Source organism: Mariprofundus ferrooxydans PV-1 (genome assembly GCF_000153765.1).
GTDB classification, from domain to species: domain Bacteria; phylum Pseudomonadota; class Zetaproteobacteria; order Mariprofundales; family Mariprofundaceae; genus Mariprofundus; species Mariprofundus ferrooxydans.
Genome location: NZ_DS022295.1, coordinates 381494 through 438740, shown reverse-complemented (window position 1 = coordinate 438740; position 57247 = coordinate 381494). Strand labels below are relative to the sequence as shown.

Sequence of the window (57247 nt, the reverse complement as noted above, 5' to 3'; positions counted from 1 at the left end):
ATGAGGCTGATGGCAGCATTACCCACATCATCAATAACCATCGCAAATGCAGCCGCTGTACAGCTGTCCGGTAACCCGGCAGATGCACATGCCTGCGGCGAGGTTCAGATCGGTGCAATCGGATCGCAGCAGGTAACACATACATGGTTTAATACCTATTTGAGGGATATCCACCTGCCTACATTACGCACGTTGGCAGCAAGCATTCCGGGGCTGACATATACCACGGACAACCCCGGCCAGGATACCACTGATCCGGCATGCATATCATCGCCAAAGGGATCGCCGCTCACATGGGAGCAATTCCTTGCCGCCCAGGGCCTGCAAGTGATTCAGCCGGTCATCCCATGAAATGAATAAAGAAGGAAGCGGCCGGGCGATCGTCAGTGTGAATGATCATCCGGCTATGCGGGAAGCCTTCGCTGGCTTCTCCATGAAGACCCTGCAGATCGGCTATACAGTCGGCGGTGCCGGCAAGAGTAAAAAGACCGGCGAGCTGCTCATCTGGAACTGGTAATTAAATAGCGTTTAAGGGGAGCGTAAAGCTCCCCGATTCGTTTTTACGACAACCAAAACCATGTGTCGCATCACCCAAAATCATGCGTCGCGTTACACTGCAAGCTGCCATTTTTTACCCTTTTAGTTAAGCTCGAGTTAAACAGCATGGAAAAACACACACCTCAACAGCCATGCTGCTGAACACACATCAAGGCTCCCGGTGAGCAGAGTAGTATGAAGTTTTAAAAGCATCTATCACATACCGGGAATCAAAAAGCTGTCTTCAGCCATATTCTCGCAAATGCGCGATGAAATAAAAAAAGGGCCGATGATTGCTCATCGGCCCTTCATATCATGAAGCTGTTGCCAGCTTTATATGGTGCGCCCACCTGGACTCGAACCAGGGGCCCACGGATTAAAAGTCCGCTACTCTACCAACTGAGCTATAGGCGCATTCCTGACAAGGAGGGAGAAGTCCGCCCCTTTCGACAAGGCGGCGAAGTGTGTCAATTTCACCGGCTCTGTCAAACATTTTTCCTGCCCATTTCACCAACCTTGCTACATCACGTTGCGCCGCTTGATTCCTGCCATAGTATTCAAGCCATGTCTTTTCATCCCGTTCCCGATTATCACATGCATACGCCACGCTGCAACCATGCCGTCGGCAGTGTGCAGGAGTATGCTGATGCAGCCATTCGCACGGGCTTAAAAGAGATCGGCATGTCCGACCACTCACCCATGCCCAATGATTACGACAAGGCGTGGCGCATGGATCGCTCTGAAATGTCCGGTTATCTGAGCGAGGTCGAGTGCGTACGCGAGGCCTGCAAGGGACAACTGGATGTACGCATCGGTCTGGAAGCAGACTTTCACCCCGGCACGGAACACTATGTGGAGGAGATGATTGCCTCATACCCATGGGATTATGTGATCGGCTCCGTCCATTATATCGGCGACTGGGGCTTTGATAATCCGGATACCATCGACATATGGAAAGAGTGGAATGTCGAGGATGCCTACTGTGCCTACTTTGATCTGGTAACCCGCTCTGCCGAGAGTCGTATGTTCGATATCATCGGTCACCCTGATCTGATCAAGAAGTTCGGTCATCGGCCACCGGAAAACTCCCTTCGCATACTTGATGCGGAAGAGCGCATGCTGCAGGCGGTTCTGGCTTCCGGTGCGGCGCTGGAAATCTCGTCTGCCGGCTTGCGCAAGCCGGTAGGAGAAATATATCCGCACGAGCGCATCGTAAAACGGGCTGCCGCACTCGGCATTCCCTTTGCATTCGGCTCGGATGCCCATTCGCCGGCTGAAGTCGGTCATGGCATGGATACATGCCTTTCCATGCTCAGCGCTTGCGGCGTGCAGGAAATTGCATCCTTCAAGGCACGCAAACGCAGCATGCAGAAAATCGACCGTGTCTGAGCTCACCGGACAGGGCCTTGTGCTGATTACCGGGGCCTCCGGCGGCTTCGGCCTGGAATTTTCCCGCCAGCTGGAAGCACGTGGCTATAACCTGCTGTTGCACGGTCGTGACAAGGCCCGACTACAGATGACCCTCAGCGCCATGCGCTATCCTGACAGGCACCGTCTGATCCTGGCCGATCTGAACGCAAAATCCGGACTAACAAACCTGCTTGCTGATGCCGACAGCGCTTCGCTGACAGGGTTGGTCAATAACGCAGGTTTCGGTATCTGGGGCAGCTTTGAACAGACCGGCATCGTACCCCAGATTGATGTCATTAAAACAGACCTCAAAGCTCCGATCGCCCTGACCCATGCACTATTGCCGTCACTACTGAAAAGCGGTGGGTTTATTATCAATGTATCGTCACTGGCGGGCGTTACTCCCCTGCCCTATATGAGCACCTATGCCGCCGCCAAAGCCGGACTAACCTACTGGAGCGAGGCACTGCGCACGGAGCTTGCCGGTCGCATACGCGTGGTGACGCTGGCGCCGGGGCCTTCGCCAACCGGATTTCGGGATGTTTCCGGCATGCCCGCAGGCAAAGGCAGTTTTTTCAGAACAGCCGTACCGGATATTATTACTGCGTGCCTGAAGACACTGGATCACGGCGGCGGCTACTGCATCCCCGGCTGGAGACATCGCCTGCTCTACACGTTGCAGAAAATCACCCCCGGACGATGGGCGCTGCGCATCATGAGCAAACAACTGCGGCCCTAGCTTCCCGCTCAGGCATCCGTTAAACAAAAAAACATAATAAAATAGCTACGTTGCAGGCTGATATAGCTGCGAGACTGGAAAATGCCCGTCACTTTCGCTATATTGCGCCTCCTTTTTGCGCTCCGGACGGAGTGTTCCGGGCATCCATTGGGCGCGCATCTGCACTATCCGCGCCGTTTGTTCTGAACCATCCTGCCGTGAAGCCATACCAACGTGAGGTATAAAATATGAGTCAGTTGCAACACGCTGAAAGTCAAACAGCAAACCGATCGCCCCGCCGCCAGGGCCTTTATGACCCCAAGCATGAACATGATGCCTGTGGCGTTGGTTTTGTCGCCCATATTAAAAACAAGAAGAGTCACGATATTGTTGAGAAAGGCCTGGAAATTCTGGAGCGACTGACTCACCGTGGCGCCGCCGGTGCCGATCCGCGTGAAGGTGATGGTGCAGGTATTCTGCTGCAGATTCCCCATCAGTTCTTTGAAGCGATCACTGCGGATCTCGATTTCGAGCTGCCGGCTGAAGGTGAATACGGCATTGGCATGGTCTTCTTCCCACAAGATGAAGCCTATCGCAAAAAATGTCAGGATATCTTTGAAGAGGCCGTGATTGCAGAGGGACAAAAACTGCTGGGCTGGCGCGATGTACCGGTTGATGCTATTCGCGCCGATCTGCCAGAAAGCGTTACCGCCTGTGAGCCGTTCATTCGCCAGCTTTTTGTTGCGCGAGGAGACAACTGTGCCGACCAGGATGCTTTTGAGCGCAAGTTGTATGTTATCCGTAAAGTAGCAAGCAATGCCGTTGCAGCGCTCGCACTCGATGATGCCGCCAATTTCTATACTGCCTCACTCTCCTGCCGTACAATCGTTTATAAGGGTATGTTCCACTCGCATCAGGTAGCGCCCTATTATGAGGACCTGCGCGACGCCCGCATGACTTCCGCACTGGCTCTCGTACATCAGCGCTTCTCCACCAATACATTCCCGTCATGGGAGTTGGCGCATCCATTCCGCATGATGGCCCATAATGGCGAAATCAATACCGTGCGTGGCAATATCAACTGGATGAATGCCCGTCGTGAATCAATGAAGTCGGAGTTGCTCGGCGATGACCTGACCAAACTCTGGCCGATCAGTCAGGAAGGCCAGAGCGACACGGCCTGCTTTGATAATGCACTTGAACTACTTGTGGCCGGCGGCTATTCACTGGCCCATGCCGCCATGCTGATGATTCCGGAGGCATGGTCCGGCAACAAGCAGATGGATGATCAGCGCCGCGCATTTTACGAACACAATGCCGCACTGATGGAGCCATGGGACGGCCCTGCGGCCGTTGCCTTTACCGACGGCCGCCAGATTGGTGCAACACTGGATCGAAACGGCCTGCGTCCTACCCGTTATCTGGTCACCGAAGATGATCTGGTGCTCGGTGCATCAGAGATGGGCGTGCTGGATATTCCGGAAGAAAAAATCATCAAGAAATGGCGCCTGCAGCCGGGCAAGATGTTGCTTATTGATCTGGAAGAGGGTCGCATTATTGATGATGCGGAGATCAAACAACAACTCTCGACCAGCAAGCCATATCGTGAGTGGCTGGCCAAAACCCAGATTCAGCTGGAAAATCTGCCTGAAGAGGTGGCGCCACAAACGCCTGATCATGACACCATGCTGCACCGTCAGCAGTCTTTCGGTTATACCCAGGAAGACATCAAATTCCTGATGACTCCGATGGCCGTTTCAGGACAGGAGGGCACCGGTTCCATGGGTAATGACAACCCACTTGCCGTACTCTCCAACCGTGCCAAACCACTGTATAACTATTTCCGTCAACTCTTCGCACAGGTCACAAACCCGCCGATTGATCCGATTCGTGAAGAGATGGTGATGAGCCTGATCTCAATTATCGGCCCTCGTCCTAACCTGCTGGGTCTGGAAGAGAGTGAGCCGCAGCTGCGACTGGAAGTTCATCAGCCGATCCTCTCCAATGTCGATGTCGAGAAAATCCGTCATATCGATCAGTATACCGACAACCGTTTCCGCACCATCACCCTCTCCTCCTGTTATCCGGTGGATCGCGATGCGGACGGCATGGAAGCCGCCATTGAGAACCTGTGCAAGCAGGCGGAAGAGGCCGTACACGGACGCTACAATATTATTATTCTTTCCGATCGCGCCATGAATGCCGAAAACATTGCCATACCGGCACTGCTGGCCACATCGGCAGTACATCAGCACCTGATTAGAGCCGGCCTTCGCACCGAGACAGGCCTGGTCATTGAAACCGGCTCGGCGAGAGAGGTTCATCACTTTGCCTGTCTGGCCGGTTTTGGTGCCGAAGCAATCAATCCCTATCTGGCCTTTGAAACACTGGTGGACATGCATCGCCATGGACAGTTTCCGGATGACCTCTCCGAGGCCGAGGCTGAGAGTCGCTATATCAAGGCTATCGGCAAGGGCTTGTTCAAGGTGATGTCCAAAATGGGCATCTCCACCTATCAGTCCTATTGCGGCGCCCAGATATTCGAAGCTGTAGGTCTTGCCTCCGATTTCGTAGCCAAATACTTCACCGGCACGGCCACCCAGATCGAAGGAGCAGGGCTCGCCGAGATCGCACAGGAAGCCACACAGCGTCATATCGACGCCTTCCGCGGCGTCATGATTTATAAGGGAGCGCTGGATGTCGGCGGTGAATACGCCTGGCGGGTTCGCGGTGAAGAGCATACGCTGACACCGGAAGTTATCGCTAAGGTTCAGCATGCAGTTCGCACATCTAACTACTCATTATATAAAGAGTATGCGGATGAGATAAACAATCAGGCAGGCAAGCTTAAAACCCTGCGTGGTCTGTTTAAATTCAAAGCGACCAAGGCGATTCCGCTCTCTGAAGTGGAGCCTGCCAGCAGCATTGTTCAGCGCTTTGCCACCGGTGCCATGAGCTTCGGCTCCATCTCGCATGAGGCACACAGCACACTTGCCATCGCCATGAACCGCCTTGGCGGCAAGTCCAATACAGGTGAAGGTGGTGAAGAGCCGGAGCGCTTCAAACCAATGGCCAATGGCGACTCCATGCGCTCGGCCATCAAACAGGTTGCATCCGGTCGTTTCGGCGTCACCACTGAATATCTGGCCAACTCCGATCAGATTCAGATCAAGATGGCTCAGGGCGCCAAGCCCGGCGAAGGCGGCCAGCTGCCCGGTCATAAAGTGGATCAGCGTATCGGTCGCGTACGCCACTCCACACCCGGGGTTGGACTGATCTCTCCACCACCCCATCATGATATTTACTCGATTGAGGATCTGGCTCAGCTGATCTTCGACCTGAAGAACACCAACCCGCGTGCTGATATCTCGGTGAAGCTGGTTTCAGAAATCGGTGTAGGAACCGTAGCTGCCGGTGTGGTTAAGGCACATGCCGACCACGTCGTAATTGCCGGCCATGACGGTGGTACCGGAGCAAGTCCGCTAACATCTATCAAGCATGCCGGTTCTGCATGGGAGTTAGGCCTGGCTGAAACCCAGCAGACACTGGTACTCAACCGCTTGCGCGGACGTACCATACTGCAGGCTGACGGTCAGATGCGTACCGGTCGCGACGTGGTCATTGCAGCCCTGCTTGGCGCTGATGAAATCGCATTCGGCACCATCGCCCTGATTGCAGAAGGCTGTATCATGATGCGCAAATGCCATCTGAACACCTGCCCTGTTGGCGTAGCCACACAGGATCCGGAACTGCGCAAGAAGTTTGTCGGCAAGCCGGAAGATGTGGTGAACTTCTTCCTGTATGTAGCTGAAGAAGCACGTGAAATCATGGCTGAACTGGGTATCCGGACATTTGCTGAGATGGTTGGTCGAGCCGACATGCTCGATACCGATGATGCACTCAGGCACTGGAAATCAGAGGGACTGGATCTCTCCCCTATTCTGCATCAGGTCGACGCCAACGGCACTTCCGTTTGCCACAGCGAAAGTCAGAACCACGGACTGGATAAACTGATCGATAACAAGCTGATCGAACAGGCCAGGCCTGCTCTTGAACAGAAGGTACCTGTCGTAATTGAAACGGCGATCTGCAATGTGGATCGTAGTTTCGGCACCATGCTCTCCGGTGAGGTGGCCAAGCGCTTCGGTCATGAAGGGCTGCCTGAAGATAGCATTGTCATTAAAGCCAGGGGCACGGCAGGCCAGTCACTCGGCGCATGGCTGACGCGCGGTATCTCCATTGATCTTGCGGGTGAAGGCAACGATTATGTCGGTAAAGGTCTCTCCGGCGGCCGCATCGCGATCTACCCGCCGGCTGAGTCAAAACTGATAGCCGAAGAGAATATCATTGTCGGCAACACCGTACTGTTCGGTGCGACCGAAGGTGAATGTTACTTCAACGGTGTGGCCGGCGAACGATTTGCCGTACGTAACTCCGGCGCAGTCACCGTTGTTGAAGGTGTTGGTGATCACGGCTGCGAATATATGACAGGCGGCACGGTTGTCGTTCTCGGTGACACAGGCCGTAACTTCGCGGCAGGTATGTCGGGCGGCATTGCCTATGTACTGGATGCCGACGGCACATTTGAAAGTCGCTGTAATATGGCGCAGGTCGCGCTGGAGCCGATTATTTCCGAAGCCGATGCACTGGAAGATCTGGATCATCAGGGCGCGGATCTGGAGACTCACGGTCGCGTCAACATCACGCACACCATAAGCCAGAATGATCAGAATATTCTGCGTACGCTGATCCAGCGTCATGTACATTATACCAACTCAGCCACCGGCAAGCGGATCCTTGCAAACTGGAATGAGTATAGCAGCCAGTTCGTGAAGGTGATTCCGGTGGAATATCGCCGTGCACTGGCTGAAATGGAAGCTGAAAAATCAGTGGCTGCAAAGGAGACCATCCATGGGTAAGGCAACCGGATTCAAAGAATTTGCTCGTGAAAACCTGAGCTATGCGCCGGTCGCAGACCGCATTGTACACTTCAAGGAGTTTTCCAAACTGCCTGATGATATGCAGACACAGGGTGCACGTTGCATGGATTGCGGCATTCCCTTCTGCCATAACGGATGCCCGATTAACAACATCATTCCTGACTGGAATGATGCGGTCTACCACGATCGCTGGCGCGAAGCTCTGGACATATTGCACTCAACCAACAACTTCCCGGAATTTACCGGTCGGATCTGTCCTGCACCCTGCGAAGAGGCGTGCACGGTCAACCTGATCGGCGATGCGGTTACAATCAAAAATATCGAACTCTCCATTGTCGAGAAAGGCTGGCAGGAGGGTTGGATCACACCGCAGATTCCGGCACGCAAAACAGGTAAACGTGTTGCCATCGTCGGTTCAGGCCCTGCCGGCATGTCCGCAGCCCAACAGTTGGCCCGTGTCGGCCATGAAGTCGTTGTGTTTGAAAAGAATGACCGTATCGGCGGCTTGATGCGCTACGGTATTCCGAACTTCAAGTTTGATAAATCCGTCATTGATCGCCGTATGGCCCAGATGCGCGCAGAGGGTGTCGAATTCCGCGTAAATTCGGCTGTCGGCGACAATGTATCTGCCACGGAACTGGTTAACGATTTTGATGCCGTGATTTTGGCCGGTGGCGCCGAGAAACCGCGGGATCTGCCTGTGCCCGGTCGTGAGTTGAACGGCGTTCATTTCGCCATGGATTTTCTGACCAAAAACACCAAACGTGTACTGGGCGATGATATTCCTGATGAGGAGTTCATTTCAGCTGCCGGCAAGCATGTTGTCGTCATCGGCGGTGGTGATACAGGCTCCGACTGCATCGGTACCTCGAATCGTCACGGGGCTGAATCTGTCACCCAGATCGAGATCATGCCGAAACCGGAAGCTGTGCCGAACAAGCTGATCACATGGCCGAACTGGCCAATGAAGCTGCGCACCTCCACCTCTCAGGAAGAGGGTTGCGATCGTGACTGGGAAGTTTCCACCAAGCGTTTCATCGGTGATGCCGACGGTAATCTTCAGGCTGTTGAATGCGTGCGTGTGGAGTGGAAGGAAGAAAACGGTCAGTGGAAGCTGAATGAGATTGAAGGCTCGGAATTCGAGCTGCCTGCGCAACTGGTTACGCTGGCGATGGGCTTCGTACACCCGGTGCACGAAGGCATGCTTGAAGAGCTGGGGCTTACAAGGGACAGCCGCGGCAATGTGGCTGCCGACGATACAAACTATGCAACCAGCATGGACAAGGTATTCACCGCCGGCGATATGCGTCGCGGTCAGTCACTCGTTGTCTGGGCTATCCGTGAGGGTCGTCAATGCGCGCGTAGCGTGGATGAGTTTCTGATGGGATCTACCACCCTGCCCCGCTAGGCACACCTGCAAAAAAGGCGGCTTCTGTGAGGCTCGCTACGCTATGAACAAAGTCCCTGCCGTATGGCGGGGACTTTTTCGTTCGGGGTCGACTTGTAATTACCGTCAGACTCATAACCATACACAGAGATCTGCACTTCCCATGCCTCCGGCCTGCAACGCATAAACCACAAGAATCAGCTGAAAAAAAGAATCATCGCGCATTAGTGGGAAGAAAGACTACGAACCCCGCTAGCAGTCTGCCGAGTCCGTATCTGTAAAGCGGGAATAAGCGGTGGAGCCGCGACCGGCTTTATAGATACGGACTCGGAAACCCTTCAGGGCAGACTGGTCTCGGGGCGTTTTTCTTGGTTCGTTCTTTGTACGTACAAAGAATGAACAAACATGCCCTGAAACTGTGCGGTTTATATACATAGGTAACAGGTTAGTCCAAGGACATAGGTAACAATAAATCTATGTCCTTGACCCGCACACCTCGAAATATTTTGATCCGATGCCTATCGCGCGGCGGGACAGCGCCGCTTGCTTTGTCCCGGCAGGCTGCTAACGGGGGATCAATAACCCCGCAGAATCTTAGCGTTTCATGCAGAAAGCTTCCCGAAAACCGCGATGAACCAAAAAAAAGACCCCGCATCCGAAAATGCGGGGTCCTGACAGCTATTCAGCCTTCACTTGTGATGAGACTGGCTCTTCCTGCTGCTTCTAGAAGTGATAAGTAACGTTACCGGTAATGCCCCACATGCGTGCCTTGGAGCCGGCTGCGAATACACTGCCTGTGCTCAGCTTGACCGGGAACATGTACTGAACCCATTCACTGCCAACCGAAACATGGTTATCCAGTTTGTAATCAAAACCGGCACCGAGGCTCAGGCCGGTTTTGGTCTGGGTCTGTGACAGTGAGCTGCCCGGACTGGTCACCTGACCCTTGATTCTGGCAGTTGTTGCGCCGGCCACCATGTAGAGGTCGAAGTCGGAGCTGACAGGGTACTTGAGCTTACCGAGTATAGAAACAAAGGTCGGGCTGGAAAATGTACGGGTGATCGCACCGGCATAGGTCTGCTTGTCCTTGCCTGTCATACCGATACGCATTTCAGCGGCAAAATATTCATTAAAATCCGCACCGAAATTCGCATAACCGCCGAAAGAGGACTTTTTCTGGTCTATGCCGGCAGCCTTATAGTCCACACTGACTGCGCCCATGCCAAGGCCTGCATAGTAGGAAAGCTCCTGTGCCTGAGCAGATACGGCACCGCCGGTTATGCCCAGACAAACTACTGCTGCAGTAATCATTTTTTTCATAAATATGTTCTCCTTGATACGACGCGAACGCGCTGTCGTTAATTCGGCGGCACCATAGAAGCCGATTCTGAAACGAAGCTGAACAGGCTATCTCATCATATCCCCTCGAAATCTGCTACACTGGTGCCATGAAACTGGATCAATCAGCAGAAATCAGGGCCGTACTGTTCGATCTGGACGGCGTACTCTATATCGGCAACGCGCTGCTGCCCGGCGCAGCAGAGAGTGTGCAATATATCAAAGATTTGGGGCTGTCCGTTGCCGGCGTTACCAATACCACAACCTCTCCCCGCCGTGCGATCGCCAAAAAACTTGCTGATCTCGGCATCCCGATGGATCCGGATAACATTTATACACCTGCAGCACTGGCGGTACAGGCCATCGGCACATCCACCGCCCAACTCTATGTGCAGGATGCGCTGCTGGAGGATTTCAGCACGGTGGAACTAACGAAGGAGAAACCCGATTTTATCGTCATGGGAGATCTGGGCGATCGCGGTTACACGCCGGCGATTCTGCATCGAATTTTCAATCAGGTGATGGATGGCGCCACTCTGCTTGCGCTGCACAAAAATCGCTTCTGGCAAAAGCCTGATGGCCTGCATCTGGATATCGGGCCATTTGTCACTGCCATCGAGTATGCAACCGGCACGCAGGCAATCGTTCTCGGCAAGCCATCGCAGGCGTTCTTTCACGGTGTCTGTATAGCCCTGCACGTCCATCCGGAGGCGGCATTGATGATAGGTGACGATATCGAATCGGATATTGCAGGCGCCCAACAGGCGGGTCTGCATACCGCACTGGTACAAACCGGAAAATACCGGCAAGCCTTCGTAGAACAGACCGGTATCCGGGCCGATCTGATCCTCCCCTCCATCGCCAGTCTTCCCGAAGCGCTGCGACAATTATAAACATCCGCTAACAAGCGGTATCTCCATCTGTTTTCAGGCGGGTGCAAAAAAGCTCCGGCATTAACCCCGGTTATTTCAGGTTGTGCCAGCGGGCTCGGATGAGAGGGCAACAACTGCCGCCGGAATAACAAACAGATTCACGATTGGCACCAGCAACAACAGCATGGCAATACCGGCAAAGCCGACATAAAACCAGCGGCGCTCTTTCTGTTCCTGTTGCCGACGCGAAAAATTCCAGCCCTGTCGAGATGCACTGGTATCCATCAGCTCATAAGCCAGAAAACGGATGCCGGCCCATGTCCATATGGCCGTAGCAAGCGGAGCTATCCAGATCAGTGCCAGCGCCAATATGCCCCAAGCCAACAGGCCGAGCAGCGGACGAACAGAATTAGCCAGACTGGCGCCGACCTGAACCACCCAGCCACTACCGCTCTCGCCTCTCTCTATGCCATGCATCCGCTCGGCACGCATCGCCAGCGTATCCAGCCAGGGCGCGACTGCCGCCGAGCCCAGTGCCACATAGGCGATAGCTCCGCTGATCAGCGACAAAATAAAGGCCAGCAGCCAGGCGATAGCTGACAGCAGCTGCCAGTACCATGCATCACCCTGTGGTATCCACAAGGTAGCCATGTAGTCGAGTAACCAGAACGAGGCGATAGTGGTAGCAAGCATCAGAATCACCAGCAAACCGAGCATGCGCCAGAGCACACTGCGCAACTCCCCGGTCATGAAGAGCAGACGCAGGCCTGCCAGCAATGACAGCGCCCCGCTGATCATTACAGCTCCAGATCGCTGATAATCTGCCTGGCGATCACTTCGTCATCCGCACCAACCAGCAGACGCGCCGACATCAGATCTGGTACGGGCAGCAGAGCATTCATGCCCGCGTTTTCCACCTGAAAAAAGATATTGTTCTCCGCCAGTGCATCGCAGGTAATTTGCAGTGTCACCGGATCGGTAATGCGTATCAGTTCAATCATGGCGTCAGTTTAAGACGACTGATGCCCTGCGTCACGTGCAGAATGCTTCTAGCGGTCGCGCGCCGTGCTGCCAGATAAGGCGTACAAAGCCTTTGTGGCAGGTACTTACTACTCACATCGCTTGACAGCCGGCCGACTGGCACGACGATTGCACAATGTCCAGACAACAGTCCGATCCAACCGCTGCAGAGCATCACGAGCTTCCCATTGCCAAAGAGGCTCTGCAAAACACGCTATCCCACATGTTGCCGGCCAATGCCGATGACGGCGATCTCTACCTGGAATACTCCAGTTCAGAGTCGCTGGCACTGGAGGAAGGACGCGTAAAACATGTCTCCGCCTCCACCCATCAGGGTATCGGAGCTCGTGTGATCAAGGGCGAGGCCACCGGCCATGCTTTTACCGACAGACTGGAGCCGGATGCCTTAATGCAGGCTGCGGGGTCAGCCCGCAGTATCGCCTCAGGCTGTAGTGGTATAAACCCGGTGCATATCCATGCCTCCAATACCGCACCACGCCTGTACCAGGCGGTAAATCCGGCTGCAAACATCGACTTTAGCGAGCGCAAGAGCGTGCTGGAGAAGCTGGACAAACTGGCCAGGGAGCTGGACCCGCGCGTCAGGCAGGTATTCGCCAACATCTCCTCTTCATTCTCCGATATTCATATTGTGCGCATGGACGGCGCCCATATGCATGATGCACGTCCGCTGGTGCGTCTGAACATATCGGTAGTGGTCGAAGAGAACGGCACGCGCGAAACAGGCAGCGCCGGCGGCGGCGGTCGCTTTTCGCTACAGCGTCTGCTCAGCGGAGATGAGCCTGAGCGACTGGTACGTGAAGCCGTACGACTGGCCACGCTGAATTTAACCGCCCGCCAGGCGCCGGCCGGCAGCATGCCGGTGGTACTCGGTCCCGGCTGGCCCGGCATACTGCTGCACGAAGCCATCGGCCATGGGCTGGAAGGCGACTTTAATCGCAAGGGCAGCTCGGTATTCGCCGACAAAATGGGCAAGCAGGTTGCAGCGCGTGGTATTACCGTGGTCGATGACGGCACCATTGCGGAGCGGCGAGGCTCGCTAACCGTGGATGATGAGGGTACGCAGAGTCATCGCACGGTGCTCATCGAGGACGGCATACTCACCGGCTATCTGATGGATCGACAGAATGCACGCCTGATGGGCATGCGGCCGACCGGCAACGGACGACGCGAATCTTACGCGCACCCGGTACTGCCACGCATGACCAATACCTTTATGCTGGCCGGCAACGATACTCCCGATGATATCCTCGCCTCGCTTGATCGCGGCATTTACGCAGTCAATTTCGGCGGCGGTCAGGTCGATATCACTTCCGGTAAATTCGTTTTCACCACATCCGAAGCCTACTATGTGGAAAACGGCGTTATTCAGTATCCGGTCAAGGGGGCAACCCTGATCGGCGCAGGTCATGAGGTGCTGCAGAAGGTATCAATGATCGGTAACGACCTGGCTCTGGATCCGGGCGTCGGCACTTGCGGCAAGGGCGGTCAGTCCGTACCTGTCGGTGTCGGCCTGCCCACTATCCGTATCGATGATCTGATTGTCGGAGGCACAGAAGCATGAGTAATCAGGTGAATACCCTCCCCGACCGACAGTTTGCCGAACAACTGGTAGAAGCCGCGATCAAGGCAGGAGCTGCGCATGCCGATGCGTTGAGCGTAGCCGACACCGGAGACTCCATCAGCGTGCGTAATGGCGCTGTTGAATCGGTTGAGCGCGAAGATGCGCGCGGCATGGGACTGCGTGCATTTGTTGAAACCCCGGGCGGCATGGCCTTTGCCACAGCCTCCACCTCCGACCTCTCCAGTGAAGGGCTGCGCAAACTGGCCGATCAGGTGATCGCCATGGCGCGTATCTCCGAGCCCGATCCGGATGCCGTCCCCCCGACCGGCGCAACCCATCCAACGCGTGAACAACTGGATGCCTGGCAACAACACCACAACCATGATGATCCGGGCTGGAGCCTGGAGGAGGCCAAAGCAGCTGCATTGACCTGCGAGGAGATCGCCCTCGCCTACTCCGACAAAATCAGCAACAGCGAAGGCGCCAATGCCAGTTTTGGCAGCAGTCGCGTGCTCTATGCATCCAGCGACGGTTTTTCCGCTGCCTACAACAGGAGTTCAGCCTCACTAAGCGCCTCGGTTATTGCAGGCACGGGCGATGGCATGCAACGTGATTATGCCTGGCACCGTGCACTGCATGCATCGGAGTTGCGATCTCCTGAAGCCATTGCCACTGAAGCCGCACAGCGTGCCGTAGCGCGCCTGAATCCGGGTAGCATGGAGAGTGGTGAAACAACCGTCATCTTCGAGCCACGCACGGCCACATCGCTGCTGGGCCATCTTGTTTCAGCTATCAATGGTCGCGCCATCTTGCAACAGCGCTCTTTCCTGACCGATTGCCTGAATCAGTCGATATTTCCGGACTCCGTTTGCATTGATGATAATCCGGACCACCCGCAGGGGCTGGGCAATCGGCTGTTTGACGGCGAAGGCACACGCTGCAGCCGCCATCGTCTGATCGAAGGCGGCATGCTCAAACACTTTCTCACCGACCGCTATACGGCCAGGCGACTGGGACAGCCGGAAACAGGCAGCGCCTCACGCGGCCTGACCGGCGATATCGGCATCGGCTCATCCAATCTAATCTGGCATGCCGGATCGCTGTCTCAGGCCGAAATATTGCAGCAGATCGGCAACGGACTGCTGGTCACTGAACTGATCGGTTTCGGCGTAAACGGTGTCACCGGCGATTATTCACGCGGTGCAGGCGGTTTCCTGATTGAGAACGGCGAAATCGTTCGCCCGGTGCAGGGGATCACCATTGCCGGCAATTTGAAACAGATGTTCAGCCAGATCAGCTATGTTGGCTCCGATCTGACCTGGTTCGGCTCAACCGCCGTGCCTTCGATTGCTATTGAGGGTCTGACCGTCGCCGGGCAGTAGTGCCCGGTTATAACTATGAAATCGCCCGGCTTGCACAGGGCAATCGCAACGACCCTTTATTCATTTAGTGAATATTCAATCCGTAGCCGTGCCGTAGCTGATCGTAATATCAAGTAAGGACCGCACTTGTCCTTTCTTTGATTCAAGCCTCATGGCTTTCACCCTGCGGGCGGCTAATCGCCGTCCAAACGGCTCCTGCCTTTTTGTGCCGCCAAAGAAAGGACATGTATAGATTGCGCTAGTTCAAGATCATCTGACTACAAAATTTTAATGCGCTTACCCTGCCGGGCTTGCTTTAGTTATCCGACTGCTCGGCAAAATCCAGACATAGTTCACCGATTTTTTTCATGGCGCGGGCTTCAAGCTGACGAACCCGTTCGATTGAGATACCGAGATCCTCGGATAACTCTTTCAGTGTTGATGGCGGCTCCACCAGATAGCGCTGGCGAATAATATTACGATCCCGCTCGGAGAGCGCCTCCATCGCCTGCTTTAGCTGCATCGTGGTAAACGACTGCCAGTCTTTTGCGACCAGCGCCTGTTCGGGCGTATCACCGGGAGCCGGCAGCTCAATAATATTACCATCTTCCGTAGCATCTGAATCGATTGAGTAATCCCGACGCAGGAATGATGCGGCAATCTGCTGATAGGACTCACCGGAAACACCATACTGGCTGGCCACGCCTTCCAGCCCCCTACCTTCAAGTGCTGCGATAGCGCATTCAGCCTTCTGTAAACCTGCAAAAATGCGGCGTTGGAGCTTGTTGGTGCCCATTTTCACAATACTCCATGAGCGCAGAATAAAATCATGAATAGAGGCACGTATCCAGTAAGCGGCATAGGTTTTCAGCCTGAATCCGCGATCCGGATCAAAGCGCTTGACCGCCTGCATCAAACCCAACGTTCCCTCCTGAATCAGATCCTCCTCAGGCAGGCCGAAATGGCGGTATTCGCGCGCAATAGCTGCCACCACATGCAGGTTGGCATTAATCAATTGCTGTACCGAAGCCAGGTCATGATCACGTTGCCATTTGCGTGCCAGCGCATCTTCCTCTTCCCTGTCCAGCTTCGGAATTCTGCGTAACTCCTGATAAAACCTGTCCAGGCTGGTCAGCGCTTTCAACGCCTGCCTTTCGCTCATGCCGCCCCCTGTCGTGTTGAGTAGTGCGGAACAATACAATGAATACGACAGAACATATAGCCGATGGCTGCATAAATAGCCACCTGCACCCTGTGCTGCACTATCCTCTCTATTGCCTCCGGCCGCGCAGTGACTGAGGATAACGGCGATGAGTCCATCACTTCATATCGTACTCGTGGAGCCGGAAATACCTCCGAATACCGGCAATATTGCCAGGCTGTGCGGTTGTACCGGGGCTGCCCTGCATCTGGTCCATCCGCTCGGATTTTCCGTGGACGATCGCTCACTGAAGCGGGCCGGCCTGGATTACTGGCAATATCTGGATGTCACCCACCATGACAGCTGGCAGCAGCTACGCAGCTCACTGGATGGAAACAGGAACTGGTATGGCATGAGCTCCAAGGCATCTACCAGCTTCTGGGATGTCACATACTCACACGGCGATGTGCTGGTCTTCGGACCGGAAACACGCGGTCTGAGTGCTGCTATTCTGGCTGAGATACAGCCGCTTACCGTACCCATGCGTGCAGATGCACCGGTACGCTCATTAAATCTGGCAACCGTCTGCGGTATTACCCTGTTTGAAGCGCTCAGGCAGCTAAAAGCGGATCGCTGATCACATTTATCCACTATGGATCAAGGCTTTCACACTACTTTTATCATTTAGGCTTATTTCCAATATTTCACATTCACTGAGTGAGTCTAAGTTAGCTATATAAAACAACTAAAATAAAGTCCTAACTTTTAGGCATGTCACACGCATGTCATGGCGATGTAACAGTGCACTGCCTGTTTTGCTTTTCATCCACCGCCTTATCCACAGCCTCTGTGGATACCCGTAACATCCCCTTTGTTTTCACCCTGTTCATAGCGATTGCGACCAAATCAAGCCATTGATATATCTGTATCACCCTGCGAACTGAATGCTGTGTATGCGCCCGATTTGTCCCCTGCTGACCACTCCACCACTTACAACATGGCTCTTGCTATTCACCGGTGTATTTGCAGCCTGTGAAATCCCGGCAACTTCATTGTTGCGAGGATCAAAAGTTTCACAGGAGAATCATATGTCATGGCTTGGAGCAGGAATCGGTGCGGGTATTGGCGCAATGATCGGCGGACCAATCGGTGCAGGCATTGGCGGCTGGCTGGGCCACTCGATGAGCAAGGCATACACACATGTCACTCACTCCGCCCAGATGGGTGGAGCAGAGCTTTCAGGCATGAGCAAACAGGAGGCACAAAGTATTTTCTTCGTGGCGCTGTTTTCCATGCTGGCAAAAATGGCCAAGGCCGATGGCCGCGTCACATCCGAAGAGGCTGACCTGATCAACCATCTGGCACGCACGCAAATAGAGATGGATGCCGAAGATCGGAAGGCGGCTGCCGTGATCTTTAAAAATGCGCTGGATGATGAATACACCATCTATGACTACGCCAGACAGTACCGGCAGATTGCCGGGCATGCGCCACAGATGTGTGAAATGGTCTACCGCCTGTTGTTTTCAGTGGCCTACGCCGATGGTGAGTTGCATGCGGCAGAGGATGCCATTCTCATGGAAATCCCATCCCACCTTGGCCTGGATCAATCCCACTATCAGATTCTCAAAGAGGAGTTCCACGGTCAACATGCCGATATCAGCGAGTCCTACAAGATCCTCGGTTGCGAGCCGGACAGTAGCGACAGCGAAGTAAAGCGTGCCTATCGTAAACTATGCATGGACTACCATCCCGACAAAATTGCAGCCAAAGGCCTTCCGGATGGTTTCATGCAATTTGCCGAGCAACAGATGCATCTGATCAATGACGCCTATAAAACCATCATGGATCAACGCAAAAAATAACGTTCAAGACTAAGCCTATATGCTTCTCCCCTGCCAGCAGCCCTGCCGAAACGGCAAGAGAGCAAGCGGCGCTGTCTCGCCGCGCGACAGACCACTTCTGGGATTAGGTAGATCCATGTTCCTCAAGCTTTTATAGTAATAACAGCATGAGTCTGAACGACGACTATTGCCAATAGCGGACATTCAAAAGTTTGACTGTGCTATCACAATTGTTTTCTATTGGTGCCTAGGTCTCTTCAGGAGTTATTTTGCTAAATATAGGTTCTCTGTCGCAATTAGGCTGGAAACCCTGTTTCCAGCAACAGCTGACTCTTGATGAGTGGGAAAACGCTACAGTAGGTCGAGTAGTTTCTCATGAGAGAGGCTTGATCCATGTGCAGACTTCAGAGGGGAAGAAGCCGATTCGTGTTTCGAAAAATATGCCTGAGTTTTCGGTGGGTGACTGGATCGTACTCGATTCATCGGGGGGATTCATTCGCCTGCTCGAACGGTTTTCGCTCTTTTCCCGCAAGGCGGCCGGCACAAAAGTTACAACCCAGTTGATCGCATCCAATATCGATACGGTATTTATCGTTAGTTCGATGAATCAAGACTTTAATCTCAATCGTATCGAGCGTTATCTGGCCGTAGCCAACGAGGCAGGTGTTGAGACAGTAGTTGTCCTGACAAAACTGGATACATGCAAACATCCAGACCAATACGTGGTTCAAGTACATGATATGGACCCGTTTCTTTCAACGGTTACGGTGAACAGCCTTGATCCGGAAAGTGTCTGCAAACTGGGCGGATGGTGTATTGAAGGCAATACCGTTGCATTTCTGGGCTCGTCAGGTGTTGGAAAATCAACACTGATCAACACCTTGCTGGGAGAGAGTGCCCAACAGACCAATGCCATTCGCGAGGATGATGCAAAGGGACGCCATACGACCACATCGCGATCTATTCATATTCTACCTTCGGGAGGTCTGTTGCTCGATACACCCGGCATGCGGGAGCTTCAACTGGCTGAGTGTGAACAAGGCATTGAGGATACCTTCAGTGAAATTACCGAGCTTGCCAAGCTGTGTAGGTTCAAGGATTGCCAGCATGAAAACGAGCCAGGATGCGTTGTTCGGAGCGCGATTGAATCCAGCGGCTTGGATGAGCGTCGCCTGACCAATTATCTGAAATTGATGAAAGAGCAGGAACTGAATACAGCAACGTTAGCGGAGAAAAGAGCCAGGGATAGGGAGTTTGGTCGCCACATCCACTCCTACAAAAAGTCTAAGAGAAATAAGAAGGGTTAATCGCCCTACGAATGTCCGCTTTTGACCGCATTTCGCTGGCGACCACAGGCCGTCATCGGCCGTGATTAGAACTAATACTGATTGTTAGAACAGCAAAACCTTCAGACCAATAAGAATCAATACAATGCCGCCAAACAACTCCGCCCGGCTCTCCAGCCAGGTGCCGCTACGGTATCCGACAAATACACCTATCCAGCTAAACACAAAGGTCGTAACCGCAATAATCAGACACGCCAGAAAGGCATTGACCTCCAACAAGGTTAAAGTAAATCCCGCTGCCATCGCATCTATGCTGGTCGCAATTGCGAGCGTTAACATCACTCTGTTCGTCACAACAGAAATCTCTTCTTCAACGCCTTCGCCTAAGGATTCATAAATCATCTTGCCCCCGATAAGTGCAAGCAGCCCAAAAGCAATCCATGGAGCATACGCCTCAACCCAGCCCAGAACCCCATGACCGGCAAGGTAACCGATCAAGGGCATCAACCCCTGAAACAGGCCAAACCAGATTCCCGCTTTCAGGGCCAGCGAAGAGAGGCTCGCTTTATCCCCTTTAGAACCCAATCCGATAGAAACAGCGAAGGCATCCATAGATAGCGCTACGGCCAAAAATATCACCTCAATCATCGCCCATCTCCTGGTCCGGATTCAAAACGCATCGCAGTTTACGAATGTGGAAAACAAATGACATACTTAACAGGTGTTCAGGCCGATTGATTTCAATTTGCTCCTGTTCGGTTATCCTGAATAGTCCTATAGCGTAGGCCCGCCGGTTTACACACTTCTATCCACCATCAACCACTGCTTTTTCCGGTTGTGATGACTTAGCTTGTTTGTCCGTTATTTGGCTTTACATTCTGCATCCAACATACTGTAAAAAAACAGTTAATTGTAACTGCTAAATTTTAGGCATGTCACACGCATGTCACTGCAATGTAACAATACAATGGCCTACGGAGTTTCATGCACCGACTTATCCACAACCTCTGTGGACAGTGTCCGGATACCCTTTATTTAACCCTTGCTTAAGCCGCATATCAGCGGCTTATCTGTCTGTGCTGGAGGCTGGGCAGGATCTTACGAATGTGCGCAAGGCGTGCGGATGTCAGATCAGCCATGATCACACCTGTGCTCTCTTCCTGTAGCGCCATCACTTCCCCCCACGGGTCGATAATCATCGAGTGCCCCCATGTTCTGCGTCCATCTGCATGCACGCCCCACTGGGCCGAGGCCAGCAGATAACACTGGTTCTCGATCGCGCGGGCCCGCAACAGTGTTTGCCAGTGCGCATGCCCCGTCTGTTCTGTAAATGCGGCCACCACGCACACGACATCACACCCGCTATCTGCATAGTGACGATAGAGTTCGGGAAAGCGGATATCATAGCAAATCGACAAACCGAAACGAAAATCGCCCAACGCAACAGAGCATGGATGCTCGCCTGCCACAACACTCTCAGACTCATGGTAGGATTCGCCGTCCAGATCCACATCAAACAGGTGTATCTTGTCATAGATTGCGCGCATCCGCCCATCGGCAGAAAAAACCGGACATGCGTTGCGTAACTTGTCCTGCCCCCCTGTTAACAGCGTGCTGCCTCCAACAATCGCCATTCGGTGCGTGATCGCCTGCTCCGAGAGAAAAGCCAATACCGTCGAATTTTCCTGCGGCTCGGCCAGCAAGCGCTTGTCGCTTAAGCTTGCGCCCATCAGGGAAAAGTTTTCAGGCAGAACGGCCAGCTCGGCACCGGCTGACGCAGCCTGCTGCAACAGGAGCGATGCCTGCTCCAGATTCGCCTCTCTGTCGGCGCCTGAGTTCATCTGTATGCATGCAACACGCATGCCGGCACTAGACATAACGGCCTATGCGCTTGATTGCACCCATATTGGCATCATCACTGAGTACCGGAACCAGTTTGTCATCGCAGGCGCTGATCAGCGTCATCATGCCCGGACCGTGTCCGGCCAGCGGCGAATCGGAATGGATCACCACACCGATGGTGATCGAGCCCTTGCGGTAGGTGCGTCCATAACGGTTGTCGTGATCCAGTACAGCCACAAAATCACCAAAGCGCAGCCTCTCCATGCCGTGTTCGCTGACGGTCGCCTGATCGTGGCAGAGGATGTCATAATCACCCGTTGTCACCGACAGTGCGCCGATACCTGAACCCATGGCGTGACCGGGGATAATGACATGCACCGGTACTTCGATGCGGCCATCCGCCCTCTCCTTCAACCCCCAGGCCTCCAGCAGATCGGGATCCAGATTATAGATATAGACATCCGGATGATCGATCAGGCGCAAACCCTGCCCGTAACCGCGGATCAGAAACTTGTCTTCGCAGGTTAACCTGTCGAGCGTGCTATCGGGAAAATCGATCATCAGATGCTCCACACCGCCATGATGACCGAGCACCGTACCCGTCTCTCCCTTGGCCTCACCGGAGACGACACGCGCCTGATTGCCGCAGCAGGCCATAAACTGGTAACCGGCTTCCACCTTGCGATTCTTGTGACTCAGTGTGGTCGATACGCCCGGCTCGATATGTTCACCGGCCCAGCCGAATACCGAATCGCCGATTTTCACGTTATAGGTAATGCCGCCGGTGGATGGCCAGGAGAATATTTCGCCGGCCGCCCCCACTTCAAACGGTGCCCACTGATGGGCCGGAGCAACGCTCCCCTGTACCGCCGTCATGATCAGTTGTTCGCGATTGGTTTTCAGACTCATATGGAGGACCCTTTTGCTGCGCCGGCATCTGTCACCGACGCATCATAATGTATTTGCGGTTTCTCCCCATTGATAACGCATCATAAGCATTTTATCAATCGCCGCGCACCCCATTGATCAGATCAAGAAAACGCTGACGTGGAATTTCTCGCGCACCGAGACTGGCTAGGTGATCGGTATGAAACTGGCTGTCGATCACCTTCCAGTTCTCTGCTTTTGCCAGCGCAACCAGGTGCGCCAGTGCCATTTTTGAGGCATCGGTTTTCAGGCTGAACATTGATTCGGCAAAAAAGACACGCTCCGTCAGTACGCCGTACACTCCCCCGATCAGGGATTCGCCTTCCCACACTTCAACAGAGTGAGCAAATCCCAACTCATGCAGGCGCAGATACGCCTCCTTCATCTCGGGCAGTATCCAGGTGCCCTGCTCTCCTTTTCTGGGAATATTCGCACACAGGTTGATTACATCGGCGAACGCTTCATTGCGGCTGAATCGATAGCGCACCTGTTTGAGTCGGCGACTCAGCCGCCGGGAGCAATGAAATTCATCGGGAAAGAGCACCATGCGCGGATCAGGTGACCACCACAGTATCGGTTGTCCCTCGGCATACCACGGGAAGATACCGCGGGCATAGGCTGCCAGTAGTGTTTGTGGCTGCAGGTTTCCGCCGATAGCCAGCAGCCCCTCCTCATTCGCCTGCGATGGATGCGGAAAGATGATCATGGCCGTATCACTGCTGTTTCCAGCCTGTTCACCAGCTTGCGGGTAATCACATTGATCAGCATCTGAGCGCGCCTTGTTTTGCCGGGTGAAGCCATTGAGCCGCCTGCACTATTTTCTGCGACCAGTCGCCATGAGTGCAACACACGCCCTGCCCTGCCCAACCTTGCCCGAACCACCAGATAATCGGGTTCGGCTACCTGAAAGAGCAGCAGTGTAACCAGCCCCGGACGCAGATAGAGCTGATCAATACAGACATCCAGCGATACTTCCGAGCCGGCATCGAGCAGGCCGGCACGCTCAAGAGTGGCCGGCAATGAACTGTTCAACTCAGCCGTAGCAAAGCTCAGCTGCTCAGCGGGGATGTCATTATAATCAGGCTTACACACGCGACCGACCTCATGCAAGGAGACGCGCAATGCCGGGTTCATGGATTTTGCTGCATGCGGTGTTCCGCTGCAGCCTTCAAGCCATAACAACTGACTGCACAAACATAACCACATGATACCTCTGATGATCAGCATCCGGCCATGCTATAAGTCGACCAGACACAGGCAATCAGTATTCGGCCAGTAACTGATCCATCATCGATTCCGCCTGACGAGCGTAACCGCCGCCAAAGAGGTTGGCATGGTTGAGAATATGATAGAGATTATACAGTGATTTGCGCACGCCGTACCCCGCATCCAGCGGCCAGGCCTCACAGTATGCGGCATAAAATGCGGCATCGAAGCCTCCGAACAGCTCGGTCATGGCGATATCAGCCTCCCGATCACCGTAATATACCGCAGGATCGAACAGGACCGGGTTCCCCGCCTGATCAAAGCCTCTGTTACCGCCCCACAAGTCTCCGTGCAGTAACGACGGCTGCGGCCTGTAAGCTGAAAAAAAGTGTCCGAGGTCGGCTTGCAGGCGCTCACCCTTATCCTGCAAGGAGGCAGAAAAGCCCCGTTTCGCCGTCAGCGACAGCTGAAAGCCCAGCCGCTGATCACGGAAGAAGTCAACCCAGCTATCGGAAGGCGTGTTGAGCTGGGTGGTTGAGCCGATGGTATTGTCACGGCTCCATCCGAACCTCTCTGCCTGACACCGATGCAGCGCCGCCAGCTCTCTGCCCAGCCGCGCGTTTGAACCGGCTGCAGGTGCAGCAAAACAGATGTACTCGGTTACCAGCCAGGCCTTTGTAGCAGCAGTCCCATGACAGACAGGCTCCGGGACACGGATGGCGCCGGCTTTGCCCAGCTCCTGCAAGCCGTCCGCCTCCGCCTCAAACATAACCAACCAGTCAGGGCGATTACATTTTACAAAATATGTAACTGCTTGAGCGGCAGTTTGACCATGCAGGCAATAGGCCTCATTGATGCTGCCACCCCCGACGGGTACTGTATTGTGCAGTTGAAACAGGTGACCGGTGGCATCAGAAATACTGCGGGCGACCTGCGCCCAAAGTAAATCAGTGGCTTTGGCTGAGTTTGGAGAGCTGATGATGATGGCGGCGACGCCAGCGCTTGAGCACCATGGTTCGCCAGGCCAGATGCATACCGACATAGCCGGTAAGCGCACTCACCGCACCAAGAACCAGACAGCCAAGCAGAAACGGCTGCCAGGCTGATGCCAAACCGTTATGCAGCCACTCAAGAGAGAGATTATCAAAATTGAAGTTCCCTTTCGGTACATTCAATATCCATGCACCAACCAGATAGGCGACGTAAAAGATAGGCGGCATGGTTAGCGGATTGGTCAGCCACACCATAGCCACAGAGATCGGCAGATTGCCGTTAAAGAGAATGGCGCCGCCGGCCGCCAGCACCATCTGGAACGGAAGAGGTACAAAAGCAAAGAACAGACCGACAGCAAAAGCCGTGGCTACCGACCGTCGATTCAGGTGCCAAAGGGAGGGTTTATGTAACAGCACACCGAAACAGCGCAAACACTTATGGGTGCGGATCGTCTCATGATCCGGCATATAGCGCTTTAACAACTTCCTCGGCATGGTCCAATGGTGCAACCAAAAAATGCAGTTGACAATCTTTTGTGACACAGATCACCAGCGTGATGATCCGTCGCATGTCACCCTCCCGGAAAAACAGCGATAGGACGTGATTTTAGTTGTTTCTTTTCAATTACTTATAAATGAAGCATTAATGCTTATTATTAATCCATACGCGGAAAAAGCGGTTGCGGCTTTTCACACTGATGACCGGGCTTGAGCAATCCCCACCCGCCATGGCTGGCAAAAGTCAGCGTCTGACTCATCAACTCGGCACCCTGAATCTGGTTCAGCATCGCACTCATTTTGCCTGGCATAAACGGCATCAGTTGCAGGGCAACCAGTCGCAGCGTCTCAGCAAGATGGTAAAGCACGGTATTCAGGCGAGCCTCATCGCCGGCCTTGGCCAGCGACCACGGCGCATTCTCCTCAACGTAGCGGTTACCGTGACGCACCACCACACTGATCCGCTCCAGCGCCAGGTGGAATGCCTGTTTATTCATGTGTGCGGCAACATCACGCTGCATCCCCTCCACATCGGCAATCAGGGTACGATCAACAGCCTGCTCATCACCGGGCTCGGCCAGTACGCCGTCACGATATTTGTTCAGCATCGCCAGAGATCGATTGAGCAGGTTGCCGACATCATTGGCCAGATCGGAGTTGTAGCGCTGTTTCATCGCGCTGAACGAGAAATCGCCATCCTGACCAAATGGCACCTCACGCAGCAGGAAATAGCGGATGACATCGGCATCATACTGCTCCAGCAAATCGGCCGGACGCAGCGCATTGCCCTTCGACTTACTCATCTTCTCGCCTTCGACCGTCCACCAGCCGTGGGCAAAGAGCCGCTGCGGCAATGGCAGATCGGCAGCCATCAACATGCAAGGCCAGTAAATCGCATGGAACCGCAGAATATCCTTGCCGATCAGGTGTACATCGGCAGGCCAGTATTTCGGCAGTTCCTGATCCGGAAAACCGAGTGCTGACAAATAATTGGTCAGCGCATCGATCCAGACATAAATCACATGTTTTTCATCGCCGGGTACCGGTACGCCCCAGGAGAAGGTTGTACGCGAAACAGAGAGGTCGTTGAGCCCCGACTCGACAAAGCGCAGCACTTCATTCCGGCGGGAGGCCGGCCCGATGAAGTCGGGGTTGGCGTTGATATATTCCAGCAAACGATCCTGATAGGCGCTCAGACGAAAGAAATAGGACTCCTCCTGTACCTTCTCCACCGCTCGTTTGCAGTCCGGGCAATGCTTCTCTTCCCAGCAATCGGCATCATTGAGCTGGGTTTCCGTCCAGTAGGTTTCGCACGGCACACAGTACCAGTCCTCGTAGAACCCCTTATAAATCGCACCGGCATTTTCCAGCCGACGCCACATCGCCTGTACACCTCTGCGATGACGATCGGAACTGGTACGGATAAAATCATCGTTGGTAATGGCCAGTTCGGGCCACAAACTCTGATAGCGCTCAACCACCTGGTCGGCCAGCTCAATCGGTTCAATACCGCGTGCTTCCGCCGCCTGCTGCACCTTCTGCCCGTGCTCATCCACACCGGTCAGAAAAAACACATCGCGGCCTGCCATACGCTGATAACGCGCCAGCACATCGGCGGCAATCGTCGTATAGATATGGCCCAGGTGCGGCTCATCATTCACATAATAAATCGGTGTGGTTACGTAATAGCTTTCCATTCGAGCAATCCCATGATGATACATTTATCGTAAAGTTGTGCGCACTCTAACCGCGAAGTCAGCTAAAGACAGAGTGCGGCCATCAGATCCGGTTTAACATGCCCGATATCCATGTAACTGCTGTGGTTCTCATACGCTTTCCTGCAGCTATATTGCGCCGCAAAAAACAGAGGAGCACATATGAAACATCGGATCATCGCTACTATCACCACACTGCTTGCACTGACCTTCAGCATGCCTGCGTGGGCTGCCGGATCACATTATGTCGGACTGGGCGCAGGCGCCATAAATCTCGGCAACGGGTTAAATAAAAAAGCTGTTTTCGGCAGCTACCTACAGATCGGCCATCATTTCAGTGAGTATTTTGGCGCAGAGGTACGACTGGGAGCAACAGCCAGTCAAACCAGTAATCTGCCGGCTCCGGCAAAACGGCGTATGGATTTCGTGGCCCACTATCTGAAACCCCAGTATCCGTTTACCACTAACCTGACCGGCTATGCACTAATCGGCTTTGCCGTCGTACACACAACCTATCAGCCAACTGGTGGTACAAAGCAGAGCAAAAACCGCATCGGTTATGCTTACGGACTCGGACTCGATTACCAGCTCAATGATGATTACTCGGCCGGAATTGAGTGGTCACATATGCTCAGCAAGCCGAAGAACACCGCCGCCACGATCAGTACCAACTTCAAGGGGCTGGAGGCCAGTCTGTTTACCGCCGCCGTGCGCTATCATTTTTAACGGGTAATTATTAAATATGAGGCAGGTTTTCGTGTCTGCACGCAAAACCTGCCTCAACCTGATCTTTCTCTCGGGCTAGTAACCGGCGTTCGAGCAGCCTGCTCCGCTTTCCGATGGTGTAAATGATTTACCACAACCACAGGTAGATGCCGCATTGGGGTTACGGATCACAAAGGACTCGCCCTGGATACTGGTCTGATAATCAATCTCCGCACCGTCCAGCAGATCCAGACTCATCTGATCCACCAGCAGGCGTACGCCGTTGGAATCAATCACGGTATCGTTCTCCTTGACCTCTTCTTCAAACGTGAACCCGTACTGAAAACCGGAGCAACCGCCGCCGGACACGAACACGCGCAGATTCAGATCGTTACTCTCATTCTCCATCAACCCATGCACTTTCTGTGCGGCTGCTTCAGTAAGAACTACGGACATGATTCACCTCATATGGCAGGCACTCTGTTTCACGGTGCCTTGAAAACCAGCATTCGATCATACGGGACTCATCGATCACCGCTATAACCGAGCGGAATCATCGGGTATTTGGCCGGGGTTGGCAAGACGGACAAATATTCACTCTTGTCACTCGCCCGACGATCACAAGAATGATCGCATGTATTCTCCGCTATTACGGCTGCCCCAAAGCCTGTTATTCACCCTGCTACTGCTCACCGCCTGCAGCGGACCGTCCGATGTGCATGAAACCCGTTTTCTGATGGGAACCCTGGTTGACTATACTGTCAGCGGAGTCGATCAGGATAAGGCCGAGCAGGCCATAAGCGCAGCTGCCGATGAAATGCAGCGCATTGAAGATACATTCACCATTTATGGTGATCAGCCCAACGCCGTTAAAGCGTTCAACAAAGAGGCGCCAAATACACCGGTCACGCTGCCCGATGAAGTCAGCTATGTACTGGGTATAGCACTGCACGTGCAACAGCAAAGCGGCGGCGCATTTGATCCGGCACTGGGCGGACTGAATCTGCTGTGGGGGTTTTCTCTTGATCCTCCGCCCGCCTCTCCGCCGTCGGCCGACGCCATCCGTGCCGCAGTGCCCCCATCTCACTGCATCAGGCGCAGCGGCGCGCAGTGGCTGCGTACCGATAGGCGCTGTCAGCTGGACTTTGGCGGCATTGCCAAGGGTTATGCCATTGACCGCGGTATTGAGGTACTCAGGCAGCACGGTATTACCAATGCCATCATCAATGCCGGCGGTGATCTTCGTCTGATCGGCAGCCATGGCAAACGCCCGTGGCGCATCGGTATACGCGACCCGCGCAAACCCGGCGGCGTACTCGCAGAGCTGGATCTAAAAGGTGATAAAAGCATCGTTACATCAGGCGATTACGAGCGCTTCTTCATCTATCAGGGAAAACGATATCACCATATTCTCTCCCCAAAAACCGGCTGGCCTGCCATGCAAAACCAGAGCACCACGGTGATGGCGCCATCGGCCATGCTCGCCGATGCCTGGAGCACGGCGCTCTTCGTTAATGCCACTCCCCCTGAGCGGCCGTCGTCGGTGTTACTGATGCGCGTGGACAAGGCGGGGCATATCCATGGTAAACTACAATAAGCAAATGCTTTGATGCCATAGGTATGGCAACAAGGCATGCGATAGTGGTGACTATGTGACGGCTGCATGATGGATCAGGATATCAAGCTGCCAGTGCTCACATCTTAGTAAGTCATCCACATCCGCCTCCAACTTCGCTACACTGCGCCGCCTTTATATAAGCAGAGAAAGAGGTTTGGAGCAAAACGCATGAGTCTGACCAGGGAAATCGCAAAACGGCGCACATTCGGCATTATTTCACATCCGGATGCCGGTAAAACCACGCTGACTGAAAAGCTGCTGATGTTCGGCGGCGCTATCCAGATGGCCGGTGCCGTCAAAGCCCGCAAGGCCACACGCCATGCCACCTCCGACTGGATGAAAATTGAGCAGGAGCGCGGTATTTCGGTCGCCTCCTCGGTGATGAAGTTCAATTACCGCGATTTCGAAATCAATCTGCTCGACACCCCGGGCCATCAGGACTTCTCCGAAGATACCTATCGCGTGCTGACCGCCGTCGACTCGGCCATGATGGTTATCGACTCGGCCAAGGGCGTGGAGCCGCAAACGGAAAAGTTGATGGAAGTCTGTCGCATGCGCAATACGCCCATCGTCACATTCATCAACAAACTTGATCGCGAGGGACAGGAACCGCTGGATCTGTTGACCGAGATTGAGGAGAAGCTGCAAATTGAGTGCACGCCGCTCTCCTGGCCGATCGGTATGGGTAAAGCGTTTCGCGGCGTTTACAACCTGTATAAAAAGGAGCTACACCTGTTTACGGCCGGCATGGAAACGTCCGATTTCGAAACCATCCGTATTGACGACCTGAGCGACCCCAAACTCGACGAGATTCTCGGCCATCAGGCCGATGAGCTGCGCGGGGATATCGAGCTGCTGGAGGGTGCGGCTGACCCGTTTGATCTCGATCACTTTCTTGCCGGCAGCCAGACACCGGTCTTTTTCGGATCCGCCATCAATAACTTCGGCGTCAAGGAGCTGCTCGATGCCTTTGTCGAGCTCTCCCCTGCTCCCGGCCCGCGCGAAGCGGTGGAGCGCACCGTGACGCCGGATGAACCGGATTTCTCCGGCTTCTGTTTCAAGATTCAGGCAAACATGGATCCGGCCCATCGTGACCGCATTGCATTCTTCCGCATCTGTTCCGGTCGATTCGAGCGGGGCATGAGCGTGCGCCACCATCGTATCGGCAAGGATATCAAGATCCCCAATGCCACGATTTTTATGGCACAGGATCGCTCCCATGTCGAAGAGGCCTATGCCGGCGATATTATCGGTATTCACAATCACGGCACGATCAAAATCGGTGATACCTTCACCACCCGTGAGCCTCTGAAATTCACCGGTATCCCGAACTTTGCACCGGAGTTGTTCCGTCGCGTTCGTCTGAAAGATCCGATGAAGCGCAAACAACTGCACAAGGGACTGGTTCAGCTCTCCGAAGAGGGTGCAGTACAGATCTTCAAAACCCTGCTCACCGGTGATTACATCCTGGGCGCGGTCGGTGTGTTGCAGTTTGATGTAACTGTGGAGCGACTGAAAACGGAATACCGCGTGGATGCCGATTATGTCTCCACCGATTTTCAGGTGGCACGCTGGGTCACCTGCGAAGATGAAAAGAAGATGGCCGAGTTCCGCCGCCTGTTTGAGATGAACCTGGCCGAAGACGGTGACGGGTTCCTGGCTTATCTGGCACCGAGCTTGTGGAAATTGAATTATACCATTGAGCAGTGGCCGGATGTCACCTTCCACAAAACACGCGAACATATTTAACGGCTAAATCGGTTTTGTCTTTCAGCGACCGTATGGTTAGTCTTGCGTCTATTAAGGCAAACCAGCCGAAAATAAAAAAAAGGTGATTCCCATGAATGTAGATCAGCACTTGAAAGTAGCCCAGTGGCATATTGAACAGGCCCGTTTGCATGCAACCAGCCAGCATACCTGTGGTTGCCCGGTCAATGAGCACTACCAGAAAATCATCGATGAAATCGAGTCCGGTAAAGTCGAAGAAGAACTGGTTTGCTCAACCGGTAACTAATAAAACTTGTCAGCATAATCTGTTAAAAGCCGCCCCTTTCGGGCGGCTTTTTTTATGCCTCCCAGGCAACAGGTCTCATATCATCCCGGAACAAGACGTATCACCTCCGTTAATGAAGAGTCGCGTCCGCCGCCTTTCAACCAGACTGAGTCCGTGAGTCACTGGTAACCATTGCAGTGTAAAAACACCGGGACGCTTGTCATAAAAACAAACAACCAGATTGCATAAAAACTGCTATAATCAGATAGCCCAAGGGAGCTATGATGTTTCACGTGGTTGATGATTCCGAAATGCTTAGAGAAATGCTGGTAGACATGATTGAGATTTATGATTGCAATGTGATGACCTTTGCCAGCGCATCAGAATATCTCGAATATGTCCGATCAGATGCGTTCAAGGCACCCAGCGCTGTATTGACCGATGTACACATGCCACAGATGAGCGGGTATGAGATGATGGAGCAGGTGCTCGCTATCGACCCATCCATCAGGTTTGCGATATTAAGCGGTGAGCCGGATATTCCCGCTCGCTATCAGGATAAGGTCTGCCTGTTTCTCGGGAAGCCTTATACAGGCGATCAGATTCAGAACATGATTTATATATTCAAACAATGTGAGTTAAACAGTGCATCCCCGGCTACCGGCGAACACCGGCTTTGCGATCGTAGCATGTTTAACCTGCCCTCTTCCTGCAGCTGCCCGAAAGACGCTTGCAACTGAATCGGCTGATTTTTCTGTACCTGAGATTTGCTCCCAGTAAGCACCTGCTTGTAAAGGAAAACGATTGCGTTCAAAGCCTACGTCGATGCAGATACACATATCGGAAGCTCATGATCTACTTGAAAGTGGTGACTTTCTTGGAAAGGTTCTCGTAGATAACAGCGAATGGGAGTGAACTAAATTGGTTTTGGATTTATAAGGATGAATACTATTTCATGGGATGACTTTCAAAAAGTGGAGTTACTTGTAGGCACAATAATCGAAGCCAGTAACTTTTCTGAAGCGCGCAAACCAGCATATAAGTTAATGGTCGATTTTGGTGAAAAAGTGGGAGTTAAGAAAAGTAGCGCACAAATAACAGCTCTATACACTCCTGAAGAACTCATCGGAAAACAAGTTCTGGCAGTTGTGAATTTTCCGCCAAAGCAAATTGGGCCAATGATGTCTGAATGTTTAGTAACAGGGTTGCATCGGGACAATGGAGATGTTGTATTGGCTGTTCCTGATAGACAAATTCCCAATGGGGCACGACTTGCCTAACGGATCAGTCCAGTCCGGATGCACTAGCGCGCGGCTGGCTTCAATCGATATGTATCAAGCTCAAAACAAGGGGTGGTAAAGATGAATGCGAAGGATCTTGTTGCGACATATATCGAGGAAGTTTGGAACTGCGGCAATTTAGCCGCGCTTTCGGACCTGACAGCCCCCGGGTTCACCTATCATTTAGGAGGCCAGCCTCCGCGCGACTTGGCGGGAATGGAGCAGTTTCTCGCTGGGACACGTGAAGCATTTCCGGACTGGCGCGTCACGGTTGAAAGTATCGTGGGCAATGAATCGCTTGTAGCGGTCCGCTGGAGCGGTGAAGTGACGCATCTGGGCCTATTCCACGGCGCTCCGGCGACTGGCAAAAAGGTATCTGTTTCAGGCATTAACTTGTACCGCATCGAAGGCGGTAAGGTTGCGCAGGAGTGGGAGCAGATGGATTCACTGGGGATGCTCGGTCAGTTGGGAATCCTACCGACCTAACCACGGTTTGCCCTAACCAAAGGTGCCTTCCGATTGGGGCTGTCAGAATCACGGCGTTTACCTTGTCTCATCTACCATCTGAATGATTTTTTCCTGCATGCGCCCTGCTATCTGAACCATAACGTTGTTCTCTCTGCAAGCCTGCGGTGTGTTCTGATAACGAATTACGTGTGTATTTATCTGCCTTTTGTAGAAACAAAACGGATATATAACAGACCAAGCATTGCAGAAATAACCGAGGCAAACAAAATCGATGTCTTGGCGCTATGGAGATGCACGGGTTGCGCATCAAACCCCAGCGTGGCAATAAATGTGGACATGGTAAAGCCGATACCGGCTATCAGTGACACACCTATGACGTGGTGAATATTAATAGCATCCGGCAGACACCCGATTTTGTAGCGCAGGCAAAGCCAGCATGCACCTGAAATACCAATAAATTTACCGACTACAAGCCCGGTAACAATGCCCAACCCAATTGGATGCTGAAGGCTTTCAATAAATGAACTTGCGTTAAACGCCACGCCGGCATTAGCCAGCGCAAACAGTGGCAAAACAAACAGTGCAACGGGCAAATCCAGCGCATCTTCCCAGCGACGTAGAGGCGTGCTCGCGCGTTCCGCATAATCACGGATCTTCAGCACCTGTTCATGATCCTGACGACTACCGAGAACATCGACCTGACCCGCATGATTTTGCATTGAATTGATTTTAGATTTCGCTTTATTCAGTAATTTACCGGGCGCTAACAATGGCCGCGCAGGTATCGTCAAAGCAATCGCCACACCGGCAAACGTGGGATGGACACCGGATTTAAGCATCGTCCACCAGGCGGCAACACCTACGATGACATAGAAAAGAGGTTGGCGGACACCTGCATAATTAGCCACGCCCAAAAACGCGATCAGCGTAAATGAAGTGAACAGAAATGTTACCGATATCTCCTGTGTATAGAACAATGCAATCACCAGTATGGCGCCGATATCATCAACAATGGCGAGACCCACGATAAAAGCTAACAGAGCAGTGGGAATATGTTTTCTGACCAGGGTGAGCACACCTAACGCAAATGCCGTATCCGTCGCCATCGGGATACCCCATCCAAGCTGTGAGCCATGTGACCAGTTGAACAGGGAATAAATCACAGCCGGACAAACCATTCCACCGACGGCACAGACAATCAGCATACGTCGATTTTCGGGTTGAGCGAGATCTCCGGCCAGGGCTTCCCGTTTGATCTCAAGGCCTAGCAGGAAGAAAAATACCACCATCAAACCATCATTAATAATGTACTTGAGTGAAGCGTGCAGCTCGAACTCGCCGACAAAGAAACCAACCGATGTGTGTATCAGGTTCTCGTAGGTAGCAGAGTAATCAGAGTTTGCCCACCACAGAGCTGCAACCGTGGCGACCAGAAGAAACAGACTGGATGTGGTCTGCGCACGTATGAAGTTTGAAAACGGGGATTGAATATTCTCCAGGCCGCGCTGCAATATATTATTTGTATCATCACTCATTGAGCAAGCTTAGTCGTCCTCTATTAAGAATGTATTAGATGTTATCCAAATAGTCATAAGCCCCGCTAAAACAAACATAACTGCCACGTAAATGAAAAGCTGGCTCGTTTTCAACCGGCAATGGAATCTGCTCTGACAGAGCTATTCAACAGCCACCTCTTTCGGGCGGATTTTTATACACCTGAAATGTGATTGCCTGAAACCCTCCCGTTATGCAGGGCATCTACTTTGCATCATCTACCATCTGAATGATCTTTTCTTCCACGTCCCCCTGCTATCTGAACCAGTGTTGCAGGCCCCCGAAGCCATTGCGTTTTACCGATACTTCGAGATCCATGGCGACCTGATCAAATGATTTGTCAGTTTCAACAATATAATACATCAATCACCTGCCACCTTATTGGTTCGACAGAAGCTTTCCATATCGATGGATTTTGCCCTCCGCTTCTAACCAATCGTAAACTGACACTCCGCTTCAAAGCCGAGTTGCTCTGAAAGCAAGTAAGCTGCTTTAACGATGTTATATTAGCCATTGGTGACTCCATTCAGGTCAGGCTGAAATTCTGACCCGGATATCCAGACTACACCTGCCTGAGCATGATAATTAGATACAGGCTTACAAACAGGAGTTCACACCATTAGCCAGAAGCGGTGCCAGACTGATGACGTTGCTGGAGTGGACGATGCTGTCGGTACTCCAGATGGCATCGAGCTCCGCCGCCTGCAATCGCGGCCAGGCATCACCGGCAAACAGCGCATGCGTGATGATCGCAGAAACCGATGCAGCGCCGGCAGCCTTTGCAGCCTCGACTGCAGCCAGCAGTGTGCGGCCGGTGCTGGCCACATCATCGACCAGCACAATATGGCGACCGGCGACGCTGATATCCGCCGGCAGATGGATTTGTACATCGCTGTCACCCAGACGCTGCTTCTCCGCTACGGCCACATCGAATCCGCGGCCGGCGGCAATGGCATCCACCCATTGCTGGGACTCCTCATCAGGCCCAAGCAGCAACGGCTGCTCAACGCGGCTAGCAATGAAATCGCCCATCAAAACAGTGGCCGAGAGTGCCAGAGCTTTAGATGCAGGAATCGCCTGTTTCAGCTGATGCACCCGGTGCAGGTGCGGATCAACCGTCACAACACCGTCGAAGGCATCGGCCAGCAGCATGCCGATCACCTGCTGGCTGATCGCCTCACCGGGGTGAAAAGCCGTATCCTGCCGCATATAACAGAGGTAAGGCGCCACCAGTATCAGCCGTTTCACGCCGTTAGCGCGGGCTGCTGAGGCCGCCAGCAACAACTCGATCAGCTTCTCATTCGGTTGATTCAGGCTGCAGAGGATCACGACATGATCCGGCAACGGTACGGGCACGGCAACACGGCTCTCGCCATCGGGGAAGCGGTGAACAGTGATTTCGGCAGCAGATACCCTGCCCTGCTCACTTAACAGCGAAGCAGCCAGCATCGATGCCTGACCTGCTGCATCCGGAAAGCTCAGTACCACCATATCGGAGGTCATGTCACAGCGCCGGGAAGTAGCGCGGTGCTGGCGGTACGGCCCCTATCGTATATCCGTCACCCTTGGCAGCCAGATCCTGTGCGAACTCGAAATCGGAAGGAAATTCGGCATGGATGCGATAGAGCGCTTCACCCTCGCTGACCGGGTCACCCAGTTTCTTAAGCAGATCAACCCCCGCCCCCTTATCCATCGGAGCACCGGCCAAACGGGCAATGCGCGCCATCTGCAGGTTATCGATACCGGTCACATAACCACTTTCCGAAGCGAGTATCTCTTTTACCAGCACTCCCGGTTTCATTGCTGTTTTATTCATACCCTGCGCAGCAATAATCGCCTGCATCTTTTTCATCGCCCGTCCTGTTTCAAGAATATCCCGTGCGATGGCATAGCCCTGCCCGCCACGCACATCCGGATCAAACTCCAGAATACGGCCGGCCAGCCTCAGCGCCTTCTCCCGCAGATCGGAAGGTGCCTCCGGATCGTTTTCCAGCACCAGAATCACATCGCGCGCTTCAAGCACCGGTCCGATACCTCGCCCGATCGGCTGCTCGCCGTTGGTGATCACCACCTCCAGATTCAAACCGGATCGATCACCGACATATTCAAACATCTTGCGCAGTCGTAGCGCATCATTCATGCCGTGTACCTTGGCCGACGGCCCGACCGGGATATCGATCAGCAGATGCGTACAGCCGGCGGCAATTTTCTTGGAGAGAATCGAGGCCACCATCTGGCCGGGTGAATCCAGCGCCAGGGGCCGCTCAACGGAGATCAGCATATCATCGGCCGGAGCCAGACGCGCCGTACCGCCCCATGCCAGACAACCGCGCTCGTGTCGGACAATCTTGCGCAACCGGGCAAGGTTGAGCTGGACATGGGCCAGCGTCTCCATCGTATCGGCCGTACCTGACGGCGAGGTAATGGCGCGGCTGGATGTTTTCGGAATCAGCATGCCGTGGGCCGCGACAATCGGCACCACCAGCATCGTCGTCCGGTTGCCCGGAATACCGCCGATACAGTGCTTGTCGGCCACCAGCGGCTCGCCCCAGTCCAGTCGCTCACCGGTATCGACCATAGCTTGAGTCAGCGCGAGGATCTCATCTCGCTCCATGCCATTCTCGCTGCAGGCCACCAGAAAGGCGGACATCTCCATGCGTGAATAGCGGTTATCCACCACATCCTGCATGATGCCGGTAAAATCAGCTCCATCCAGATGCTCGCCGGCAATTTTCCGGTGTACGGCATTGAGTGATTCCGGCGGTATGGCATGACTGATACAGACGGTCTCACCTTCAGCCAGCCCCAGCTGCTCAAAGGCCTGCTCGCTGAGTCCAAGCTCATCCGTCGCCATAATACGTTCGTCGCTGGCCACATTGAGTACGGCCAGCACCTGTTGATCCATGGCCGTGCTATTGATCTGCACCTTGGCCAGCGCCTGAAACCCTTCGGCGCGATAGATCGGGCAGTCCCGATGCAGATAGGCGACATTCTCCTTATAGGTATCAATACCCACACGTCGCAATCTGAGATGGAAATCAGGTATGTTCATATCACTCCTTCTGAACGAGCGTGGAAACCAGCTCTTCGCCTGCTGCATTTATACTCCCACCAGATAAGAATGTCGATGCATAAACGTCCGCCATACATCAACTCATCACCTCCCTGATAAGCGCTGACCCTGCTGTCGCCGCCAAATGCATTATTTTATGCCAGATAGTGATATAGTAAGGCATGGCGATGATCGAACTCAAACTGCTGATTCTGGTGATCATCGCCAACGGGATGCCTCTGCTCGGCACAGCCCTGTTTGGGCAATTATTCGCTCACCCTCTGGATCACGGCCTGAAGTTGTCTGATGGAAAGCGTCTGTTTGGAAACCATGTCACCGTTCGCGGTGTAGTGCTTGCCATTGCAATCACTACCCTGACAGCTCAGCTGACTGGGGTGCCGGCAGCAGATGGTGCTATCATCGCATGTGCGGCCATGGCTGGCGATGCCCTGTCCAGCCTTATCAAACGTCGTATGGATATTCAGCCGGGCGGCATGGCTGTCGGACTGGATCAGATACCTGAGAGCTTTCTGCCGCTGCTGGCCATGGCTGGCAGCTACAACCTTTCGCTCCCGATTATCCTCGCGCTCTGCACGGTTTTTTTGTTATTTGATCTGCTTGTTTCCCGACTGCTGTATCACTTCCGCTTGCGCAGTCGCCCCTATTGATCATCCACCCTGACCACCACACCGTAATCGGTGCAAAGTGATTTCCGGCGGACAATTATAGCGTACATCCACCACGCATGTGCCGCTACCGACCGAGGTATACCCTTGCAAGCCGTGATACCGCCAAACTCCCCGGCCCATTCGACGCGGAGCATTGATGTTATAAGTCAAAGCGAAACCACCGGGCAGGCAAACCTGACCGCCATGGGTGTGGCCGCTAAGCATTAAATTGATATCCGAATGTGCCGCCTGTCGATACAACTCCGGCGAATGTGAAAGCAGGATGGTGATCGACTCGGCAGGAATGGCGGATGCCGCTTTATCCAGATTATCTACCTGATAATAGTGTGTATCATCCACCCCGACGACATATAAATGCTCGCCATTATGTTCGATCAGGGCCGACTCATTAAGCAGCATGCGAACGCCCAGTTCCTCCAGGCCCGGCACCATCTCAATAAAGTCGTGGTTGCCGAGAATCCCCAGCACCTCTCCTTTCAGTGCAGACTTGAGCTTGACCATGCCCTGCAATACCGCATCAAATGAGCCATATGTACGGGCACGAAAATCGCCGGTAATGACGCACAGGTCATATTTCACCGTAGTTACCCGTTGATTCAGCGCACGGGATATCGCATCACTCATATCCACGTGGATATCGCTTAGCTGCAGAATGGTAAAGCCATCAAGTCCGGCAGGCAGATCAGGGATAAATACCTCATTTTCACAAACACGTATATCGGCGGCGTTATGCCTGCCCCGCTCATAGATACCGGCCAGACGAAAGCACAGGCGCATCAGTGCATGCACGGAATACCAGTTTTCAATATGGAAAAAATTCCGGCCCCGACCGAAAATCTGTTTTACATGTTCCTGTTCAATACCCAGCCGCTGCTGAAGATGCAGCCGGCCAATCCGTTCGGCCAGGGCATTATATTGTTGATCGCCGCGTTTCATGAATTCACTACCCCGCATAAAAACGATCTCACATGCTTATAGAGAGTAGTCGTTTAGTGGTGCAGTCGCAACATCGGCGACACTGCTATCTGGAAATAGAGGCAGTAAGTCGACTGATTACCGGTCAGATTTAGACTCGGTCAGAAAAATATCTTTTAGTCCCAGCAGACTGCCATTGGGTTGCGGCCTGAAGCCTTTGACACGGGGGCCGCTGACAGCAATAACCGGATCATACCATAACGGGATATAGACCATATCCGCATGCATCTGTTTCTCTACCCGTGCATAGAGGAGCTGTCGCTGCTGCTGACTTGCGCTTTCGGCCGCCTGATCCAGCCATGCATCCACCTGCGGGTTGGCATAGCGGCCGCGATTGGAGCCGTGCGGCGGCCACATCGACGAGTGTAGTATCCAGCGGTAGATATCCGGGTCGCTGCTGCCCACCCATGCCAGCGAAAAGACCTGAAAATCACCCTGCTTGATACGGGCATAAAAACCACCCCACTCCAGTGATTCGATATGCACATCGATACCGATCCGCCGCCACATGGCGGCAACGGCCGTAGCCAGTTGCAAACGGGCGGGATCGGTGCTGGTGCGATAGTTCAGTGAAAAGCGGATACCATCCGCTCCGCGTCGCATGCCTGCCTGATCCAGCAGTGTTTCCGCCAGTTTCGGATCAAACGGAATCCGCGGCAGTTTGGTTGCCGCCCAGTGGGCCGGCGTCAATACAGTTTCCGCCAGTACCGGCAGATCGGCAAACAGTGCACGTTTCAAGGTATTCCGATCCAGCGCCAGAGCGAGCGCACGCCGAACCCGCACATCTTTCAGACGCTTGTCCTGCAAATTCAGACCGATATAGGAGAATGTCGTTGAGGGACGCGTCTGCATCGTCAGTGACGCTTGCTTGCGCACGTAGGATAACAGATGCGGCGGCAGATCATTCTGCACGAAGTCCAGTTCGCCGCGGGTCAGTTTTAATAACCGCGTCACCGGATCTTTGACGGCAGTAAAGTGAATAACCCGCACCCGGCTATGCAGGTCCACCCGCTCCAGTGTCAGGCCATGCTGATCCCACAGCCGCACCCTGTAAGCGCCGCATCCTGTTGTCGTGCGGGCCTGCTGCGGCAGTGCGGCAATCGATGCCGGCAAAATGCCCAATGTCAGCCGCGTCAGCAACGAGGCGTCAGGCCGCTTCAGATGAATAAGAACCACACCACGACCCTCGGCCTCCACCTGGCTGACCGCAGCAAAACCGGCGCGCAACGGGCTGGCCAGAGCCGGGTTCAGCACCGCGGAGAGCGTGGCTGCCACATCGGCCGCCGTCAGTGGCGTCCCGTCGGAAAAGTGCAGACCCGGCCTGAGCGTAAATCGCCACAACAGCGGCTCCGGCTGCTCCCAACCGGTGGCCAGATCACCCTGCAGATGAAAGCTCTCATCCAGCCGCAACAGGCCGCGATGCAACAGCTCCTGTACCCGTACCGATGCAGCATCGGTGGCGAAACGGGGATCGAGCGTTGCCGGCATGTGGGCCAGCCCGACACGCAACACGCCCTCTTCCCGATCCTGCCCGTGACAGGCTGTCAGCAACAGGCAGGCGGCCAGCAAGGCAAAACATAATTTCACGCACGCTCCCACAGCGAGAGCGATTCGACATGACCGGCATAGGCGAACAGATCCAGCGCCTGCAGCGCCTTGAGCTGATAACCCTGCTGCTGCAACATTACTCCGTCTCTTGCACCCGCTGCAGGGTCGCACGAAATCATGATAATCTGTTTCGGCATCAGGTGCGTGATACGGCTGCAGATGCGTTTGGCGCCACGACGCGGCGGGTCGAGGATCAGCAGGTCTGCGCCGATATAGGGCTCCATATTAAAGTCCTCGAACAGGTTGGCCTGCACAAAAGAGGCATTTATTCCCAGCCTTTTTGCATTGGTCTGTGCAGCCCGTACGCTGGCCGGATTCAGCTCCGCGCCGAAGAGCTCAGCGCCGGTGGCAACCGCAAGCGGCAACGACAGGTTGCCGATGCCGCAGAAGAGATCGGCAATACGGCGAACCGGGCCGGCCCACTGCTGAATGAGTGCAATCAGCTTGCGATTACCGGCCTCCTGCCCCTGCACAAAATCGTCCGGCCCCACGGCAAGCAGAATATCCTGCTCTCCGGCCGGCAGACGGTCATGGAAACGCTGTACAGGCCGGTTCAGCGGCCGCGTTACATCATCCTGTCGCCGCCACCACTGCACAGGCAGATCGGCACACATCAGCGGCAGACCGGAGGCCTCTGTAATCGCGCCTTCAAGCACAACATGCATACCATCCGCCAACTCCAGAGCCTGAATGCCTTGGACACCACTAAGCAGTGCAGGGTGCTGCAGCAACTCACTGTGCAGGCGTTGCAGTCCGGGCGTGAGCACCATGCATTGTTCATGGCGAATCACCCGGTGACTGGCATGTGCATAAAAACCGGCAAAACTGCCCTGCTCATCGCGGTTCACCATCCAGTGCACACGCCTGCGCGATGCAGCGGCAACCGTCTCAGCCTCCACCCATTGTGTCTGGACTCCGATCAGTGCGCGGAAGGCATCATGCACCCATGCCGACTTAAGTGCTGCATGACTCTGAGGGGCAAGGAACTGCAGCGCACAGCCGCCACACTCGCCTGCCACGGGGCACTCAGCGCTAACCCGCTGCGGGCCGGGCTTGTTCACCGTCGTGATTTCGCCGCGCAGCACGCCGCGCCGCTTTTGTAACGGGCGAACAGACAATTCGTCGCCCGGCACGGCATTGGCCACCAGCATCGTATGCCCCTCTGTGCGCACAAGCGTCTCACCGCCGGGCAATATGCTTTCAGCTATTCCTGTAATCATCATGTATCCTTCATAACAGTGAGTCGAGATGATCAAACTGTTTGAGATATGCCGGCTTCTGGGCCGGCAGGCCTTTAGACTGCACCAGCAACTTGAATACCTCTCCCAGGCCGAAAGGCATCAGCAGCCGTTTGGCATGGGTCAGCAGATGCAGACTCTGCGCATCACTTTGGGTCGCCAGCGACTGGATAAAGGCCTGCACCGATGGTGACTGGGCCAGCCAGCCACCCTGTGACATCCACAACAGCGGCTCCATACCAACCGCTCTGCCCGCCTGCACGAGCGCCGAGAAATTCACATGTGCAGTAATATCGCGACTTCCCGGCTCGGATAACACATCGTCAATCGCCTTGTGCTCTAGGTGCGCCAGCAACGTACCTTCGGCGCGACCCGGTCGATAATACTCCTGCTGTGAATAGCCGTAATCCAGCGTCAGGATAAAACCGCGCTGCACCACTCGTGCCAGCGACTGCTGCCATACAGGCAGGCCCGGATTGAATTCGCTGATATAACCGTCCTGCCACCGGCTGCTCAACGATTGCGGAATATCCGGAGCATGCTGCATCGGTAGCGGTGCATCCGCCCACTCAAATCCACCCTCGGCCCGGTGTATCACGCCGCGCTCATAATATTGTCCCTGTTTGTAGCGAAAGCAGCGCAGTGGAAATGCATCGGGCAACTCATTACTGTAGATAATGATATTTTCAGGTATCTCGATCTCATCCAGCGTCCCGAACAACGCCACGTCCACCCCGCTCTCGTCAAACAGCACCTGCTGTCTCTGGCGGAGACCGTGACTACGCTCCACAGAGAGAATGCGTTCAGGCATCACAGGCATCATCTGCGACAGGATATTAATTACCGATGCCAACAGCTTGCCACTGCCGGAGCCCTGCTCCAGCAGAGTCCACTGCGCAGGCTCACCCAGTTGTTGCCAGCAGTTGAAAATCAGGTCGGCAAAACCCAGGGATAGCCACGGTCCCAGCTCGGGTGCCGTGACAAAGTCGCCCGCCTCGCCGAATACCGTTTTTGACTCGTAATAGCCCAGTTCCGGCTCATAGAGCGCAGCCTGCATAAATGCATCGAAGGGGAGAAAACCGCCTGCATCGGAGATATGCGCGCAAATGATCTGCTCGAGTTGATGATGCCCTGTCATAGTTGACGCCTCTCTCGCCCCGGATTAACGTATCGAACATCCCATATACGATAACGAGGAACTCAAATGTCTTCAGATTTAATCATTCATGTCAGCGACGAAAGCTTTGATGCTGACGTATTGAAAGCATCCGGCCCTGTGCTGGTTGATTTTTGGGCTCCATGGTGCGGCCCCTGCAAACAAATCGCGCCGATTCTGGACGAAGTTGCCGGCGAGAAGCAAGGTCAGGTAACCATTGCAAAAATCAATATCGATGATAACCCGAACACTCCGGGCAAGTATGGCGTACGCGGTATCCCTACGCTGATGCTCTTTTCCGGCGGCAATGTTCAGGGCACCAAGGTCGGCGCTGTCAACAAGGCCAAACTGGGCGAGTTCATCGACGAACATCTGGGCTAACAGCGCCCTACTCTCGGAAAAAGGCAGGGGTTCTCCCCTGCCTTTTTTGTTTTGCTGAACAATCCGACTACTTATGCGTGATCCTCTGATCCGGTGTTATGCTTCTCATGCAATCGAAGCGTCATGGCAGGATTATAACGTCCGCGCTGCAGGTTCACGTAAACAGCATCATCGGTTGCCAGCACACCGCCAAAGCGGGAGGTCGGGTGACGCATGATTTCGTGTAACTTCCGACCATCCCATGCCCATACAACCGACTGCTCTCCATGATCGGTAATCCACAACCAGTGGCGCGCACTATCCCAACTCATATCATCAGGGTGGCTAAGCGATGGGTTATCCAGCCATGGTTCGATACGGGGCCGTTTCCCGTCATCGTGCAGTTGCAGGATCTGCCCACTGCCGGACTCCGCCAGCAGAAGCGTGCCATCAGGCAAACGCTCAATATCGTGTATGCCGGCAAAGGCTCTGGCTCCGAGCGTAAGAGCTGAACCGGTTGCTTCATCCGGATTAACCGCGAGCCACCCTTTCTCACTGTGATAGACTGCCAACGTACGACTTTTCAGTTCCAGACGAAACAGGCTACCTGCAGCCGAGGCATCCGCCAGATAGGCAAAGCGACCATCGGCAGAGAAGGCGATAGCACGGTGGTGAAATTGCCCGGCAGAATTAAACGGTGCCAGCGATACGTAGCTGCTGGTCAATTCAACCGGATCCACGCGCTGGTCGGACGGAAACTGATCCGGCTCAGCCATACGCCAGACCACACCTTTCGGATCGTCTTCAGCAATCCATAATGATCCGTCCGGCGCAAGTCTGATACCATTGGCATTTCGCATGCCCTGCACCAGAATATGCGTACGGCTGCTGCTCAGACGGATAGCAATCACTCCCGCCTCTGAACTGTACTGGCTGCGCTCGCCACTAATATATAGCCAATCCTTGCCGGATGAGAGTGCCATTTTGTTCGGCGTGATTGCTTTCCATGCACTCAGCGATTGATAGGACCAGCCCGGAGCCAGCTTCAGGCCCGCGCCATTGGTCTGACAACCGGCCAGAATCAGCACTATCAACACGATGGCACGTAAATATTTCATCGGCTAAATGTGTACTGATCCAGCGGAACGGGCAAGCAAAACTTCCGGGATATTGCCAACACGCCATATCATCATCACAGTGACGGTTGAATTCGAATTTTGTAAGCAACACCCCACACAGGAGAGCTTCATGCCCAGGCCGCTTAAAATATTCATGCGAGGTAAAAGGATTGCCCTGCTGCAGGAGATTTTATATCGCAAGGGCTACCCCATGCAGGATCAGAAAGGGGTCTTCGGCGTGCATACGCGAGATGCCATCAAGGATATCCAGAAGCAACACGGCCTGAAGCCTTCAGGTCAGGTCGATGACGAGCTGTTCCAACTGATTCAACAGGGTCAACCGGCTTTACCCACCGGGGAAAAAAGCGCTGAAGCGCCTGCTGTGGATGCTCCGCTCGTCAATCAACAGCAATTCGACGCACTGATACGCCTGTTGATCAGCAAGGGCGTGATCAAGTCCGGGGAGCTGGAGGCGGAGATGACAAAAGCCCTGCCCGCTATCCTGTCGTGATACTGCGCCCTGAGTTCACCCTGCAGCTGGCAAAGCTTCTGCTAGGTGGGGCAAGCATCAATCTGATCAGTCCGCACGGACAGGGACGCAGACGGACAGTGAAGGATTTACGTGCTGTGATACCGTCATCACTCACTGTTCAATACATCGACCTGCGCCTGAATCCCGATGATTTACAGACAACTGTTTCCGGCTGTTTACAGCAACAGAATACGATCCTGCTGATCGTGCATAATTTCAATCTGCTACAGAACGATGTAGTCATAGAGAGACTTAATAGTATAAAAAACATCAGTTATATAAGCCTGTTATGCATATCGGAGAATGCAGAGGATCAACCGTCGCTGAATGCGGAAAATATCTATCTCCCCCCTCTCACCCAAAGTCAGCTGATAGCTGAAATCAATTACAGAGGGTTAGCTGCTGAGGTTACAACCGTCGACCGGCTACTGACACAGCCGGCACCCTATAGCGCACTGGATCAGCTCACGGGCTAATCCGGCAACAGAAAGGATGCTACCTGCCCCGGAAAAACACGCGTATCGACAGGTTTAGCGATATAGTCCGAAAATCCCCGTTCCAGTATTTTTTCCCTGTCGCCACTCATGGCATGCGCTGTTAATGCAACCACCGGTATCTCGCTACCCGTACGCCTGATTTTCTCGAGTACCTGATAACCATCCATATCCGGCATCTGGATATCGAGCAGGATCAAATCCGGTGCCATGTCCGAGATGTGTTCAAGAAATATTTCGCCGCTATTTGTTGTCTCCACTAAGGCGCCGTGTGCGTCCAACAGTGCCGAAAACAGCATCAGAATGCTGTCGTTATCATCCACAATAGCTATTTTTTTTCCGGAAAGCGGCTTCATATAATAACCAGGCCTCCGTTTTTCTCATACGCCAGTTTGTTGCGTCCGGATGCTTTGGCTTTATGTATACGCTCGTGACATGCGGTTATTAACTTCTCAGGCGTATCACCATCTACAGGATAAAGTGAGATAGCCGCACTGGTGGTCAAACCCGGCTTATCCAGCCCCTCTTCACCGGGAAACGGATATGTCTCAATCATGTTTTTCAGGCGATTTACCACCAGCAGCGCGCCTTCGAGCTCTGTACGGGTAAGAATCATGGCGAATTCATCCACGCGGTGTCTGGTAGCAATATCGGAGCCTCTGAGGTTATTCATCATGAAACTGCCTACCTTGCGCAGCGCCGAGTGAACATACGCATCCCCTGCCATCTCGCTGAATCGGGAGAACCCATCCAGGTCAAACACAACACAGGCCATTTTCTCGCTGTTGCGCGATGCGCGTGAGATCTCCTGATTCAGGCGAATCTGGTAATAGCGATGGTTCAGCAGACCGGAAATATTGTCTTTCAATCCCGCCTGGTAGGGGTAGATGCTCTCAATTTGACGAATCTCATCAATCAGCCGTTCGCGGGTGAACTGCTCTTTACTGACACACTCTTCAATATGCCCCATCAAACGTACCCGTTCGGCGACGGCCAGTTCCCGGGCAGTGACAACAATAATTGGAATATTCTGCGTGCGTGGTTGCCGCTTCAGTCGTTCGGCAACTTCAAATCCGTCCATCCCCGGCATCATCAGGTCGAGAATGATAATGTCCGGCTCCACGCTTTCGGCCAGACTGATACCATCCGGACCATTGCCTGCCGTATGAACCCGGTAACCCTGTGCAGTAAGCGTGGCCGTATAGAGCTCCCGAATGCTTTCATCATCGTCTATGGCAAGCACATGCATCGCTCTGTGTCTGCGATGTATGCCTTTGCTTAATGTTTTGAGCTTGGAGGCAAGCAGCTCACGATTGATCGGCTTGCTCAGATAATCAGTGGCTCCCAGTGCTATGCCCAGCTCCTCATTCTCGGAGACAGTACACATGATCACCGGGATATCCGATGTGTCAGCATCAATCTTGAGCTCCTGCAATACCTCCCAGCCATCCTTACCGGGCATCATCACATCCAGCAAAATCAGAAACGGCCGTTTTTTACGAGCGACAAGCAGTGCATCGTCACCATTCATGGCATGACAAACCCTGTAGCCTGCATCAGAAAGGTAAAGGGTGCTGATTTCCAGTGAGTGTGCATCGTCATCGACAACCATGATCACTGGTGCGTCAGGTTCAACGGCTAACGGCTTGTTGTGCATCGGTTGCAACAGAAGCTCCGGCTTATCTGCCGGCATGATGGTTTTTTCGACAGGCGCTTTTTGCATGAACTCGACAGGCAGGGTGAATACAAAACAGCTACCTTTATCGGGAGCACTGTTCACCTCGATAGAACCACCATGCATTTCGACCAGTCTCTGGGTCAGTGTCAGTCCCAGCCCCGTACCTTCGTAATTGCGCGAGTGCGAACCATCTGCCTGCTCAAACGGATTAAAGATATGCACCTGATCCTCCGGAGAGATCCCGATACCTTCATCGTGAATAGCAACCGTTAATCTCGCGTAACTCTCCAGTTCGTCGTCGTTATGCTGCCCAGCCGCACTGTTGTTGTAATCGACGACGATTCTGACCTCGCCTCCCTGAGGACTAAACTTGATCGCATTGGAGCAGAGGTTGTAGAGAATTTGCTTGAATTTTGTACGATCGAGAACAATACCGGGGATCGCGGCATCACACTCGAGTAGCAGCCGCACGCTTGTTTTGGTCGCATACCCCTGTAGCACCAGCAGGATTTCATCAAGCAGTGCTGCGACATCCACCTTCTCCAGCTTGAGCGTCATCTTGCCTGCCTCGATTTTGGCAAGGTCGAGAATGCCGTTAATCAGCTCCAGCAGATGTTTGCCTGAAATATTGATGTTTTTCAGGTATTTGGTCTGGGTTTCATTCAGTGGTCCGACAAAGCCATCAATCAGAAATTCGGAAAAGCCATTGATAGAGGTCAGCGGCGTACGTAGCTCATGGGACATATTGCTGATAAACTGTGATTTGGCCTGATTGGCACGAGTCAGCGCCTCATTGGCAGAGGTCAGATCAGCGGTGCGCTCCATAATCCGCGCTTCCAGATGCTCATTTAACGATTTGAGTTCTGCTTTTTCCTGTTCAATGGTTTCAAAGAGTCGAGCCTTCTGAATGGCATGCGCAGCCTGATTAGCCAGCAGATCCAGAATACAGAGATGATTTTCATCATACTCGCGCGGCGCAAAATCATTGACGTAGAGTATGCCGACAGTTTCAGTCCCCAGCGCCAAAGGCACGGCAACCAGAGCCTGCACCCCCTCCTCTGCCAGCATACTGTTAAGCGCCAACTCCTCAGAGTCGGCAATATCCGGCACGACAAATGGTTTCCGCTCGCTGAAAATACGCTCGGTAAGCCCGCCTTCCCGGATAACCCAGCGATCCTGATGACCAAAGGAGTCAGAAAATCCGGATGCGGCATAGAGCGACAGGGAGCGCGACCTTTTATCGTAGAGAGAAACAGTTCCCGCCGGCGAGCCGGTAACCTGCATTGCTTCCTGCAGAACCAGTTTAAGCATCCGGGAGAGGCTGTCAGTCGTATTCAAATGGCGTCCGATACGGTTTAGCTGCTCGAACTCGGCAAGCATCTGCTCAATCTGTTTCTTTTCGGCCTTTCGCTTGCACATCTGGTCGTAGAAAAAGCGTGCAGCCTTCCCCTCCATAATCTCCACATCCGATGAAAAATAGCGGCACAAGCGCTCTGACACATCGCTACAGCCGGTGACGTTGATGACCATATCGCAGGCAGGAATCCCTTCGACGGCATGAAGGATCGGAATTGAAAGCAGTGCCGCCTGTTTCAGAGCAGGGGCATCCACACGCGCATCAACAATCGCGACAATCCTGATATCGCTATCTTCCTGCAATACCTGCAGCAGTGCCTCACCTCCGCGACCGGCGCCGATGATGGCAATTCTGAATATATTCGAACTCATACTGTCGGCCGGACCTGCAGATATTGCTTAACACAGCTCAGAACCGACGGGATATCAAACGGCTTGCTGATGTAGTCCGTAGCACCTCTGGAGATTGCTATATCGCGCTCTTCACTTTCCGGCAGCGCGCTGACCAGAATGATGGGTAATGCATCTCCGTGGCGTTCACGCAGGATTTCCAGCACCTGATAACCGGTCATACCAGGCATGGTAATGTCCATCAATACAAGTTCAGGGCATACCTCCTCTGCCAGAGCAATAGCCTTGATACCATCTGCTGCATCGCGCACCGAATAATTGGCGCTTTCCAGCACGGCAACCTGCATCTCTCGAACGTTATCGTTATCATCGACAATAAGTATCATGGCCTCTCCCAACCCAAATTATATCTATCGCAGAAAACGTGCAGATCTTTATCTTTTAATAACACCAGCGTGATCCTGGTTTGCAACCTGAGCAGAAACTCTTAGCCGTGAAACGGCTGAGGCCCGCTCCTGTAAGTGAGCATCAGCTGTGCCAATATCGATGCACCGGCAGCGATCTGCTCATATGAAGTGTGCTCCGCCGCTGAATGACTGATACCGGCGCGGCAGGGAATAAAAATCATGCCGGTTGGAATTGCACTGCCATCTGTTTTTTGCTGATGACAGATTACTGCCACATCGTGCCAGGCACCGCTGGGCAAATAGGTGAAACGCCTGTGCTGCTCTTCGCAGCAGGCGGCGGTCATGCTCTGGATATGCGCATTCAGTGCAGGAATGCCGAAGGAGATGGATATCTGTTCAACCTCCGCCCCGACATGAAACAGTGCAGCCTGCTGGCGGATCAGCGCCTGCGCCTGTTCATGATAGTCTCGTGCCAACCCTTCAGAACAACTGCGTATTTCGTGCGAGAAGTAGGCAAACCCGCTCACCTTGGATACCGCATTCGCCTGCACAAGCGGGCAATGCTGATTGTGCTCCGCATGGCTGTTCACGACACCAAAGGTCTGGATAACTGCCTGAGGTGTTTCCGGATGCAGTTTATTAAACCGGGCCAGCAACCCGTCCAGCTGCACCATCAGATGCGCCATCGCCAGATTTGCATCCTTGCGATATGCCACCCCCATCGGGGTTGCTCCCGAATGATCGAAAGCACCAGTCAAATGGACCCAGCTGCGTATCGAGCCGCGGATACCGGTCACGATGCCGATATCGCACTGCTTGTTCTCAAGCACGCTCCCCTGCTCGATATGCAGCTCAATATGTGCAGCAATAGCGTCGCGCTCTGCATCCGGAATCGTGGCGGCTCCGGCTCGCACATATGAAGGATCGGCATGCTGGGAGATCATCGCCTGCGCAAGCGTCCTGCCGCCGTGTGTATAATCGAGCACGGCCGGTTTCAGCTCTCCGAATGCCGCCCATGCACCCAGCGATGCCGTGCCGAATGCCGACGACTCTTCGCCGCGCCATACCCGCAGGCGCAGGCCATGGGACAACGCTTCACCGCCGGATTGGACAGCAATCAGTACCGCCAGTCCTGCAACCACGCCTGCAACACCGTCATAGTTACCACCGGCATCGACCGTATCGACATGCGAGCCGGTCTCCACCCAATGCGTAAATTCGCCCGCTGTCTCAATGATCAGGTTGCCAACGGCATCCCTGCGACTGACAAGCCCCGCAGCAACTGCAGCGCTTTCCACATAATCAAAGGCTGCCGATTCTGCATCCGAATAGGCGGGGCGTATAAAGCCGTTCGTGCGGTCATCGTCAATCACGCCGATTCGGTCGAGTACCGCATAATGGTCGGCAATCGCAGCCGGGGTAATGGTAACAGGGTTCTTGTTCAATACAGACACGCGCATGGAAGGATGAGTGCGCAAAGCGGTTGAGAAGGATCTGGGCGGTACATCTGGCCTCCATTGGATTTATAAAAGAGGCAACAACCCGTCGGAACGGCGACACCCGGCCCACAAGCTTAATCGTCACCTTCTCTTTTACAATCCAGGAACATATTGAAATATATAGCAGGCACAACACGGCATCGTCATCCCGCCTCAGTCCTGTTGTGGCATTTCAGCCCGGGCCGGTGCATTCTCCCGCATGCATACTTTAACCGCGCATCAGGAGAGCTTCATGTTCATCAAAATCGACAAGAAAACGCATGAGGAGACGGTCATCAGCAGTGAGGAGATGGTCGATGTGCTGGAGCAGGATGTGAATGCGGATGTTATCGATGAAATTCTGACCGAGATCGTGCTGGGCACTTATGAACACAGCAACAGGTCTGCAACCTACAAATACAGGTCATAGCGAACCAAAGTCACCACACTCACCGACACGGCATCATCGCCTGCCGAAACTTGCCGGATTAGTCACTTTCGCTACTGAGCCGGATGCAGATCTTTTCACCGGCAAACTCAACGATATCACCGACAACGATCTTCTTGCGCTTCTGCGTTTCCAGCCGGCCATTGAGCTTTACCAGCCCCTCAGCAATCACATGTTTGGCCTCCCCGCCACTGGATGCCAGGTTTTCAAACTTCAGCAGTTTATAAAGCTCAATCGGCTCTTCTGAAATCTCAACATTTCTCATATTCACTGCCCCTGACCATTATTTCACAACGCTTCAAGGCTGCCACAGCAGCACACTATTATCATCAGAATTGCCGCTTCCACCCGACTGACCAGCTGCGTTTCACCAGCCTGCGTAACAGGGCGTGGAAAAAACAATCACAACGCCTTATCATCTATCCCGATCATTTCTAAACAGGGGATTACAACGATGACACAGAACATTGGCTTTATCGGCCTCGGCATCATGGGAGAGGCGATGGCCGCCAATATTCTCAAGCAGGGGCATCCGCTGATCGTCTACAATCGCACGGTGGAAAAAGCCGCCGCACTGGTCGATGCCGGCGCCATGGTGGCAGACAAGCCGTCGCTGGTAGCCGACGCCTCGGATGTGATCATCCTGATGCTCACAGGCGAAGAGGCGGTAGATGCGGTACTGTTTGGTGAGGAAGGCCTGTTAAGCGGCGATTGCGAAGGTAAAACGGTGATCAACATGAGTACCGTACCGGTGGAGTGTTCGAAACGCTGGGCGAAAGAGTTGGCCGATCACGGCATGACCCTGATCGATGCGCCGGTATCCGGCTCGAAAGTCCCGGCACAGACCGGCACACTGGTCATTCTGGCCGGTGGGCCGGAGGCGGCCGTACGGGCACAGGAGCCCCTGCTGCTCAGCATGGGAAAAAAGGTCATTTACTGCGGTCCGACAGGCAGCGGCTCCGCCATGAAGCTGGCCATCAATCTCTTGCTCGGCATCATGACCGAAGGCATCGCTGAGGCCCTGCATCTGGCTGAATCATCGGGACTGGCGAGCGAAACGCTGTTGGATGCCGTGGCTTCCGGCCCCCTCTCCTGCACGCTGTTTCATCTTAAGGAGGAGATGTTCAAAACAGGCAATTACCCGCCGCAGTTTCCGTTCAAGCACATGGCCAAAGATATGCAGTTCGTACTGGCAGCCGCAGCGGAAAACGGCGCTCACCTGCCGCTCGGTACGGAGTTGGCCAAACTATTCTCCCCTGCGGCCGACGCCGATCTGCAAGAGCAGGATTTTGCCGCAGTTAAAACCCTGCTGGAGAGGCGTTAAATCACAACCACTCGGGATCAGGGGCCGCCTCACTGTGCTTTCGTATCGTCGCAAGCGAAAGACCATAGTGATAGGCGATTTGCTCATCATCATAACACTCCCCGCGCATCACCGGACAGGCAGTGCGAGCAAGACAGGAGCCGGCGCAAAGCGAGCCCGACTTAAGCCGCTCATCCATACAAGCATCCAGCGGAATCTCGCTACCGGCTGACACCACGGGACAGGCCGACAAACAGACTTTCTCCGGGCAGTGTAAGCACGGCGAAGGATCATCCATCGCAAGCGTCGGCGTAAATATCGTATCGGCCAGCACCACCGCCCGGTAAGCGAACCATGATCCCCAACGGCCATTGACACCGATACGAAACGGGGAGGCATGATGCCAGCCGGCAAGCTTCCCCAGCTGCTGCAAAGGCAGGTGAACAGGCTGTTGCGGATAGAGCAGCTGATAGCGACTGACGGGATTCTCTTCGTCGAAATACCGGGTAACCGTATCAACTGAAAAACGGTCAATCGGATGCTCTCCGCTCAGGTAGCCTGCGACTGCCTGCCACATGCGGCGACCGCCGTGGGCAAAGAGCAGCAACTGGCGATAACCCGTTGTTGCTGCCACGGCATCAATCGCAGCCCGCATCTCAGGGGTCAGTTCGGACAGATTAAACACCGCCTGCATATTCAGCCCGCTCTCAGCCAAAATGCTGCTCTCACCCGGATCTACACCCTGCATATACCCTCCATTGATACCTGCTTACGACAAGCACTACAAATCTGTAAACCCTGCCTCAGAGGAACAATCCTTAGAAGAGGCTCGTGCATATATAGTTTTCACCCTCTTCACCCGACATGCACACTAGCCCCGAATAACATCACCTGGCGCTGAAATATCGTAAGCCCAAACCCTGATTTCGGTATGATTTCGAAGTTATTTGTTATATTGTTGCTTCAATATTTTTTCCTGAGAGACGGAGTGCTTCGCCAGTGAACATCGTTACCTCTATCGCCCGCAAGAGCCTGGCCTGCACACTCTGTTTGTGCGGTTTGATATTGCTCATCTCCCGGCCTGCAGCGCTGCAGGCTGCAGAGAAGGTTTCCCTGCAGCTGGAGTGGAAGTACCAGTTTGAATATGCCGGCTTTATCATGGCAAAAGAGAAAGGCTTTTATGCGGATGCGGGCCTTGATGTTGACCTGATCGAGTATAAAACCGGCATTGATACCGTGGATAGTGTGCTCAGCAGAAAATGTAACTATGGCCTTCATAATTCCAGTGTTGTCATTAACCATGGACATCTGGAACCCATCATTTTGCTGGCAACATACTTTCAGCAGTCACCACTGGTTTTTGTCACCTCCAAAGCGATAAAATCACCCAGTGACCTGATCGGAAAAACCATCATGGGCACCCCGGACGAGCTGAAATACAGCTCACTGGCCCTCCTCCTCGACCACTTCTATATCAACAAAAAAAATACCCACTTCGTCAATCAAACCTTCAATATCGACGACTTCATTAAGCATAAAGTCGATGCCATGAGTGCTTTCAGGACCAACCAGCTCTATCTGCTTGATCAGCTAAAGCAGCCATATAATGTGATTGACCCGGCCGACTACGGCTTTGTCATGAGCGCGGTCAATTTGTTTACATCCTATGCTGAAGCCATTAATCACCCGGAAAGGACACGCCGTTTTATCAATGCATCCAATCGAGGCTGGGCTTATGCCCTGGCACACCCGCAAGAGACCATTGCCACAATTTACCAAAAATATTCCAAACGAAAGAGCATGAAAGCCCTGAGCTACGAAGCCGATGTCACAAGAAAAATGATGCTGTTGGACTTTTTTGAAATCGGCGCCACCAATAAAGAACTCGCATTAAGAGCAATCAAACAGTTCAAGCACAGCGGCTTGCTGCCGGCAGAAGAGCAACCAGGCACGTTCCTGTTTGATGAAGTCATCCACGATTTTGACCACAGTGCCACATTTACCGATAAACAGAAACTCTACCTGCAGGACAAAAAACTGATCCGTATGTGTGTCGACCCGGACTGGATGCCATTTGAAAGCATCAAGTCCGGTCAGCATATCGGCATTGTGGCGGACATTTTCAAGTTATTCAGAGCCGAACTCCCGATTCCCGTGCAACTGGTTCCGACCGGAAGCTGGCAGGACTCCATCACCAGCGCAAAAGAGCGGAAATGCGATATCTTCTCGCTGGCATCATCTACACCGGAACGCAGAAAGTATATGGACTTTACAACGCCGTATATCAAGGCGCCTATTGTCATGGCAACAACCATGGATAAATTTTTCATTGATGATATTGCCACGGTAGCCGACAGGAAACTGGGGGTTGTAAAAGGCTATGCCATAGCCGAATCGCTGAGGGACAAATATAAAAATATCAATATCGTTGATGTCGACTCGATTACCGATGGGCTGAAGCGGGTCGAGAGCGGCGAGTTATTCGGTTATATCGATAATCTGATGAGCATTGCTGCATATATACAAAAGGACTTTACCGGTGTCTTAAAGGTGTCATCACGCCTGGATCAGGATGTAAACCTCTCCGTTGCCACCCGCAATGACGAGCCGATTCTCAGGGATATATTCGAGAAACTGGTGGTTAATCTCGACAGCGATAAAAAACAGGCCATATTCAACAAATGGGTATCCGTGAAGCAGGAGGTCATGGAAGACTATACCTTTTTATGGAAATTGTTTGCCGGCATAGCGCTGCTCTCCTTTGGTTTTATCTATCACTTCAGCAGGTTGAACCGCCTGAATAACCGGCTGCGTGTCATATCGAATACGGATAAGTTATCCGGTCTGTATAACCGGGTGAAAATGGACTCGGTACTCACCGCTCAAAAAGCCAGCGTTGATCGCTATCAGAATAATGTATCACTGATCATGATAGACATCGATTTCTTTAAAGAGGTGAACGACACCTTTGGGCATGCCGTCGGTGATACTGTGCTGATTACGCTCTCTGACATCATGAAGAATAACGTGCGCGCCACAGATTACCTCGGCCGCTGGGGCGGAGAGGAATTTCTTATTGTTTGTCCCAACACCGGCCTGACCGATGCCGGGATACTGGCGGAAAAACTGGTCAGAAAGGTCAGTCAGCAGGCGTTTGATCAGGTCGGGACGGTGACGATCAGTGCAGGTGTCGCCTCTTTCTCAAAAGAAAGCACCATTGAGGATAGTCTGCTTCAGGTCGATAAGGCGCTATATCAATCCAAGCAGTCCGGTCGGAACCGGGTAACAATCTTCCAGAGATAAGTCTCGCCTGACTCTGTCACCGTTCTCTTTTCATGGCTGCAGGATGAGATTGGTCTCCGGACCGAGCCGAAAGCGGCGCTATCAGTCAGGGCGTTTTATATGCTTGATATCGTGTAGAAACCCATATTCATTGGCACCCAACCGGGCGACAGGATCAAGCTTCAGGGCATCGACCTTGATGCGGTCTGCCTGCGCTGCGTCATCCAGAATCACATCATCAATAAACATCCGCTCAATCTGTACAAACAGCAGGCTTTGCGGACCGGCTCCGATCTCCATAATCTCATGGAGTTTGCATCCGTAGGCGACGCGGGCATCGGCCAGTCGCGGCAGGGTAAAGCCGTCAAAGGGTTTCAGGGCGAGCCCCAACTGCTCAACCTCGGATATATTCGCTGAAAGCGTAGCACTGCTGGCATTCATCGCTTCGAGCATCGCGCGATCCGGAATATGAATCACGCAGCGCTTACTGCGCTCCAGATTGATGCGGGTATCCTTGAATCCTCCGCCTGGCTTCAGACCGAGTGAGAGCATCAGTAGCGGCGGTTCAGAACAGATCGCGGTAAAAAAGGAGAACGGTGCAAGATTGTAACCGCCGTTCTCGTGCTCTGTGAGTACCCACGCAATCGGCCGGGGCATCAGCGTTTGAATGGTTTGAAAATAGCGCTGGCCGCTGCTTAATTCGTCAAAATCCAGAATCATGCTGATTTCCTCTTTGGCCCGTTATCCGGTCGACTACTCGCTCAGGCATCAGCAGATACGAACATGATCCGCTGATGTCCCGGCACGCGCTAACGATAGCCGCACCGGAGTAAAATGCATGCCTGCATTGATCGCGTGTACTGCATCTCTCTGCTCTCGCCTGTTACGCGCGTTAACGACGCATCAAATCATCCACGCGATCACACTTACACGGGCTTTTGCACCAGATAGATGTCAGGCAGGTGGTTGGCCACTTCCATGTAAGTGGCACTGTTCTCCAGCAGACGTTGTATCATTGGTAACGGCTCAGCCCATATCTCCGGAAAATCCGCCTCACCCTCGGCAACAACAGGAAACGCCAGCCTCTCTACCGGCGGGCAAAAAGCTGCATCAACCTCCGCACTGTTTCCTCTGGCATCCACACGATACCAGCCGAACGGCTCCAGCCAGATAGCATTGAGTCCATGCAAGCTAAACGGAGGCACACCGCCGGATATCGTCAGTCGTTGATAACAGAGCCCGCACGGTATGCCGTTGGCACGCAGCAGTGCTGCCAGCAGGTGACTTTTCGCGTAACAGTAACCGGTACCATATTTCAGCACATCCGATGCCCTGCAGGTCACCGGACTCAAACGATAATCCCAACTATGTTTGATCTCGTCACGGACAAACTCATAGCAGGCTTTAGCGATATCAACTGCGTGGCTGTGACCCGAAGCGAGTCTTGCCGCCTGATTGAGTACCAGCTCACTCTGCCAGTCAATGACA

General features: G+C 53.6%; 56 protein-coding genes and 1 tRNA gene (2 of these 57 cut by a window edge). 27 read left to right on the top strand and 30 right to left on the bottom strand.

Annotated features, from left to right (window positions below):
• The 3 genes in view from SPV1_RS08895 to SPV1_RS14345 are tightly spaced (at most 5 nt apart) and all read left to right on the top strand, a layout consistent with a single transcriptional unit that may run on beyond the window.
• A protein-coding gene (locus tag SPV1_RS08895) for a hypothetical protein (protein ID WP_009850837.1) crosses the window boundary here: on the top strand, positions 1-4 show its 3' end. 725 nt of this gene lie to the left of the window's left edge; the window shows 4 of its 729 coding nt (coding positions 726-729); its start codon lies off the left edge, out of view; its stop codon occupies positions 2-4.
• 5 nt (positions 5-9) lie between these two features.
• Entirely contained in the window at positions 10-351 is a 342-nt protein-coding gene (locus tag SPV1_RS08890) for a hypothetical protein (protein WP_155806661.1), read from the top strand.
• A gap of 1 nt (position 352) precedes the next feature.
• Entirely contained in the window at positions 353-517 is a 165-nt protein-coding gene (locus SPV1_RS14345) for a hypothetical protein (protein WP_009850835.1), read from the top strand.
• Positions 518-875: 358 nt separating this feature from the next.
• Here SPV1_RS14345 and SPV1_RS08885 read toward each other — a convergent pair.
• Positions 876-951 (bottom strand) — tRNA-Lys (locus tag SPV1_RS08885).
• Between the two features lie 150 nt (positions 952-1101).
• Between SPV1_RS08885 and SPV1_RS08880 the strand changes: the two genes are divergently transcribed.
• From SPV1_RS08880 to SPV1_RS08865, 4 genes are all read left to right on the top strand, one after another.
• The gene (locus SPV1_RS08880) at positions 1102-1926 is read left to right on the top strand and encodes a histidinol-phosphatase HisJ family protein (RefSeq protein WP_040881779.1); all 825 of its coding nucleotides are present in this window, start codon (positions 1102-1104) and stop codon (positions 1924-1926) included.
• Positions 1919-2686 (top strand): SDR family NAD(P)-dependent oxidoreductase, encoded by a 768-nt coding sequence (locus SPV1_RS08875; RefSeq protein WP_009850833.1) that lies wholly within the window; start codon positions 1919-1921, stop codon positions 2684-2686. Before SPV1_RS08880 ends, SPV1_RS08875 begins: the two co-directional genes overlap by 8 nt.
• Positions 2687-2913: 227 nt before the next feature.
• The gene (gene gltB, locus SPV1_RS08870) at positions 2914-7584 is read left to right on the top strand and encodes a glutamate synthase large subunit (protein WP_009850832.1); all 4671 of its coding nucleotides are present in this window, start codon (positions 2914-2916) and stop codon (positions 7582-7584) included.
• On the top strand, positions 7577-9013 hold the full coding sequence (locus SPV1_RS08865) for a glutamate synthase subunit beta (protein ID WP_009850831.1): 1437 nt from the start codon (positions 7577-7579) through the stop codon (positions 9011-9013). Before gltB ends, SPV1_RS08865 begins: the two co-directional genes overlap by 8 nt.
• 702 nt (positions 9014-9715) lie before the next feature.
• Here the strand turns inward: SPV1_RS08865 and SPV1_RS08860 are convergent.
• Positions 9716-10312, bottom strand: coding sequence for a porin family protein (locus SPV1_RS08860; RefSeq protein WP_009850829.1), 597 nt, complete (start codon positions 10310-10312; stop codon positions 9716-9718).
• Positions 10313-10440: 128 nt separating this feature from the next.
• Between SPV1_RS08860 and SPV1_RS08855 the strand changes: the two genes are divergently transcribed.
• Positions 10441-11223 carry a TIGR01458 family HAD-type hydrolase gene (locus SPV1_RS08855; protein ID WP_009850828.1) on the top strand — a complete coding sequence of 261 codons (783 nt, stop codon included), beginning with the start codon at positions 10441-10443 and terminating at the stop codon, positions 11221-11223.
• A 75-nt stretch (positions 11224-11298) separates the two neighbouring features.
• On the opposite strand, the gene SPV1_RS08850 is transcribed toward SPV1_RS08855, so the two are convergent.
• Together SPV1_RS08850 and SPV1_RS08845 are read right to left on the bottom strand one after the other, a co-directional pair.
• Entirely contained in the window at positions 11299-12000 is a 702-nt protein-coding gene (locus SPV1_RS08850; protein ID WP_009850827.1) for an EI24 domain-containing protein, read from the bottom strand.
• The gene (locus tag SPV1_RS08845; protein WP_009850826.1) at positions 12000-12203 is read right to left on the bottom strand and encodes a putative signal transducing protein; all 204 of its coding nucleotides are present in this window, start codon (positions 12201-12203) and stop codon (positions 12000-12002) included. Before SPV1_RS08845 ends, SPV1_RS08850 begins: the two co-directional genes overlap by 1 nt.
• Before the next feature lie 155 nt (positions 12204-12358).
• On the opposite strand from SPV1_RS08845, the gene tldD reads away from it, so the two are divergent.
• Together tldD and SPV1_RS08835 are read left to right on the top strand one after the other, a co-directional pair.
• Positions 12359-13804, top strand: a complete 1446-nt coding sequence (tldD, locus tag SPV1_RS08840) for a metalloprotease TldD (RefSeq protein ID WP_009850825.1) — start codon at positions 12359-12361, stop codon at positions 13802-13804.
• The gene (locus tag SPV1_RS08835; protein WP_009850824.1) at positions 13801-15186 is read left to right on the top strand and encodes a TldD/PmbA family protein; all 1386 of its coding nucleotides are present in this window, start codon (positions 13801-13803) and stop codon (positions 15184-15186) included. Before tldD ends, SPV1_RS08835 begins: the two co-directional genes overlap by 4 nt.
• A gap of 295 nt (positions 15187-15481) precedes the next feature.
• Here the strand turns inward: SPV1_RS08835 and SPV1_RS08830 are convergent, their stop codons facing one another.
• Positions 15482-16327, bottom strand: coding sequence for an RNA polymerase factor sigma-32 (locus SPV1_RS08830; protein ID WP_009850823.1), 846 nt, complete (start codon positions 16325-16327; stop codon positions 15482-15484).
• Between the two features lie 148 nt (positions 16328-16475).
• Here SPV1_RS08830 and SPV1_RS08825 point away from each other — a divergent pair, with 148 nt between their 5' ends.
• From SPV1_RS08825 to rsgA, 3 genes are all read left to right on the top strand, one after another.
• Positions 16476-16943, top strand: a complete 468-nt coding sequence (locus SPV1_RS08825) for a tRNA (cytidine(34)-2'-O)-methyltransferase (protein ID WP_009850822.1) — start codon at positions 16476-16478, stop codon at positions 16941-16943.
• Positions 16944-17394: 451 nt separating this feature from the next.
• Entirely contained in the window at positions 17395-18171 is a 777-nt protein-coding gene (djlA, locus tag SPV1_RS08820; protein ID WP_009850821.1) for a co-chaperone DjlA, read from the top strand.
• A gap of 419 nt (positions 18172-18590) precedes the next feature.
• Positions 18591-19457: a ribosome small subunit-dependent GTPase A gene (gene rsgA / locus SPV1_RS08815; protein WP_009850820.1), complete on the top strand. Its 867-nt coding sequence runs from the start codon at positions 18591-18593 to the stop codon at positions 19455-19457.
• An 84-nt stretch (positions 19458-19541) separates the two neighbouring features.
• Here rsgA and SPV1_RS08810 read toward each other — a convergent pair whose 3' ends face one another.
• The 8 genes from SPV1_RS08810 to metG all read right to left on the bottom strand — a co-directional run bounded on the left by SPV1_RS08810 (position 19542) and on the right by metG (position 26598).
• Positions 19542-20084, bottom strand: a complete 543-nt coding sequence (locus SPV1_RS08810; RefSeq protein WP_009850819.1) for a manganese efflux pump MntP — start codon at positions 20082-20084, stop codon at positions 19542-19544.
• A gap of 410 nt (positions 20085-20494) precedes the next feature.
• Positions 20495-21313, bottom strand: coding sequence for a carbon-nitrogen hydrolase family protein (locus tag SPV1_RS08805; protein WP_009850818.1), 819 nt, complete (start codon positions 21311-21313; stop codon positions 20495-20497).
• Complete coding sequence (locus tag SPV1_RS08800; RefSeq protein ID WP_009850817.1) at positions 21306-22187, bottom strand: DUF4438 domain-containing protein; 882 nt, start codon at positions 22185-22187, stop codon at positions 21306-21308. Before SPV1_RS08800 ends, SPV1_RS08805 begins: the two co-directional genes overlap by 8 nt.
• A gap of 94 nt (positions 22188-22281) precedes the next feature.
• On the bottom strand, positions 22282-22911 hold the full coding sequence (gene aat, locus SPV1_RS08795; protein WP_009850816.1) for a leucyl/phenylalanyl-tRNA--protein transferase: 630 nt from the start codon (positions 22909-22911) through the stop codon (positions 22282-22284).
• A complete protein-coding gene (locus SPV1_RS08790; RefSeq protein WP_009850815.1) occupies positions 22908-23432 on the bottom strand; it encodes a hypothetical protein in 525 nt (174 codons plus the stop codon). The genes aat and SPV1_RS08790 overlap by 4 nt, the downstream gene beginning before the upstream one ends.
• A 34-nt stretch (positions 23433-23466) precedes the next feature.
• Positions 23467-24390: a fructosamine kinase family protein gene (locus SPV1_RS08785; RefSeq protein WP_081442010.1), complete on the bottom strand. Its 924-nt coding sequence runs from the start codon at positions 24388-24390 to the stop codon at positions 23467-23469.
• Entirely contained in the window at positions 24359-24898 is a 540-nt protein-coding gene (locus SPV1_RS08780; protein ID WP_009850812.1) for a DUF2062 domain-containing protein, read from the bottom strand. The genes SPV1_RS08785 and SPV1_RS08780 overlap by 32 nt, the downstream gene beginning before the upstream one ends.
• A 161-nt stretch (positions 24899-25059) precedes the next feature.
• A complete protein-coding gene (gene metG, locus SPV1_RS08775) occupies positions 25060-26598 on the bottom strand; it encodes a methionine--tRNA ligase (RefSeq protein ID WP_009850811.1) in 1539 nt (512 codons plus the stop codon).
• A gap of 180 nt (positions 26599-26778) precedes the next feature.
• On the opposite strand from metG, the gene SPV1_RS08770 reads away from it, so the two are divergent.
• The gene (locus SPV1_RS08770; RefSeq protein WP_009850810.1) at positions 26779-27342 is read left to right on the top strand and encodes a porin family protein; all 564 of its coding nucleotides are present in this window, start codon (positions 26779-26781) and stop codon (positions 27340-27342) included.
• 75 nt (positions 27343-27417) lie between these two features.
• Here the strand turns inward: SPV1_RS08770 and erpA are convergent, their stop codons facing one another.
• Positions 27418-27777: an iron-sulfur cluster insertion protein ErpA gene (gene erpA / locus SPV1_RS08765; protein WP_009850809.1), complete on the bottom strand. Its 360-nt coding sequence runs from the start codon at positions 27775-27777 to the stop codon at positions 27418-27420.
• Between the two features lie 178 nt (positions 27778-27955).
• Here erpA and SPV1_RS08760 point away from each other — a divergent pair, with 178 nt between their 5' ends.
• The 6 genes from SPV1_RS08760 (at position 27956) to SPV1_RS08740 (ending at position 32698) form a co-directional block, all read left to right on the top strand.
• A complete protein-coding gene (locus SPV1_RS08760; protein ID WP_009850808.1) occupies positions 27956-28918 on the top strand; it encodes an FAD:protein FMN transferase in 963 nt (320 codons plus the stop codon).
• Between the two features lie 189 nt (positions 28919-29107).
• Complete coding sequence (locus SPV1_RS08755) at positions 29108-30688, top strand: peptide chain release factor 3 (RefSeq protein WP_009850807.1); 1581 nt, start codon at positions 29108-29110, stop codon at positions 30686-30688.
• 91 nt (positions 30689-30779) lie between these two features.
• Positions 30780-30953 (top strand): hypothetical protein, encoded by a 174-nt coding sequence (locus SPV1_RS14520; RefSeq protein WP_009850806.1) that lies wholly within the window; start codon positions 30780-30782, stop codon positions 30951-30953.
• A 263-nt stretch (positions 30954-31216) separates the two neighbouring features.
• Positions 31217-31672 (top strand): response regulator, encoded by a 456-nt coding sequence (locus tag SPV1_RS08750; RefSeq protein WP_152909293.1) that lies wholly within the window; start codon positions 31217-31219, stop codon positions 31670-31672.
• A 201-nt stretch (positions 31673-31873) separates the two neighbouring features.
• Complete coding sequence (locus SPV1_RS08745; protein ID WP_009850804.1) at positions 31874-32212, top strand: tRNA-binding protein; 339 nt, start codon at positions 31874-31876, stop codon at positions 32210-32212.
• 81 nt (positions 32213-32293) lie between these two features.
• The gene (locus tag SPV1_RS08740; protein WP_009850803.1) at positions 32294-32698 is read left to right on the top strand and encodes an ester cyclase; all 405 of its coding nucleotides are present in this window, start codon (positions 32294-32296) and stop codon (positions 32696-32698) included.
• Between the two features lie 176 nt (positions 32699-32874).
• On the opposite strand, the gene nhaA is transcribed toward SPV1_RS08740, so the two are convergent.
• The 3 genes from nhaA to SPV1_RS08725 all read right to left on the bottom strand — a co-directional run bounded on the left by nhaA (position 32875) and on the right by SPV1_RS08725 (position 37286).
• Positions 32875-34215: a Na+/H+ antiporter NhaA gene (gene nhaA, locus SPV1_RS08735; RefSeq protein ID WP_009850802.1), complete on the bottom strand. Its 1341-nt coding sequence runs from the start codon at positions 34213-34215 to the stop codon at positions 32875-32877.
• A 616-nt stretch (positions 34216-34831) separates the two neighbouring features.
• Positions 34832-35737 (bottom strand): ribose-phosphate diphosphokinase, encoded by a 906-nt coding sequence (locus SPV1_RS08730; RefSeq protein WP_009850800.1) that lies wholly within the window; start codon positions 35735-35737, stop codon positions 34832-34834.
• A 1-nt stretch (position 35738) separates the two neighbouring features.
• A complete protein-coding gene (locus tag SPV1_RS08725) occupies positions 35739-37286 on the bottom strand; it encodes a thymidine phosphorylase family protein (protein WP_009850799.1) in 1548 nt (515 codons plus the stop codon).
• Positions 37287-37474: 188 nt separating this feature from the next.
• Between SPV1_RS08725 and SPV1_RS08720 the strand changes: the two genes are divergently transcribed.
• On the top strand, positions 37475-37954 hold the full coding sequence (locus SPV1_RS08720; protein WP_152909295.1) for a CDP-archaeol synthase: 480 nt from the start codon (positions 37475-37477) through the stop codon (positions 37952-37954).
• On the opposite strand, the gene SPV1_RS08715 is transcribed toward SPV1_RS08720, so the two are convergent.
• The 4 genes from SPV1_RS08715 to SPV1_RS08700 form a co-directional block, all read right to left on the bottom strand.
• The gene (locus SPV1_RS08715; RefSeq protein ID WP_009850797.1) at positions 37955-38911 is read right to left on the bottom strand and encodes a metallophosphoesterase; all 957 of its coding nucleotides are present in this window, start codon (positions 38909-38911) and stop codon (positions 37955-37957) included.
• Positions 38912-39028: 117 nt separating this feature from the next.
• Positions 39029-40537, bottom strand: coding sequence for an ABC transporter substrate-binding protein (locus tag SPV1_RS08710; protein ID WP_009850795.1), 1509 nt, complete (start codon positions 40535-40537; stop codon positions 39029-39031).
• A complete protein-coding gene (locus SPV1_RS08705; protein WP_152909292.1) occupies positions 40534-41778 on the bottom strand; it encodes a class I SAM-dependent RNA methyltransferase in 1245 nt (414 codons plus the stop codon). The genes SPV1_RS08710 and SPV1_RS08705 overlap by 4 nt, the downstream gene beginning before the upstream one ends.
• 10 nt (positions 41779-41788) lie before the next feature.
• Positions 41789-42934, bottom strand: a complete 1146-nt coding sequence (locus tag SPV1_RS08700) for a class I SAM-dependent methyltransferase (protein WP_009850793.1) — start codon at positions 42932-42934, stop codon at positions 41789-41791.
• 66 nt (positions 42935-43000) lie between these two features.
• On the opposite strand from SPV1_RS08700, the gene trxA reads away from it, so the two are divergent.
• A complete protein-coding gene (trxA, locus tag SPV1_RS08695; RefSeq protein WP_009850792.1) occupies positions 43001-43333 on the top strand; it encodes a thioredoxin TrxA in 333 nt (110 codons plus the stop codon).
• Between the two features lie 71 nt (positions 43334-43404).
• Here trxA and SPV1_RS08690 read toward each other — a convergent pair whose 3' ends face one another.
• Positions 43405-44430: an SMP-30/gluconolactonase/LRE family protein gene (locus SPV1_RS08690; protein ID WP_009850791.1), complete on the bottom strand. Its 1026-nt coding sequence runs from the start codon at positions 44428-44430 to the stop codon at positions 43405-43407.
• A 130-nt stretch (positions 44431-44560) separates the two neighbouring features.
• Between SPV1_RS08690 and SPV1_RS08685 the strand changes: the two genes are divergently transcribed.
• Both SPV1_RS08685 and SPV1_RS08680 read left to right on the top strand, forming a co-directional pair.
• Positions 44561-44941 (top strand): peptidoglycan-binding domain-containing protein, encoded by a 381-nt coding sequence (locus SPV1_RS08685; protein WP_040881774.1) that lies wholly within the window; start codon positions 44561-44563, stop codon positions 44939-44941.
• Positions 44938-45438, top strand: coding sequence for a hypothetical protein (locus tag SPV1_RS08680; protein ID WP_009850789.1), 501 nt, complete (start codon positions 44938-44940; stop codon positions 45436-45438). Before SPV1_RS08685 ends, SPV1_RS08680 begins: the two co-directional genes overlap by 4 nt.
• Here the strand turns inward: SPV1_RS08680 and SPV1_RS08675 are convergent.
• The 4 genes from SPV1_RS08675 to SPV1_RS08660 all read right to left on the bottom strand — a co-directional run bounded on the left by SPV1_RS08675 (position 45435) and on the right by SPV1_RS08660 (position 50708).
• Complete coding sequence (locus tag SPV1_RS08675) at positions 45435-45812, bottom strand: response regulator (RefSeq protein ID WP_009850788.1); 378 nt, start codon at positions 45810-45812, stop codon at positions 45435-45437. The genes SPV1_RS08680 and SPV1_RS08675 overlap by 4 nt on opposite strands.
• Positions 45809-48862 (bottom strand): response regulator, encoded by a 3054-nt coding sequence (locus SPV1_RS08670; protein ID WP_009850787.1) that lies wholly within the window; start codon positions 48860-48862, stop codon positions 45809-45811. Before SPV1_RS08670 ends, SPV1_RS08675 begins: the two co-directional genes overlap by 4 nt.
• Positions 48859-49227, bottom strand: coding sequence for a response regulator (locus SPV1_RS08665; RefSeq protein WP_009850786.1), 369 nt, complete (start codon positions 49225-49227; stop codon positions 48859-48861). The genes SPV1_RS08670 and SPV1_RS08665 overlap by 4 nt, the downstream gene beginning before the upstream one ends.
• A 101-nt stretch (positions 49228-49328) precedes the next feature.
• Entirely contained in the window at positions 49329-50708 is a 1380-nt protein-coding gene (locus SPV1_RS08660; RefSeq protein ID WP_009850785.1) for a hydantoinase/carbamoylase family amidase, read from the bottom strand.
• Between the two features lie 271 nt (positions 50709-50979).
• On the opposite strand from SPV1_RS08660, the gene SPV1_RS08655 reads away from it, so the two are divergent.
• On the top strand, positions 50980-51156 hold the full coding sequence (locus SPV1_RS08655; RefSeq protein ID WP_018293553.1) for a hypothetical protein: 177 nt from the start codon (positions 50980-50982) through the stop codon (positions 51154-51156).
• Between the two features lie 58 nt (positions 51157-51214).
• Here SPV1_RS08655 and SPV1_RS08650 read toward each other — a convergent pair whose 3' ends face one another.
• Complete coding sequence (locus SPV1_RS08650; protein ID WP_009850783.1) at positions 51215-51439, bottom strand: RNA-binding S4 domain-containing protein; 225 nt, start codon at positions 51437-51439, stop codon at positions 51215-51217.
• Between the two features lie 189 nt (positions 51440-51628).
• Here SPV1_RS08650 and SPV1_RS08645 point away from each other — a divergent pair, with 189 nt between their 5' ends.
• On the top strand, positions 51629-52498 hold the full coding sequence (locus tag SPV1_RS08645; RefSeq protein ID WP_009850782.1) for an NAD(P)-dependent oxidoreductase: 870 nt from the start codon (positions 51629-51631) through the stop codon (positions 52496-52498).
• Between the two features lies 1 nt (position 52499).
• On the opposite strand, the gene SPV1_RS08640 is transcribed toward SPV1_RS08645, so the two are convergent.
• Complete coding sequence (locus SPV1_RS08640; RefSeq protein WP_009850781.1) at positions 52500-53225, bottom strand: hypothetical protein; 726 nt, start codon at positions 53223-53225, stop codon at positions 52500-52502.
• A 251-nt stretch (positions 53226-53476) separates the two neighbouring features.
• Here SPV1_RS08640 and SPV1_RS08635 point away from each other — a divergent pair, with 251 nt between their 5' ends.
• A complete protein-coding gene (locus SPV1_RS08635) occupies positions 53477-55780 on the top strand; it encodes a diguanylate cyclase (RefSeq protein WP_009850780.1) in 2304 nt (767 codons plus the stop codon).
• An 81-nt stretch (positions 55781-55861) separates the two neighbouring features.
• Here SPV1_RS08635 and SPV1_RS08630 read toward each other — a convergent pair whose 3' ends face one another.
• Positions 55862-56479, bottom strand: a complete 618-nt coding sequence (locus tag SPV1_RS08630; RefSeq protein WP_009850779.1) for a flavin reductase family protein — start codon at positions 56477-56479, stop codon at positions 55862-55864.
• A gap of 206 nt (positions 56480-56685) precedes the next feature.
• On the bottom strand, positions 56686-57247 hold the 3' portion of the coding sequence (locus tag SPV1_RS08625; protein WP_009850778.1) for a transglutaminase-like domain-containing protein. 26 nt of this gene lie beyond the right edge of the window; 562 of the gene's 588 nt are visible here — the last part of the coding sequence; its start codon lies off the right edge, out of view; its stop codon occupies positions 56686-56688.

What these genes read in the sequence shown, in the direction of transcription:
- SPV1_RS08890 (WP_155806661.1), top strand. Translation starts at nt 10, where the DNA reads ATGGCAGCATTACCCACATCATCAATAACCATCGCAAATGCAGCCGCT.
- SPV1_RS14345 (WP_009850835.1), top strand. Translation starts at nt 353, where the DNA reads ATGAATAAAGAAGGAAGCGGCCGGGCGATCGTCAGTGTGAATGATCAT.
- SPV1_RS08880 (WP_040881779.1), top strand. Translation starts at nt 1,102, where the DNA reads ATGTCTTTTCATCCCGTTCCCGATTATCACATGCATACGCCACGCTGC.
- gltB (WP_009850832.1), top strand. Translation starts at nt 2,914, where the DNA reads ATGAGTCAGTTGCAACACGCTGAAAGTCAAACAGCAAACCGATCGCCC.
- SPV1_RS08865 (WP_009850831.1), top strand. Translation starts at nt 7,577, where the DNA reads ATGGGTAAGGCAACCGGATTCAAAGAATTTGCTCGTGAAAACCTGAGC.
- SPV1_RS08860 (WP_009850829.1), bottom strand. Translation starts at nt 10,312, where the DNA reads ATGAAAAAAATGATTACTGCAGCAGTAGTTTGTCTGGGCATAACCGGC.
- SPV1_RS08855 (WP_009850828.1), top strand. Translation starts at nt 10,441, where the DNA reads ATGAAACTGGATCAATCAGCAGAAATCAGGGCCGTACTGTTCGATCTG.
- SPV1_RS08850 (WP_009850827.1), bottom strand. Translation starts at nt 12,000, where the DNA reads ATGATCAGCGGGGCGCTGTCATTGCTGGCAGGCCTGCGTCTGCTCTTC.
- SPV1_RS08845 (WP_009850826.1), bottom strand. Translation starts at nt 12,203, where the DNA reads ATGATTGAACTGATACGCATTACCGATCCGGTGACACTGCAAATTACC.
- tldD (WP_009850825.1), top strand. Translation starts at nt 12,359, where the DNA reads ATGTCCAGACAACAGTCCGATCCAACCGCTGCAGAGCATCACGAGCTT.
- SPV1_RS08835 (WP_009850824.1), top strand. Translation starts at nt 13,801, where the DNA reads ATGAGTAATCAGGTGAATACCCTCCCCGACCGACAGTTTGCCGAACAA.
- SPV1_RS08830 (WP_009850823.1), bottom strand. Translation starts at nt 16,327, where the DNA reads ATGAGCGAAAGGCAGGCGTTGAAAGCGCTGACCAGCCTGGACAGGTTT.
- SPV1_RS08825 (WP_009850822.1), top strand. Translation starts at nt 16,476, where the DNA reads ATGAGTCCATCACTTCATATCGTACTCGTGGAGCCGGAAATACCTCCG.
- djlA (WP_009850821.1), top strand. Translation starts at nt 17,395, where the DNA reads ATGTCATGGCTTGGAGCAGGAATCGGTGCGGGTATTGGCGCAATGATC.
- rsgA (WP_009850820.1), top strand. Translation starts at nt 18,591, where the DNA reads ATGCCTGAGTTTTCGGTGGGTGACTGGATCGTACTCGATTCATCGGGG.
- SPV1_RS08810 (WP_009850819.1), bottom strand. Translation starts at nt 20,084, where the DNA reads ATGATTGAGGTGATATTTTTGGCCGTAGCGCTATCTATGGATGCCTTC.
- SPV1_RS08805 (WP_009850818.1), bottom strand. Translation starts at nt 21,313, where the DNA reads ATGTCTAGTGCCGGCATGCGTGTTGCATGCATACAGATGAACTCAGGC.
- SPV1_RS08800 (WP_009850817.1), bottom strand. Translation starts at nt 22,187, where the DNA reads ATGAGTCTGAAAACCAATCGCGAACAACTGATCATGACGGCGGTACAG.
- aat (WP_009850816.1), bottom strand. Translation starts at nt 22,911, where the DNA reads ATGATCATCTTTCCGCATCCATCGCAGGCGAATGAGGAGGGGCTGCTG.
- SPV1_RS08790 (WP_009850815.1), bottom strand. Translation starts at nt 23,432, where the DNA reads ATGCTGATCATCAGAGGTATCATGTGGTTATGTTTGTGCAGTCAGTTG.
- SPV1_RS08780 (WP_009850812.1), bottom strand. Translation starts at nt 24,898, where the DNA reads ATGCCGAGGAAGTTGTTAAAGCGCTATATGCCGGATCATGAGACGATC.
- metG (WP_009850811.1), bottom strand. Translation starts at nt 26,598, where the DNA reads ATGGAAAGCTATTACGTAACCACACCGATTTATTATGTGAATGATGAG.
- SPV1_RS08770 (WP_009850810.1), top strand. Translation starts at nt 26,779, where the DNA reads ATGAAACATCGGATCATCGCTACTATCACCACACTGCTTGCACTGACC.
- erpA (WP_009850809.1), bottom strand. Translation starts at nt 27,777, where the DNA reads ATGTCCGTAGTTCTTACTGAAGCAGCCGCACAGAAAGTGCATGGGTTG.
- SPV1_RS08760 (WP_009850808.1), top strand. Translation starts at nt 27,956, where the DNA reads ATGTATTCTCCGCTATTACGGCTGCCCCAAAGCCTGTTATTCACCCTG.
- SPV1_RS08755 (WP_009850807.1), top strand. Translation starts at nt 29,108, where the DNA reads ATGAGTCTGACCAGGGAAATCGCAAAACGGCGCACATTCGGCATTATT.
- SPV1_RS14520 (WP_009850806.1), top strand. Translation starts at nt 30,780, where the DNA reads ATGAATGTAGATCAGCACTTGAAAGTAGCCCAGTGGCATATTGAACAG.
- SPV1_RS08750 (WP_152909293.1), top strand. Translation starts at nt 31,217, where the DNA reads ATGTTTCACGTGGTTGATGATTCCGAAATGCTTAGAGAAATGCTGGTA.
- SPV1_RS08745 (WP_009850804.1), top strand. Translation starts at nt 31,874, where the DNA reads ATGAATACTATTTCATGGGATGACTTTCAAAAAGTGGAGTTACTTGTA.
- SPV1_RS08740 (WP_009850803.1), top strand. Translation starts at nt 32,294, where the DNA reads ATGAATGCGAAGGATCTTGTTGCGACATATATCGAGGAAGTTTGGAAC.
- nhaA (WP_009850802.1), bottom strand. Translation starts at nt 34,215, where the DNA reads ATGAGTGATGATACAAATAATATATTGCAGCGCGGCCTGGAGAATATT.
- SPV1_RS08730 (WP_009850800.1), bottom strand. Translation starts at nt 35,737, where the DNA reads ATGACCTCCGATATGGTGGTACTGAGCTTTCCGGATGCAGCAGGTCAG.
- SPV1_RS08725 (WP_009850799.1), bottom strand. Translation starts at nt 37,286, where the DNA reads ATGAACATACCTGATTTCCATCTCAGATTGCGACGTGTGGGTATTGAT.
- SPV1_RS08720 (WP_152909295.1), top strand. Translation starts at nt 37,475, where the DNA reads ATGATCGAACTCAAACTGCTGATTCTGGTGATCATCGCCAACGGGATG.
- SPV1_RS08715 (WP_009850797.1), bottom strand. Translation starts at nt 38,911, where the DNA reads ATGAAACGCGGCGATCAACAATATAATGCCCTGGCCGAACGGATTGGC.
- SPV1_RS08705 (WP_152909292.1), bottom strand. Translation starts at nt 41,778, where the DNA reads ATGATTACAGGAATAGCTGAAAGCATATTGCCCGGCGGTGAGACGCTT.
- SPV1_RS08700 (WP_009850793.1), bottom strand. Translation starts at nt 42,934, where the DNA reads ATGACAGGGCATCATCAACTCGAGCAGATCATTTGCGCGCATATCTCC.
- trxA (WP_009850792.1), top strand. Translation starts at nt 43,001, where the DNA reads ATGTCTTCAGATTTAATCATTCATGTCAGCGACGAAAGCTTTGATGCT.
- SPV1_RS08690 (WP_009850791.1), bottom strand. Translation starts at nt 44,430, where the DNA reads ATGAAATATTTACGTGCCATCGTGTTGATAGTGCTGATTCTGGCCGGT.
- SPV1_RS08685 (WP_040881774.1), top strand. Translation starts at nt 44,561, where the DNA reads ATGCCCAGGCCGCTTAAAATATTCATGCGAGGTAAAAGGATTGCCCTG.
- SPV1_RS08675 (WP_009850788.1), bottom strand. Translation starts at nt 45,812, where the DNA reads ATGAAGCCGCTTTCCGGAAAAAAAATAGCTATTGTGGATGATAACGAC.
- SPV1_RS08670 (WP_009850787.1), bottom strand. Translation starts at nt 48,862, where the DNA reads ATGAGTTCGAATATATTCAGAATTGCCATCATCGGCGCCGGTCGCGGA.
- SPV1_RS08665 (WP_009850786.1), bottom strand. Translation starts at nt 49,227, where the DNA reads ATGATACTTATTGTCGATGATAACGATAACGTTCGAGAGATGCAGGTT.
- SPV1_RS08660 (WP_009850785.1), bottom strand. Translation starts at nt 50,708, where the DNA reads ATGCGCGTGTCTGTATTGAACAAGAACCCTGTTACCATTACCCCGGCT.
- SPV1_RS08655 (WP_018293553.1), top strand. Translation starts at nt 50,980, where the DNA reads ATGTTCATCAAAATCGACAAGAAAACGCATGAGGAGACGGTCATCAGC.
- SPV1_RS08650 (WP_009850783.1), bottom strand. Translation starts at nt 51,439, where the DNA reads ATGAGAAATGTTGAGATTTCAGAAGAGCCGATTGAGCTTTATAAACTG.
- SPV1_RS08645 (WP_009850782.1), top strand. Translation starts at nt 51,629, where the DNA reads ATGACACAGAACATTGGCTTTATCGGCCTCGGCATCATGGGAGAGGCG.
- SPV1_RS08640 (WP_009850781.1), bottom strand. Translation starts at nt 53,225, where the DNA reads ATGCAGGGTGTAGATCCGGGTGAGAGCAGCATTTTGGCTGAGAGCGGG.
- SPV1_RS08630 (WP_009850779.1), bottom strand. Translation starts at nt 56,479, where the DNA reads ATGATTCTGGATTTTGACGAATTAAGCAGCGGCCAGCGCTATTTTCAA.